50 protein-coding genes, 2 tRNA genes and 1 riboswitch (2 of these 53 cut by a window edge) are annotated in these 57524 nt (G+C 62.2%); of the genes, 13 read left to right on the top strand and 39 right to left on the bottom strand.

What is annotated here, in order from left to right; genetic code table 11:
- Window positions 1-381, top strand: partial view of an ATP-binding cassette domain-containing protein gene (locus tag ACI7M0_RS23970; RefSeq protein WP_104886987.1) — the end only. Its footprint begins 1275 nt before the window's first position; the window shows 381 of its 1656 coding nt (coding positions 1276-1656); the start codon falls outside the window, past its left edge; its stop codon occupies window positions 379-381.
- A 24-nt stretch (window positions 382-405) separates the two neighbouring features.
- On the opposite strand, the gene dnaB is transcribed toward ACI7M0_RS23970, so the two are convergent.
- The 7 genes from dnaB to rnr all read right to left on the bottom strand — a co-directional run bounded on the left by dnaB (window position 406) and on the right by rnr (window position 7570).
- Window positions 406-1803 (bottom strand): replicative DNA helicase, encoded by a 1398-nt coding sequence (gene dnaB / locus ACI7M0_RS23975; RefSeq protein ID WP_010955472.1) that lies wholly within the window; start codon window positions 1801-1803, stop codon window positions 406-408.
- Between the two features lie 113 nt (window positions 1804-1916).
- On the bottom strand, window positions 1917-2363 hold the full coding sequence (gene rplI / locus ACI7M0_RS23980; protein ID WP_003249568.1) for a 50S ribosomal protein L9: 447 nt from the start codon (window positions 2361-2363) through the stop codon (window positions 1917-1919).
- Window positions 2364-2383: 20 nt separating this feature from the next.
- Entirely contained in the window at window positions 2384-3247 is an 864-nt protein-coding gene (locus ACI7M0_RS23985) for a hypothetical protein (RefSeq protein ID WP_003249565.1), read from the bottom strand.
- Window positions 3248-3280: 33 nt separating this feature from the next.
- Window positions 3281-3511, bottom strand: a complete 231-nt coding sequence (gene rpsR / locus ACI7M0_RS23990) for a 30S ribosomal protein S18 (RefSeq protein WP_003249563.1) — start codon at window positions 3509-3511, stop codon at window positions 3281-3283.
- Window positions 3512-3539: 28 nt separating this feature from the next.
- On the bottom strand, window positions 3540-3965 hold the full coding sequence (gene rpsF / locus ACI7M0_RS23995) for a 30S ribosomal protein S6 (protein ID WP_003249557.1): 426 nt from the start codon (window positions 3963-3965) through the stop codon (window positions 3540-3542).
- Window positions 3966-4253: 288 nt separating this feature from the next.
- A complete protein-coding gene (rlmB, locus tag ACI7M0_RS24000; RefSeq protein WP_129933868.1) occupies window positions 4254-5000 on the bottom strand; it encodes a 23S rRNA (guanosine(2251)-2'-O)-methyltransferase RlmB in 747 nt (248 codons plus the stop codon).
- Window positions 4997-7570 (bottom strand): ribonuclease R, encoded by a 2574-nt coding sequence (gene rnr, locus ACI7M0_RS24005; RefSeq protein ID WP_010955474.1) that lies wholly within the window; start codon window positions 7568-7570, stop codon window positions 4997-4999. Before rnr ends, rlmB begins: the two co-directional genes overlap by 4 nt.
- Before the next feature lie 272 nt (window positions 7571-7842).
- Between rnr and ACI7M0_RS24010 the strand changes: the two genes are divergently transcribed.
- Together ACI7M0_RS24010 and ACI7M0_RS24015 are read left to right on the top strand one after the other, a co-directional pair.
- Window positions 7843-7929, top strand: a tRNA-Leu gene (locus ACI7M0_RS24010).
- 88 nt (window positions 7930-8017) lie between these two features.
- Window positions 8018-8104: transfer RNA gene (locus ACI7M0_RS24015), tRNA-Leu, on the top strand.
- A 98-nt stretch (window positions 8105-8202) separates the two neighbouring features.
- On the opposite strand, the gene ACI7M0_RS24020 is transcribed toward ACI7M0_RS24015, so the two are convergent.
- The gene (locus tag ACI7M0_RS24020; protein ID WP_129934054.1) at window positions 8203-9198 is read right to left on the bottom strand and encodes an IS110 family transposase; all 996 of its coding nucleotides are present in this window, start codon (window positions 9196-9198) and stop codon (window positions 8203-8205) included.
- A 420-nt stretch (window positions 9199-9618) separates the two neighbouring features.
- Here ACI7M0_RS24020 and ACI7M0_RS24025 point away from each other — a divergent pair, with 420 nt between their 5' ends.
- Window positions 9619-10632 carry an extracellular solute-binding protein gene (locus ACI7M0_RS24025; protein ID WP_003249550.1) on the top strand — a complete coding sequence of 338 codons (1014 nt, stop codon included), beginning with the start codon at window positions 9619-9621 and terminating at the stop codon, window positions 10630-10632.
- Window positions 10632-12197: an iron ABC transporter permease gene (locus ACI7M0_RS24030; RefSeq protein ID WP_020192088.1), complete on the top strand. Its 1566-nt coding sequence runs from the start codon at window positions 10632-10634 to the stop codon at window positions 12195-12197. Before ACI7M0_RS24025 ends, ACI7M0_RS24030 begins: the two co-directional genes overlap by 1 nt.
- Window positions 12198-12281: 84 nt before the next feature.
- Here ACI7M0_RS24030 and ACI7M0_RS24035 read toward each other — a convergent pair whose 3' ends face one another.
- The 14 genes from ACI7M0_RS24035 to ACI7M0_RS24100 all read right to left on the bottom strand — a co-directional run bounded on the left by ACI7M0_RS24035 (window position 12282) and on the right by ACI7M0_RS24100 (window position 29159).
- Window positions 12282-12749 carry a DUF2867 domain-containing protein gene (locus ACI7M0_RS24035; protein WP_129934037.1) on the bottom strand — a complete coding sequence of 156 codons (468 nt, stop codon included), beginning with the start codon at window positions 12747-12749 and terminating at the stop codon, window positions 12282-12284.
- 128 nt (window positions 12750-12877) lie between these two features.
- Entirely contained in the window at window positions 12878-14206 is a 1329-nt protein-coding gene (locus ACI7M0_RS24040; protein ID WP_129934048.1) for an IS110-like element ISPpu9 family transposase, read from the bottom strand.
- Window positions 14207-14605: 399 nt separating this feature from the next.
- Window positions 14606-16540 (bottom strand): methyl-accepting chemotaxis protein, encoded by a 1935-nt coding sequence (locus tag ACI7M0_RS24045; RefSeq protein ID WP_020193403.1) that lies wholly within the window; start codon window positions 16538-16540, stop codon window positions 14606-14608.
- A 330-nt stretch (window positions 16541-16870) separates the two neighbouring features.
- A complete protein-coding gene (locus tag ACI7M0_RS24050; RefSeq protein ID WP_003249542.1) occupies window positions 16871-18163 on the bottom strand; it encodes an adenylosuccinate synthase in 1293 nt (430 codons plus the stop codon).
- A gap of 56 nt (window positions 18164-18219) precedes the next feature.
- Complete coding sequence (locus tag ACI7M0_RS24055; protein ID WP_010955481.1) at window positions 18220-19407, bottom strand: ATP phosphoribosyltransferase regulatory subunit; 1188 nt, start codon at window positions 19405-19407, stop codon at window positions 18220-18222.
- A gap of 301 nt (window positions 19408-19708) precedes the next feature.
- Complete coding sequence (hflC, locus tag ACI7M0_RS24060) at window positions 19709-20578, bottom strand: protease modulator HflC (protein ID WP_014592592.1); 870 nt, start codon at window positions 20576-20578, stop codon at window positions 19709-19711.
- Window positions 20578-21759, bottom strand: coding sequence for an FtsH protease activity modulator HflK (hflK, locus tag ACI7M0_RS24065; protein ID WP_104962644.1), 1182 nt, complete (start codon window positions 21757-21759; stop codon window positions 20578-20580). The genes hflC and hflK overlap by 1 nt, the downstream gene beginning before the upstream one ends.
- A gap of 96 nt (window positions 21760-21855) precedes the next feature.
- A complete protein-coding gene (gene hflX, locus ACI7M0_RS24070; protein WP_012274456.1) occupies window positions 21856-23157 on the bottom strand; it encodes a ribosome rescue GTPase HflX in 1302 nt (433 codons plus the stop codon).
- 12 nt (window positions 23158-23169) lie between these two features.
- The gene (gene hfq, locus ACI7M0_RS24075) at window positions 23170-23430 is read right to left on the bottom strand and encodes an RNA chaperone Hfq (protein WP_003249532.1); all 261 of its coding nucleotides are present in this window, start codon (window positions 23428-23430) and stop codon (window positions 23170-23172) included.
- Between the two features lie 94 nt (window positions 23431-23524).
- On the bottom strand, window positions 23525-24496 hold the full coding sequence (gene miaA, locus ACI7M0_RS24080) for a tRNA (adenosine(37)-N6)-dimethylallyltransferase MiaA (protein ID WP_020192567.1): 972 nt from the start codon (window positions 24494-24496) through the stop codon (window positions 23525-23527).
- Window position 24497: 1 nt separating this feature from the next.
- The gene (gene mutL / locus ACI7M0_RS24085) at window positions 24498-26396 is read right to left on the bottom strand and encodes a DNA mismatch repair endonuclease MutL (protein WP_104962646.1); all 1899 of its coding nucleotides are present in this window, start codon (window positions 26394-26396) and stop codon (window positions 24498-24500) included.
- The gene (locus ACI7M0_RS24090) at window positions 26396-27826 is read right to left on the bottom strand and encodes an N-acetylmuramoyl-L-alanine amidase (RefSeq protein WP_104962647.1); all 1431 of its coding nucleotides are present in this window, start codon (window positions 27824-27826) and stop codon (window positions 26396-26398) included. The genes mutL and ACI7M0_RS24090 overlap by 1 nt, the downstream gene beginning before the upstream one ends.
- 11 nt (window positions 27827-27837) lie before the next feature.
- Window positions 27838-28311, bottom strand: coding sequence for a tRNA (adenosine(37)-N6)-threonylcarbamoyltransferase complex ATPase subunit type 1 TsaE (gene tsaE / locus ACI7M0_RS24095; RefSeq protein WP_003249523.1), 474 nt, complete (start codon window positions 28309-28311; stop codon window positions 27838-27840).
- Window positions 28299-29159, bottom strand: coding sequence for an NAD(P)H-hydrate dehydratase (locus ACI7M0_RS24100; protein WP_064492376.1), 861 nt, complete (start codon window positions 29157-29159; stop codon window positions 28299-28301). The genes tsaE and ACI7M0_RS24100 overlap by 13 nt, the downstream gene beginning before the upstream one ends.
- Before the next feature lie 65 nt (window positions 29160-29224).
- On the opposite strand from ACI7M0_RS24100, the gene queG reads away from it, so the two are divergent.
- Entirely contained in the window at window positions 29225-30289 is a 1065-nt protein-coding gene (queG, locus tag ACI7M0_RS24105) for a tRNA epoxyqueuosine(34) reductase QueG (protein ID WP_129932009.1), read from the top strand.
- Between the two features lie 140 nt (window positions 30290-30429).
- Here queG and ACI7M0_RS24110 read toward each other — a convergent pair whose 3' ends face one another.
- Window positions 30430-31041 (bottom strand): trimeric intracellular cation channel family protein, encoded by a 612-nt coding sequence (locus tag ACI7M0_RS24110; protein ID WP_020193322.1) that lies wholly within the window; start codon window positions 31039-31041, stop codon window positions 30430-30432.
- A gap of 91 nt (window positions 31042-31132) precedes the next feature.
- Window positions 31133-31675 (bottom strand): oligoribonuclease, encoded by a 543-nt coding sequence (gene orn, locus ACI7M0_RS24115; RefSeq protein ID WP_129932010.1) that lies wholly within the window; start codon window positions 31673-31675, stop codon window positions 31133-31135.
- A 152-nt stretch (window positions 31676-31827) separates the two neighbouring features.
- On the opposite strand from orn, the gene rsgA reads away from it, so the two are divergent.
- On the top strand, window positions 31828-32859 hold the full coding sequence (gene rsgA / locus ACI7M0_RS24120) for a small ribosomal subunit biogenesis GTPase RsgA (protein WP_129932011.1): 1032 nt from the start codon (window positions 31828-31830) through the stop codon (window positions 32857-32859).
- A 306-nt stretch (window positions 32860-33165) separates the two neighbouring features.
- On the opposite strand, the gene motB is transcribed toward rsgA, so the two are convergent.
- Together motB and motA are read right to left on the bottom strand one after the other, a co-directional pair.
- Window positions 33166-34206, bottom strand: a complete 1041-nt coding sequence (gene motB / locus ACI7M0_RS24125; RefSeq protein WP_129932012.1) for a flagellar motor protein MotB — start codon at window positions 34204-34206, stop codon at window positions 33166-33168.
- Window positions 34207-34209: 3 nt separating this feature from the next.
- Entirely contained in the window at window positions 34210-35061 is an 852-nt protein-coding gene (gene motA, locus ACI7M0_RS24130; protein ID WP_129932013.1) for a flagellar motor stator protein MotA, read from the bottom strand.
- A 130-nt stretch (window positions 35062-35191) separates the two neighbouring features.
- On the opposite strand from motA, the gene ACI7M0_RS24135 reads away from it, so the two are divergent.
- From ACI7M0_RS24135 to asd, 3 genes are read left to right on the top strand one after another with little or no spacing between them, the layout of a single operon-like run.
- Entirely contained in the window at window positions 35192-36727 is a 1536-nt protein-coding gene (locus ACI7M0_RS24135) for an HDOD domain-containing protein (protein WP_010955488.1), read from the top strand.
- A 44-nt stretch (window positions 36728-36771) separates the two neighbouring features.
- Window positions 36772-37581, top strand: a complete 810-nt coding sequence (locus tag ACI7M0_RS24140; protein WP_064491490.1) for a rhodanese-like domain-containing protein — start codon at window positions 36772-36774, stop codon at window positions 37579-37581.
- A 9-nt stretch (window positions 37582-37590) separates the two neighbouring features.
- Window positions 37591-38454, top strand: coding sequence for an archaetidylserine decarboxylase (gene asd / locus ACI7M0_RS24145; RefSeq protein WP_129932014.1), 864 nt, complete (start codon window positions 37591-37593; stop codon window positions 38452-38454).
- Between the two features lie 75 nt (window positions 38455-38529).
- On the opposite strand, the gene serB is transcribed toward asd, so the two are convergent.
- Window positions 38530-39744 (bottom strand): phosphoserine phosphatase SerB, encoded by a 1215-nt coding sequence (gene serB, locus ACI7M0_RS24150; RefSeq protein ID WP_019437570.1) that lies wholly within the window; start codon window positions 39742-39744, stop codon window positions 38530-38532.
- A gap of 134 nt (window positions 39745-39878) precedes the next feature.
- On the opposite strand from serB, the gene ACI7M0_RS24155 reads away from it, so the two are divergent.
- Window positions 39879-41336 carry an AhpA/YtjB family protein gene (locus ACI7M0_RS24155; protein ID WP_129932015.1) on the top strand — a complete coding sequence of 486 codons (1458 nt, stop codon included), beginning with the start codon at window positions 39879-39881 and terminating at the stop codon, window positions 41334-41336.
- 516 nt (window positions 41337-41852) lie between these two features.
- Here the strand turns inward: ACI7M0_RS24155 and ACI7M0_RS24160 are convergent.
- The 9 genes from ACI7M0_RS24160 to ACI7M0_RS24200 form a co-directional block, all read right to left on the bottom strand.
- On the bottom strand, window positions 41853-42563 hold the full coding sequence (locus ACI7M0_RS24160; protein WP_003249494.1) for a membrane integrity-associated transporter subunit PqiC: 711 nt from the start codon (window positions 42561-42563) through the stop codon (window positions 41853-41855).
- 172 nt (window positions 42564-42735) lie between these two features.
- Window positions 42736-44994, bottom strand: coding sequence for a DNA topoisomerase IV subunit A (gene parC / locus ACI7M0_RS24165; RefSeq protein ID WP_104962652.1), 2259 nt, complete (start codon window positions 44992-44994; stop codon window positions 42736-42738).
- Window positions 44995-45007: 13 nt separating this feature from the next.
- A complete protein-coding gene (locus ACI7M0_RS24170; protein WP_010955495.1) occupies window positions 45008-45526 on the bottom strand; it encodes a TIGR02281 family clan AA aspartic protease in 519 nt (172 codons plus the stop codon).
- Complete coding sequence (locus tag ACI7M0_RS24175; protein WP_047604659.1) at window positions 45523-46509, bottom strand: esterase-like activity of phytase family protein; 987 nt, start codon at window positions 46507-46509, stop codon at window positions 45523-45525. The genes ACI7M0_RS24170 and ACI7M0_RS24175 overlap by 4 nt, the downstream gene beginning before the upstream one ends.
- Window positions 46506-48410: a DNA topoisomerase IV subunit B gene (gene parE, locus ACI7M0_RS24180; RefSeq protein WP_010955497.1), complete on the bottom strand. Its 1905-nt coding sequence runs from the start codon at window positions 48408-48410 to the stop codon at window positions 46506-46508. The genes ACI7M0_RS24175 and parE overlap by 4 nt, the downstream gene beginning before the upstream one ends.
- Window positions 48411-48445: 35 nt before the next feature.
- Complete coding sequence (locus ACI7M0_RS24185; RefSeq protein ID WP_003249484.1) at window positions 48446-49054, bottom strand: YqiA/YcfP family alpha/beta fold hydrolase; 609 nt, start codon at window positions 49052-49054, stop codon at window positions 48446-48448.
- A 131-nt stretch (window positions 49055-49185) separates the two neighbouring features.
- A complete protein-coding gene (gene cpdA / locus ACI7M0_RS24190; protein ID WP_014859643.1) occupies window positions 49186-49986 on the bottom strand; it encodes a 3',5'-cyclic-AMP phosphodiesterase in 801 nt (266 codons plus the stop codon).
- Window positions 49987-50071: 85 nt separating this feature from the next.
- The gene (locus tag ACI7M0_RS24195) at window positions 50072-50524 is read right to left on the bottom strand and encodes a DUF1249 domain-containing protein (protein WP_003249480.1); all 453 of its coding nucleotides are present in this window, start codon (window positions 50522-50524) and stop codon (window positions 50072-50074) included.
- On the bottom strand, window positions 50515-51132 hold the full coding sequence (locus tag ACI7M0_RS24200; RefSeq protein ID WP_003249478.1) for an NUDIX domain-containing protein: 618 nt from the start codon (window positions 51130-51132) through the stop codon (window positions 50515-50517). The genes ACI7M0_RS24195 and ACI7M0_RS24200 overlap by 10 nt, the downstream gene beginning before the upstream one ends.
- A gap of 185 nt (window positions 51133-51317) precedes the next feature.
- On the opposite strand from ACI7M0_RS24200, the gene ACI7M0_RS24205 reads away from it, so the two are divergent.
- A complete protein-coding gene (locus ACI7M0_RS24205; RefSeq protein ID WP_003249476.1) occupies window positions 51318-52064 on the top strand; it encodes an RsiV family protein in 747 nt (248 codons plus the stop codon).
- On the opposite strand, the gene cytX is transcribed toward ACI7M0_RS24205, so the two are convergent.
- Both cytX and thiC read right to left on the bottom strand, forming a co-directional pair.
- Window positions 52033-53316 carry a putative hydroxymethylpyrimidine transporter CytX gene (gene cytX / locus ACI7M0_RS24210; RefSeq protein ID WP_003249474.1) on the bottom strand — a complete coding sequence of 428 codons (1284 nt, stop codon included), beginning with the start codon at window positions 53314-53316 and terminating at the stop codon, window positions 52033-52035. The genes ACI7M0_RS24205 and cytX overlap by 32 nt on opposite strands.
- A 144-nt stretch (window positions 53317-53460) precedes the next feature.
- Complete coding sequence (gene thiC / locus ACI7M0_RS24215; protein WP_003249473.1) at window positions 53461-55341, bottom strand: phosphomethylpyrimidine synthase ThiC; 1881 nt, start codon at window positions 55339-55341, stop codon at window positions 53461-53463.
- Between the two features lie 155 nt (window positions 55342-55496).
- A riboswitch (TPP riboswitch) is annotated at window positions 55497-55603 on the bottom strand.
- Window positions 55604-55763: 160 nt separating this feature from the next.
- Between thiC and ACI7M0_RS24220 the strand changes: the two genes are divergently transcribed.
- A complete protein-coding gene (locus ACI7M0_RS24220; RefSeq protein ID WP_003249472.1) occupies window positions 55764-57197 on the top strand; it encodes a TolC family outer membrane protein in 1434 nt (477 codons plus the stop codon).
- A 134-nt stretch (window positions 57198-57331) separates the two neighbouring features.
- Here the strand turns inward: ACI7M0_RS24220 and ACI7M0_RS24225 are convergent, their stop codons facing one another.
- Window positions 57332-57524: the final stretch of a S8 family serine peptidase gene (locus ACI7M0_RS24225; RefSeq protein WP_256658181.1), read on the bottom strand. The gene runs 5219 nt beyond the window's last position; only the last 193 of its 5412 coding nucleotides appear in the window; the start codon falls outside the window, past its right edge; it ends in the stop codon at window positions 57332-57334.

Here is a 57524-nt window from a genome sequence, read left to right on the forward strand (position 1 = left end):
GATCGCGCTCAAATCGAACGATGGCTTGAACGGTTGGGCCTGAGCAAAGACTGGTACGAACTTGATCTGGATGCACGCGCAGAATCGATATCGGGCGGCGAAGCACGCAGGCTGACGCTGCTACGCCTTCTTAATCAGCCTGGGGAATTCAATTTCTTTGACGAACCCACAGCCGGGCTCGATGCCGCGTCGGCAGAGCGTACCTGGGACCTGTTGTTCGAAGCACTTAAAGGGCGAGGGCTGATTTGCGTGACGCATGATCAGAGCGCACTGTCGCGGTTTGACCGGGTGATCACCCTGAGCGAGGGGCGGATCATCAGCCAAGGGCAAACGAACATCGCTCAGATTTCAGAGCTAGCAGGCGCACCACAAACCTTGTAGGAGCGGCCTTGCTAGCTCAATGGGTTATTCATCATCATCAAAGTTGTACATCCCCGGCGCCAAGTTCTCGAACCGGGTGTACTTGCCGATAAACGCCAAACGCACGAAGCCGATGGGGCCGTTACGCTGTTTGCCGATGATGATTTCCGCCACGCCCTTGTGCTCGGTCTCGGGGTGGTACACCTCGTCGCGGTACACGAACATGATCACGTCGGCGTCCTGCTCGATTGCACCGGATTCACGCAAGTCGGAGTTCACCGGGCGTTTGTTCGGGCGCTGTTCCAGCGAGCGGTTCAGCTGCGAAAGGGCAATGACCGGGCAGTTGAATTCTTTGGCCAGGGCCTTGAGCGAGCGGGAAATCTCGGAAATTTCGTTGGTACGGTTGTCACCGGCCGACCCCGGAATCTGCATCAGCTGCAGGTAGTCGACCATGATCATGGCGATTTCACCATGCTCACGGGCCAGGCGGCGGGTACGCGCGCGCATTTCCGAGGGGCTGATACCCGCCGTATCGTCGATGAACAATTTTCGGTCGTTGAGCAGGTTCACTGCCGAGGTCAGGCGCGGCCAGTCGTCGTCGTCCAGCTGGCCGGAGCGGACCTTGGTCTGGTCGATACGCCCCAGGGACGAAAGCATACGCATGATCAGCGACTCACCTGGCATCTCGAGGGAGAACACCAGCACCGCCTTGTCGGTACGCAGTACGGCGTTTTCCACCAGGTTCATGGCGAAGGTGGTCTTACCCATCGACGGACGACCCGCGACGATGATCAGGTCGGCTGCCTGCAGCCCGCTGGTCTTCTCGTCCAGGTCGGTGTAACCGGTGGAGATACCGGTGATGTCACTGTCGGAGTTGAACAGCGTATCGATGCGGTCGATGGCCATGGTCAACAGCTCGTTGACGCCCACCGGGCCGCCGGTTTTAGGCCGCGCCTCGGCGATCTGGAAGATCTGCCGTTCGGCATCGTCGAGAATCTCGGCAGCGTTGCGCCCCTGCGGGTTGAACGCGTTGTCGGCGATGTCGGTACTGATGCTGATCAGCTGGCGCAACGTGGCCCGCTCACGAATGATCGCGGCGTAGGCCTTGATGTTGGCCACCGAAGGGGTGTTCTTGGCCAGCTCGGCCAGGTAAGCCAAGCCGCCGACTTGCGAGGACAGGCCTTCCTTGTCCAACTGCTCGTGCAGGGTCACCACGTCGAATGGCTGGTTGGCGTCGGCCAACTTGTGCACGGCGCGGAAGATCAGCCGATGGTCATGCCGGTAGAAGTCGCCGTCCGATACCTGGTCCAGCACCCGCTCCCAGGCATTGTTGTCCAGCATCAGGCCACCGAGCACGGCCTGTTCGGCCTCGATGGAATGCGGCGGTACCTTCAGGGCTGCGGTTTGCAGGTCAAGCTGTTCGGAGGTGGTGATCTCGTTCATGGCCACGAAAGAATTCTGGAGGATGAAAAAGACAAAGGGCACGGCCTGTCGAAAACAGGACCGTGCCCGATGTTAACCGCCTGACTCGCAAGGAGCCAGCCAGTTAGCGCAGCTTAGGCAGCTACGACGACCACGCGTACGGTGGCTTCAACGTCGCTGTGCAGGTGCACGGCTACGTCGTATTCGCCAACCTGACGGATGGTGCCGTTCGGCAGACGAACTTCAGCCTTGGCCACTTCAACGCCGGAGGCGGTCAGGGCGTCAGCGATGTCGTGGGTGCCGATCGAACCGAACAGCTTGCCTTCGTCGCCAGCGGTGGCAGTGATGGTCACTTCCAGCTCGGCCAGTTGGGCAGCGCGGCTTTCAGCCGAAGCTTTCTTGTCAGCGGCTGCTTTTTCCAGCTCGGCACGACGCTCTTCGAACGCAGCCAGGTTGGCGGCGTTGGCAACGGTGGCCTTGCCGAATGGCAGCAGGAAGTTACGGCCGTAACCAGCCTTAACTTTTACTTTGTCGCCCAGGTTGCCCAGGTTAGCGACTTTTTCCAGCAGGATCAGTTCCATTTGGTAAAACCTCTTAACTTTTAACCTTCACCGTTCGCGGAGTCTTTCCCCGGAGGGGACTTGCGACCGCGAAAATCAATCAGGCTGTCGACAATGGCCAAAACCATCAGCAACGGATAAATCAGCTGCATGATCAGCGGTAGCGTCACGTACATCCCCACCAGCCAGAAACCGGCCAGTCGGCCCTGTGCCACCAGCCCGTGCATCAAGGCGATGCCGGCCAGCACCAGTACCAGGCTGGAAGCCGATGCCAGGATGATGAACTGCGGGCCGATAAACGGCGCCACCACCATCACTGCCACCAAGACCGCCATGGTCTGTTTCGGCAACTTCAGTTCGCGAAACTCGCGACCGAAGCCTCCAGGGTTGTACAACGCTGCCTGCCAATAGCGCGCCAGCATCAACGCCAGCACACTGAACAATTGCACCGTCACTGCTGTGGAAGCGACCAGCACAGGGCGGATCAGCTCACCGGAGAGCACCGGTTGCCCTTCGATTTTCGGCATGGCTTCGGCAAACGCCTTGGCCAGCACATCGAAGGTTTGCGCCAGCGCCAGATCAAGCACGAGGCTGAAAGCCACGGCGAACACGGCACTGGCGAGCAACACCCGGCTCCAGGGGTGCTCGGCACGCAACATGGCGGCCAAGGCCAAGGCACCCGCAATCACCAGAAAGGTGATGGGATCGCCCATGACCCACACGGCCAGCCCGGCCAGCAAGCCGCCGGCGATGACCGATGTAGCATCCTTGAACCCACGCCGCAGCAGCACGAGGCTGCCGGCAGCGGCACTCAACCAGAACAGCAGCGGCAGTACCGCGCTGATGACCACCACGAGGGTGGCCTGCACACGACCGCGCATGATGAAACTTGCTAACGCTCGCATGCTAATCCCTTACTGCTTGTCGACGACCCGGTCTCAGCGGCCGTGGCTGTCGGTGTAGGGCAGCAGGGCCAGGAAGCGGGCGCGCTTGATAGCGGTAGCCAGCTGACGCTGATAACGAGCTTTGGTACCGGTGATACGGCTTGGAACGATCTTGCCGGTTTCGGATACGTAAGCTTTCAGGGTGTTGAGATCTTTGAAGTCGATCTCTTTCACGTCTTCAGCAGTGAAGCGGCAGAATTTACGACGACGGAAGAAACGTGCCATTTAATAGGCTCCTCTAAAGGTCCGTGGATTACTCGTCAGCGTTATCGCTGGAGTCGCTGTCATTGCTGTCGTCGCCTTCGGCGGAGTCAGCATGCTCAGGACGCTCGCGACGCTCACGGCGCTCGCTGCGGTTCTCTTCAGCCTTCAGCATCTCGGACTGGCCGGTAACGGCTTCGTCGCGACGGATGACCAGGTTACGGATAACGGCATCGTTGTAGCGGAAGTTGTCTTCCAGCTCGGCCAGGGCCTTGCCGGTGCACTCAACGTTCAGCATCACGTAGTGAGCCTTGTGAACATTGTTGATTGCGTAGGCCAGTTGACGACGGCCCCAGTCTTCCAGGCGGTGGATCTTGCCACCATCTTCTTCGATCAGCTTGGTGTAACGCTCAACCATGCCGCCGACTTGTTCGCTCTGGTCCGGGTGAACCAGGAAGATGATTTCGTAATGACGCATGAATGCTCCTTACGGGTTAGTAGTCTGCCAGTGAATCTGGTCAGACAAGGAGTGAATGACACTGTATGTCTTGCACGGAGGGGAGGCACATGAGCACCTGCCAGCTCGGCAAGGGGCGCAATTGTAGAGAAGCCGCGGCGCACAAGCAAGGTGAGTGGTGAATATTTGAACAGCCTGAAACATATTTACAGGCTGCGGGCCCTTTCGCGGGTGAACCCGCTCCTACAGGGAACGCAATCACCCTGTAGGAGCGGGTTTACCCGCGAATGGGCCGGAACAGGCTGAGAATCAGCGCTTGGCCTGGCGCTGACGCACGGCTTCGAACAGGCAAACCCCGGTCGCCACCGACACGTTAAGGCTGCTGACGCTACCCGCCATCGGCAACTTCACCAGGAAGTCGCAATGCTCACGGGTGAGCCGACGCATGCCCTTGCCTTCCGCCCCCATGATCATCACCAGCGGCCCGGTCAGGTCTTGCTGGTAGATCTCCTGCTCGGCCTCGCCAGCGGTACCCACCACCCACAGGCCACGCTGCTGCAACTTCTCAAGCGTACGCGCCAGGTTGGTCACAGCCACCAGCGGAATGACTTCTGCCGCACCACAAGCCACCTTTCGCACAACCGGCGTCAGCGTTGCGGACTTGTCCTTGGGTACGATCACTGCCGTGGCACCGGCCGCATCCGCGGTACGCAGACAAGCGCCGAGGTTGTGCGGGTCGGTCACGCCGTCCAGCACCAGGATCAGCGGCGCCGTTTCTGTGCGCTCAAGCAGCTCTTCGAGCATCAGCTCGCCCCACACCTGGCTCGGACTGACCTCGGCTACAACGCCTTGGTGCACGCCTTCGACCCAGGCATCCATCTCACGGCGCTCGGCCTGGCCAACCGGCACGCGGTTTTCCGCGGCCAGCGCCAGCAAGGTCTCGAGGCGTGGCTCGCTGCGTCCTTCCGACAGCCAGATCTGCTTGACCCGCTTTGGATGGTGCTGCAGCAATGCCTGCACGGCGTGTACGCCGTAGATTTTTTCCAGCTGACTCATGAATTGCTCTTGTTTTTGCGTGGTGCGCCGGACTTCGGCGGGCCTTTACGGTGCTTGGTCGGTTTGCCGGACGGCTTGCCACCTTTCTCCGATTTGCTGCCAGCACTGCTGCGTGCGTCGGTCATCAGCGCTTTCTTCATCTCGCGGCTTTTACGCACTTCAGCGTTACGCTGCACAGCATCCTTGGGGAAGTACGCTTCGGACGCTTCGCTTTTGCGGCTGCGCGGCTTGGGCGTGGCTTTCGCTTCGGTTGCCGGCTGCTGCTCGGCTTTTTCGGCAACCGGCGCGGCGCCACGCTGCTTGCGGCCGATCGGTGCGGCGAGGGTCTTTTCCGACACTTCGAAGTCGATCTTGCGCTCATCCAGATCAACACGCATGACCTTGACTTCGATGGTGTCGCCCAAGCGGAAGCTGCGACCGGTGCGCTCGCCGGCCAGGCGATGGTGTACCGGGTCGAAGTGGTAGTAGTCACCCGGCAACGCACTGACGTGCACCAGGCCCTCTACATAGATATCGGTCAGTTCGACGAACAGGCCGAAACCGGTCACCGCAGTGATCACACCCGGGAAGGTCTCGCCCACGCGGTCTTTCATGAACTCGCACTTGAGCCAGTTGACCACGTCACGGGTGGCTTCGTCGGCCCGGCGCTCGGTCATCGAGCACTGCTCGCCGAGTTGCTCCAGGGTGTTTTCGTCGTACGGGTAGATACGCGCCTTGGGAATGCTCATGGCGCCGGCACGCTTGACGTGCGGGGTATCGACCTTGGAGCGGATGATGCTGCGGATGGCGCGATGCACCAGCAGGTCCGGGTAACGACGGATCGGCGAGGTGAAGTGGGTGTACGCCTCATAATTCAGGCCGAAGTGGCCGTTGTTCTCGGTGCTGTACACGGCCTGACTCAGCGAGCGCAGCATCACCGTCTGGATCAGGTGGAAGTCCGGGCGACCGGCGATGCTCGCCAGCAGGGCCTGGTAATCCTTCGGCGACGGGTCCTTGCCCTTGTGCAGGCTAAGGCCCAACTCGCCTAGGAAGGCGCGCAGTTTTTCCAGGCGCTCCGGCGGCGGGCCGTCGTGCACGCGGTACAGGGCCGGTACGCCGTGCTTCTGCAGGAACTCGGCGGTGGCCACGTTGGCCGCCAGCATGCATTCCTCGATCAGCTTGTGGGCGTCGTTGCGCACGGTCGGGCGGATTTCGGCGATCTTGCGCTCCTCGCCGAAGATGATGCGGGTTTCCTGGGTCTCGAAGTCGATGGCACCCCGGGTGTGGCGCGCCTCCACCAGCACCTTGTACAGGTTGTACAGGTTCTTCAGGTCCGGCACGACCTCCTTGTACTCTTCGCGCAGCGCCTTGCCCTCACGGGTACGCGAGTGCTCGAGCATGCTGCTGACCTTGTTGTAGGTCAGGCGGGCATGGGAGTGGATCACGCCTTCGTAGAACTGATAGTCGACCATCTGGCCGGCTTTGTTCATGGTCATTTCACAGACCATGGCCAACCGGTCGACATGCGGGTTCAGCGAGCACAGGCCGTTGGACAGCTCTTCGGGGAGCATCGGCACCACGCGCTCGGGGAAGTACACCGAGTTACCGCGCTGCTGGGCTTCGACATCCAGGGCAGAGCCCAGACGCACGTAACTGGAGACGTCAGCGATGGCCACGTACAGACGCCAGCCACCGGAGAACAGACGCAGCTTGCCCAACGGTTCGCAATAAACGGCATCGTCGAAGTCGCGGGCGTCTTCACCGTCGATGGTGACGAACGGCAGATGGCGCAGGTCGACACGCTTCTCTTTGTCCTTCTCCTCGACTTCGGAGCGGAACTTGCGTGCTTCCTTGACCACATCATTGGGCCAGACGTGCGGAATGTCGTAGCTGCGCAGGGCAACGTCGATTTCCATGCCCGGCGCCATGTAGTTGCCGATGACTTCGACCACATCGCCTTGCGGCTGGAAGCGTGGCGTTGGCCAGTGGGTGATCTTGATCTCGACGAACTGGCCGATCTTGGCACCGCCGTTGCGCCCGGCGGTCACCAGCACTTCCTGCTGGATCTTCGGGTTGTCCGGGGTCACGTAGCCGATGCCGCCCTCTTCGAAATAGCGGCCGACCACGCTTTCATGGGCACGGGAGATGACTTCGACCAGCACGCCTTCACGGCGACCACGGCGGTCCACACCGGAGACGCGGGCCAGGCCACGGTCGCCGTCGAACACCAGTCGCATCTGCGACGGGCTGAGGAACAGGTCTTCGCTGCCGTCATCGGGAATAAGGAAGCCGAAGCCGTCGCGGTGGCCGGAGACGCGACCACAGATCAGGTCCAGCTTGTCTACCGGGGCATAAGTGCCGCGCCGGGTATAGATAAGCTGGCCATCGCGCTCCATGGCACGCAGGCGGCGGCGCAGGGCTTCGATCTGGTCTTCTTCATACAGACCGAACTCTTTTGCCAGCTCCTCGCGGGCAGCAGGTTCGCCTCGGTCGGCGAGACGCTGCAGGATCAGCTCACGGCTGGGAATGGGGTTGTCGTATTTTTCCGCTTCGCGAGCGGCCTCGGGATCGAGGGATTGCCAATCGGCCATCAGAAGGGGTTCACCTTGGGGTATATAGATAGGAATTCTGGCATAGGCGTATTGAAACCGGAAATGTCTGCCTTGGACAGCCCCCGCTGCAGTGCATAAACAGCAGAAATAGGCTTGTGGAATCAACAAGTTGAATTTTTTGAATTTTTTTTCGATTAGGGGCTTTACAGCCTTGAGGAGCGTCCGTATAGTGCGCACCACAACGACGGACAACCCCGAAGTTGTAGTAGAGATGAACGACGCTGTAAAGCATCAAGTAACCTCGAATGTGTGCCCAGGTGGCGGAATTGGTAGACGCGCTGGTTTCAGGTATCAGTGACCGCAAGGTCGTGGAAGTTCGAGTCTTCTCCTGGGCACCAAGTATTTTCAAGTAGCAGATGACCAAGGATCTGTTACTACTGTGTGAAAGCGAACGATAGTCGCCTTCTGCAGATGATGTAAAGCTTTGCCCAGGTGGCGGAATTGGTAGACGCGCTGGTTTCAGGTATCAGTGACCGCAAGGTCGTGGAAGTTCGAGTCTTCTCCTGGGCACCATACAAAAAACCCACTAGCTTGCTAGTGGGTTTTTTCTTGCCTGCGATTTTTGTGCCCCCTCCCCCAATACGCGCACGTCGTAGATACTCTGTTGGCGGTCAAGCTTTTCCGAGGTGTTCAGAGCTGAAAAGCTTCACCGTATCAAATGGCACATCCCCACGCATGCATGCCCAGATGCCTGTCAGATACTTGCGCATGACAGCAGCGATAGCCTGCATTTTTTTCTTGCCCCTACTGACCAGGGATTCGTAAAAAGCCTTCGCATAAGGGTCGCAGCGCACTGCGGTCAAGGCAGGCATGTACATGGCTGCCCGCAGATAAGCATTCCCGCTTTTGCCGAGCCGACCGGGCTTGTCAATGCTCGTCCCCGACTGTGTCTGCCGAACATCCAGCCCCGCGTGACGAGCTACCTGCGAGGACTTGAGCATTTGAGGAAGGGTGGTCAGCTCAGCCAATGCAGCAAGTGCTGAGACTTCTCCTATTCCTGGGCCTGCGAGCAGCTGCTTGTACTGCCGAGTAAGCGTCGGACACTGGGCGACCATCTCGCGGCCAGCCTTACGAAAGCGTTCAATTCGATTATCCAGTGAAGCAATGGCTTCTTCTTGATCTTCGATCAGCATCGACACGGTCGTAGAGGTCGCCTGCAGCGCATGAAGTTCGTTCTTCGCCCTGGTACGGTGTCCCACCAAACGGTTGATGTGCCGGCCCAGAGCCCTCAGCTCAAGCTGCACAGGGCTTGGAGGCGTCCACAAGCGCGGTGTCATACGCTCGCCGTACTCGGACAGCAACTGAGCATCTATTGCATCGGTCTTGCTGTTCACCAGCATCAGTTTGGCGAAATTGTGAAAGCTCTTGGGGTTGATCACTGAAACAGGGAGGTCAGCCGCATGTAGCTCAAGAGCCAAGTCTAGGTAATAGATTCCGGTCGCCTCCATCACGATCGACTTGGGCTTGAGTGCCAGCAGCTTTTTCACCGCAGCCTTACGGCCTGCAGGGGTTTGAGCGATATCCCACTGTCCGGCCGGACGCCCATCTTTACGTACCCCGACGATCGAAGTGCGTGAGCCGATATCGAGGCCAACACAGACACTCATTCTTCCCTCTCCCCAGCGAGTTAGGTAACAATGGCCTCCGGTTCCCCGACCTCGAACTTCATGCTGCTGCAACCTTGTAATGCGAAGTCCGACTTGTCGGCTTCTCGATACTCTTCGCAGTGGGCAATGAGGCGGGGGGCCTCTCTACGTACAAGGTCAGGGGTAATCCCTGCCTTTAGGAGCGATCGGCCTCCCCGGAAGTGCTTCTTCAGCCTGACGAGAATAACCTCTCCCGCCAGGCTAAGGACAACATACAAGGAGCGGGTTCACCCGCGAAGAGGCCCGTACAGTCAACACACGCCCAGCCCCCCCCCCTTGCACCATGGTCTGACCATGAATTTCTCGTCACCCGGCCACTTGAGAAACAATTTCGTTTACCATTGTTTCCAAATATGTAGCCGTAAGCGAGGAAGTACCCGCATGACGATCCGCCCGCAACCGCTGATGCGTACCCTGGCCGCCGCAGTGCTGAGCCTGGTCATCGGCGCTCCGGCCGCCATGGCAGACGCACCGGTCACGCTGACCATGTACAACGGTCAGCACAAGGAAATTGGTGAAGCCATTGCCAAGGCCTATGAGGCCAAGACCGGCATTCACATCGACATCCGCAAAGGCAGCAGCAACCAGCTGGCCAGCCAGATCATCGAGGAAGGTGATCGTTCGCCGGCCGACATCATCTATACCGAAGAGTCCCCGCCCCTGAACAACCTGGGCGAGCTGGGCCTGCTGGCCAAGATTGACGACGCCACGCTGAACATGATGCCCAAGGAGTACGTTGGCGCGAACGGCACCTGGATGGGTATCACCGCCCGTACGCGCATCGTGGTGTACAACCCGAAGAAAGTCGACGAGAAAGACCTGCCGACCACGGTGATGGACTTCGCCAACCCTGAGTGGGAAGGCCGCGTCGGCTACGTCCCTACCAGCGGTGCGTTCCAGGAGCAGGCCGTGGCCATTCTGAAGATGCACGGGCGCGAAGCCACCGAAGAATGGTTGACCGGCCTGAAAGCCTTCGGCAAGACCTACACCAACAACATGGTTGCCCTCAAAGCTGTGGAAAAAGGTGAAGTGGCTGCAGTATTGGTCAACAACTACTACTGGTACGCGCTTGAACGCGAACGCGGCAAGCTGGACACCAAGCTCTATTACCTGGCCGACGGCGATGCTGGCAACCTGGTCACTATCTCCGGCGCAGGCGTGGTCAAGGCCAGCAAACACCCGAAAGAAGCCCAGGCCCTGCTCAACTGGATGGCCAGCGAAGAAGGCCAGCGCGTGATCACCCAGACCACCGCCGAGTACCCGCTGCACAAGGGCATGGTTTCTGACCGCGGCCTGAAACCGTTCGACGAGCTGCGCCCGCCGAAGATCTCGCCAGCTGACCTGGGCAATGCCGAGGAAGCCATCGAACTTGAGCGTGAGGTCGGCCTGCTCTGATGACTGCCGCCCTGTCCGAACCGGTGCCGGTACGCTTCGTACCGCGCCGCAAGCGCCCTTCCATCTGGGTAGTGCTGCCTGTGCTGTTCCTAGTGGCAATGAGCTTGCTGCCACTGGCTTATGTCGCCATCAAAGCCTGGGAAGCCGGCTGGCGCGAAGCCTTGCACCTGCTGTGGCGGCCCTTTGTCTGGGGGCTGATGCGCAACACCCTGCTGCTGATGGTCGGGGTGACGCTGACCTGCATGGTGGTCGGCCTGGCACTGGCCTGGCTGCTGGAGCGCAGCAACCTGGCCGGCCGCCGGTTGTGGGGCGTGGTGCTATGCCTGCCATTCGCCGTGCCGTCGTTCGTCAGCAGCTTCACCTGGGTGTCGCTAAGTTCGGACTTTGAAGGCCTGGGTGGCGCGATCATGGTCATGGCCCTGTCCAAGTACCCGCTGGTGTTCCTGCCCGTTGCTGCGACCCTGCGCAACCTCGACACCTCGCTGGAGGAGTCGGCACGCACTCTGGGTTGCAGCCGCTGGGGCGTGTTCAGCAAAGTCACCCTGCCACTGCTGTGGCCGTCGATGCTCGGCGGTGCGCTACTGATTGCCCTGCATATGCTGGTGGAGTTTGGCGCGCTGTCGATACTCGGCCTGCAAACCTTTACCACGGCGATCTACCAGCAGTTCGAACTGGAGTTCAGCAACGCCAACGCGGCCATGCTGTCTGCCGTGCTGCTGGCGATGTGCCTGGCAATGCTGTGGCTGGAACTGCGGGTGCGCGGCAAAGCCCGCCATGTACGCATCGGCCAGGGCGTAGCACGCCGTGCGCAACCGGTGCGGCTGCGCGGCTGGGCGGTGCTGGCGCAACTGTTCTGCGTGGGCCTGGCGGTGCTGGGCAGCGGCATTCCGCTGGCGATGCTCGGTTACTGGCTGAGCGTGGGTTCGTCGGCGGCATTCCCGGTGGCGGCCATCTCGAAGGCGTTGTTCACCTCGCTGTCGGTGTCGCTGGGCGGTGCCGGCTTCTGTGTGCTGCTGGCTCTGCCTATCAGCTTCCTGGTGGTGCGCTACAAAGGCCGCCTGGCGATTTGGGCTGAGCGTCTGCCCTATCTGCTGCACGCCCTGCCCGGCCTGGTGATTGCCCTGACGTTGGTGTTCTTCGCCCTGCACTACGTGCCGGCGCTGTACCAGACCACGGCACTATTGCTGCTGGCCTATGCACTGCTGTTCCTGCCGCTGGCCCAGTCGCCGGTGCGCACCGCACTGAACAAGGCCTCACCAACGCTGGAAGAAGCTGCGCGCACCCTTGGCGCCAGTAGCTTTGCCGCATTCTGCCGGGTGACCTTGCCGATCATCTTCCCGGCCATGGCAGCGGCCTTTGCGCTGGTGTTCCTGGATGCCATGAAGGAGCTGACGGCTACCCTGCTGCTCAGCCCGACCGGCATGACCACCCTGGCCACCGAAGTGTGGGCGCATACGGCCAATGTCGAGTTCGCGGCGGCGGCGCCGTATGCGGCATTGCTGATCGTGGTCTCGGGGTTGCCGGTATATCTGCTCACTACGCGGATGTATCTGAACAAGGCATGAACTTCTTCGCGGGCTTGCCCTCAGGTACAGCACCGGTCTCAGGGCCTGCGCTGTACCTGTGGGGGCTTGCCGGTGATCAGGCCATCAGATGTTACGCAGCATGCGCCGCACAATTGGCCCATGGGCCTTGCCGACCGGCAACATGTAAAGCCGGCCGAAGGTGTTGAAGCACTGCACCGAGGTGGTCACGCTCAAGCGCTGACACCCTTCCCACTGCCCATCTAGATCTACGCTCACCATCACAGCCAGGTGCGTGTCACGCGAGGTCAGGACCAGTTGCTGGTCGCTGATGGCCTCGACAGTGAAGAAGTCCAGGCGCTCACCGACGACTGGCACATGCGTTGGATCGCCGCGAGTGAAGCCGTGGATATCGGCGACATTGAAACGGCGTGAGATGAAGTCGCGAATGCGGAAGGCCCGGGCCAGCCAGTAGGGGACGTCCGAGGTCATAGCGCAGTAGGCTTGCAGGGCGGTCATCGGGTCAGTGAGCTTTACGCTGTCACTGTGCAGGAAATTCAGGTCGGCCTGGGCGGCGATTAGTTGGGCGGACATTAGCAACTCCTTTTGCCATGTGTCGCCGACAGCATAGCAACACCGTGGTGGATGGCACGGGCTTCGCCCGTGTTCGCGGGCAAGCCCGCTCTCATCAAACAAAATGCAACCCATTGTTTTCTAAGCACTCAGGCGGCCACCAGTTGATACCCCAGTTTCCGGGCTTTGCGAAGCAAAGCCCGGACCTGCCGGTCTTGGCTTCTGGCTTCGAACTCCTCAAGACCTTGTTCAACATAAGCCTGCTTCTTGGTTAACAGGTTGTACACCAGACGTGCCAACTGATGCGCAGTGGCTTTGATGGCGCAGCTGGTATCCATTCGAGTCAGTCTGGCTCGGTGCGATGCGCCAATGAAACCCTTGTCGTTACGGGCATTGGATGCAGCCTGCTTGAGTGCTTGAGCTGCTCGATTGACTATTTTGGGCCCGCCACCTGCCAGTCGATGACCGCCGGAAATTCGGGTAGGGGGAGCCAGTCCCAACCAAGAGCAGAAGTGCTGTGAGGACGGGAATCGTGATAGATCTGTACCGATCTCCCCTCCCAGCACTAATGCAGTGTCCACCCCAATGGTTGGAATTGCGGTTAGGTCCACGCCAAGAACTTTCCACAATGTCTGATGCAATTCAGTCTGTTGGGCACCGTTTCGGTGTGGGCTCCGTAAAGGCTTATTGGATGGCTCTGGCTTGTTTTGCAGCACCGGCAACTGCTCTAGCGCGGATTTTATGGCGTCGTCACAATCAGCAATTTGCTGCTCCAGGAAGTCATAGGCAGCCAATTCCTGAGTTAGCGCATGCAAATGCTCGCGCCGCCAATTGCCATGAAGACTCCGAGCGACAGCCTCCTTGCCTGCCTTGATGCGGCGGTCGGTTAGTTCAGCCAATTGCGATGGGTCCCGTTCACCTGCGCAGATGGCTCGCAAAATCTTCATGCCAGTTACGCCGGAAATATCACTGATGACATTGGCCAGCTGGATGTTCATTTGGCTCATGGCCTTTTGCATCCGGTTCAGCGTCTGCGCCTGGTCTTTCACTTTGGAAGCACGCTGCCTGACCAATGACCGGACGCAGCAGGTCAGATCATCGGGGCGGAATGCGCCTCTGAGCAGTCCATGAGTCATCAGCTGCCAAATCCACTGGCAATCCAGCACATCTGATTTACGGCCCGTGATTTGTCGAGTTGCTCTGGCATTGACGAGATAAACCTCAAAACCGCGCTCGCTGAGAATCTCGTAAATTGGAATCCAATAAACTCCCGTGGATTCCATGGCAACGACCTTGATCCCCAGGCTTTCAAGCCAGTTAGCCATCTTGAGCAGGTCGTCAGTAAAGGACGTGAACGACTGGACGGGATTTTCGTGCCGGGGATCGACCGCCACGAAATGCTCTCGACCACCGACATCGATCGCCGCGCAATCGGGATGGACGACGGTAAAGCGTTGCTTGGAAGGCTTGCGCGCCATGATGAATCCTCGCAGGATAAAGGGCGCGCGGGGCACACGGTGGCGAAAGGGTTCACTCTCTCATACGTGGTCACAGCTGAATCAGCTAATGCCTACAGGGACTTCACGCCGATACCGTGCGGATCACTCTCCCACGCGGGTGTGCGGACACACACCAGTGCTGGCTACGATCTCTGTCCCGCGCACACGAACCCTAACAAAGCAAAAGGCGGCTGGCCCTACCGGGCCAACCGCCTTTTCTTTTTCAAAATGTCAGCGTCGCTGCGGATCTGAAGCCGTACACCTCATGTTTGCTGCGCGACAGCGCAGCCCGGAAGGGCTGGGTGATCTCCCACAGGGATCGCGCCAGCTTTTAGAAATTGAGCAAGACAATTGCTCTCACAAGAGACCGCGCAGGATTCAGGCCCTGAACTGGCCCAGGCTGGCCCGCAGCTGCGCCGCCAGATCATCCAGCACCTTGCTGCTGGCCGTAGTCTGCATCACCACCTCAGCCGAACGCTCAGCCTGAGCATGGATAGTCTCCACCCGCCCACGCACCGCCTGCGCGCCATTCGCCTGCTGCTCGGCCGCACGGGTAGCCAAGCCAATGGCCGCATGCACCTGCTCCACCGCCGCCTGCACTGACTGCTGCCGACGCTCGTTGTCACGCAGCACCAGCAAGCCTTCGCTAGCCTTGAGCCCAGCCTGGCTGATGGTGGCCACAGCTTCCTTGGCGCCCTTCTGCAATGCTGCGATGTGCGCCTGGATATCGCCCGTAGAGCTTTGCGTCTTGCTCGCCAGCGCGCGCACCTCGTCGGCCACCACGGCAAAGCCGCGCCCGGTTTCGCCAGCACGGGCCGCCTCGATGGCGGCGTTCAAGGCCAACAGGTTGGTCTGCTCGGCGATACCGTGGATCACCGTCAGCACCACTTCGATCTGCTCGCTCTGCTTGGCCAGGCGCTCGATCACCTGGGAGCCGGCATCCACCTGCCCAGCCAGGTTCTCGATCAAACCGGCAAGCTGGGTCGAGGTGCGGCTGTTTTCATCGGTCGCCTGGCGGATATCCACCACTTGCTGCAACGCCGCCTGCATCGCATGACTTTCGGCTTGTGCTTCATCAGCCATGCTCGACAGGTCGCGCAGGCTGGCGGCCACTTCATCGCGCTGCAATGCGGCGGCAGCATCTGCGCCAGCGTTGCGCTGGGCCATCGCGCCAATCTCCACACCCGTGCGCTGCGCCACCTCGCCGGCTTCGCGCACAATCGGCTGCAACTTGTCGACAAAGCGGTTCACTGCCGAGGCCATGTCGCCGATTTCATCTCGGCTGTCGAGCGGCACGCGCTTGGTCAAGTCACCTTCGCCGGCCGCCAGGTCATCGAGAGCGGCAATCAACAGGCGCAGCTTGCTCAGTACCCGGCGGCCTAGCACCAAAGCCACCACTACCAGCACCCCGAGGCCGACCAGCACCAGGCCCAGACCGATACGCCAGCGCAGCTCTGCAGCGGCATCGCGCACGGTTTGCGCGGTATTGGCCTGCATGGCGGCAGCACTGCCCTGCGCCTTCTCAAGGCGCTCACGCAGGGTCTTGCCGCTATCGGCAGCAGCTCCGACCAGGCTGTCGCCAACCAACTGCTCTCCGCTAGCGATCAGCGCCGCGAAGCGCTGGTCCAGCGCCTTTAGCTCATGGTCGATGCCGGCAGTGGAAACCCCCATCACCACCTTACCGATTTCCGTGCCATTGGGGCTGATCGAGGCTTCGACGAAGTACACCGCCGGGTCACGCCGGGCAGCATCAATCACCTTGTCCAGCGCACGCTCGCCCTGGCCCTTTTCCATCAAAGCCTGGTTGATCGGGTTTTGCCGGTTGAGGTAGCGAGTCAGGTGCTGACCCTGAGCGTCGTCGTACACCACGAACAGCACGTTCGGGTTGCGCTGAGCGCGTCGTGCGAAATCCGAGAGCACTGGCACATCGTTGTCCCAGATCGCCCGCGGGGCAACCGAAGCCAGCAGTTCGGCCATGTCGTTGGCGGAATCCTTGAGGTTCTTTTCCAGGGTGCTGCGCAGTTGCTGCTGTTCGCTTTGCAGGCGCTCCGACAACCCTGCGCTCAGGCGCTGACGGGTACTGCTGGACAGGCCGTCGAGCCCAGAGCGCACATCTTGCCCGGCTTGCTCCAGATCGCTTGCGAGTTGGCGGCTGTCATTACCCAGCCGTTCGCCAAGGTCGGCCTCCAGAGCGGTGACCGTGCTTCGGGTGAGCGCAACGGCAACCAGTACCTGCACCAAAAGAGCGATACCAAGGGCAACAAACACAGGCCGCAAGAGGCGGCTTCGTAACAGTGAGAGGATGGCAGACACGGTGTAACCCTCGTGTTTTCTGGCGCCACTATTTTGATGGCATCTACAGAAACTTCTTACAGCAAGGGTTGTGCCGTAGGCAGCAGGGAAATGCGCCAAGGTCTAGCAATGGGGTTTCGTGTGCAGGCCCATTCGCGGGTAAACCCGCTCCTACAACGGCCTGCGCCCAACCACCGTTGTGTGCCCACGTAGGAACGGGTTTACCCGCGAATACGGTAGCGGCGGCAACGGTGGATTGCCGGTGGATATTGGCCAGCACAGACATGCCCACAAATGAAAACGCCGCGGCCCTTCTCAGGGCCGCGGCGTCAGATCAGCCTGGAGGGCAGATCAGGCGAACGGGTGACGCAGCACGATGGTCTCGTTGCGGTCCGGGCCGGTCGAAATGATGTCGATCGGCGCGCCAACCAACTCTTCGATGCGCTTGATGTAGTCACGCGCAGCTTGCGGCAGCTCTTCCAGGGTTTTCACACCCAGAGTCGACTCGCTCCAGCCTGGCATCTCTTCGTACACCGGCTCAAGGCCAATGTAGCTGTCGGCATCGGAAGGCGCGTCAATGACGGCACCGTTCTCGTTCTTGTAGCCAACGCAGATGTTGATGGTTTCCAGGCCGTCCAGTACGTCCAGCTTGGTCAGGCAGATGCCCGAGATGCTGTTGACGTCGATAGCGCGACGCAGGATCACGGCATCGAACCAGCCGCAACGACGGGCACGGCCGGTGGTGGAACCGAACTCGTGGCCACGCTTGGCCAGGGTAGCACCGGTCTCGTCGAACAGTTCGGTCGGGAACGGACCGGAACCCACGCGAGTGGTGTAGGCCTTGGTGATACCCAGGATGTAGTCCAGGTACATCGGGCCGACGCCGGAACCCGTGGAAATACCGCCAGCAGTGGTGTTGGAGCTGGTGACGTACGGGTAGGTGCCGTGGTCGATGTCCAGCAGCGAGCCCTGGGCGCCTTCGAACATGATGTCCTTGCCGGCGCGACGCAGGTTGTGCAGCTCGGCGGTGACGTCGAGCATCATCGGCTTGAGCTGTTCGGCGTAAGCCATGCACTCGTCCAGCGTCTGCTGGAAGTCGATGGCTGGCTCTTTGTAGTAGTTCACCAGCTGGAAGTTGTGGTAATCCAGCAGCTCACCCAGCTTGGCAGCGAAACGCTCCCGGTGGAACAGATCACCCACGCGCAGGCCGCGACGTGCCACCTTGTCTTCGTAAGCTGGGCCGATACCACGGCCGGTGGTGCCGATCTTGGCTTCGCCACGGGCTTTTTCGCGGGCCTGATCCAGGGCCACATGGTACGACAGGATCAGCGGCGCAGCCGGGGAAATGCGCAGACGCTCGCGCACCGGTACGCCTTTCTCTTCCAGCTTGGTGATTTCACGCATCAGTGCATCCGGGGCAACGACCACGCCGTTACCGATCAGGCACTGTACGCCTTCACGCAGGATGCCGGACGGAATCAGGTGCAGAACGGTCTTTTCACCGTTGATCACCAGGGTGTGACCCGCATTGTGGCCACCCTGGTAGCGCACTACGGCGGCAGCATGTTCGGTCAGCAGATCGACGATCTTGCCTTTGCCCTCATCACCCCACTGGGTGCCCAGGACGACGACATTCTTACCCATTACATTGGTCCTCATTCACGCAAACTTGGTTGCCGGCCTGTTGCCGACGCAGAAACTCACTGGGCCAGCGGCAGAACCTGCCAGCGCCCGTCTTGCTGAATCAATTGCCGATCACAATCCGCCTCGAGAGCAGCACTCAACGGCTGGCCAGGCAGAGCCTGAACCACACGCTGGCCCTCGTTGCGCAACTGGCAGACTTGCTGCCAGAGGGCCGCATCGCCACTGTCCGGCATCCAGATGCCGCCAGTTGGCAATACGACCTCCGCTCGCCCCAGTGTGACCAGGGTCTTCAAATCCGTGGAGAAACCAGTGGCCGGGCGCGCCCGGCCAAAGTCGGCGCCAATATCGTCATAGCGACCGCCCTGGGCGATCGATTGGCCTTCGCCTGGCACGAACACGGCGAACACCACACCCGTGTGGTAGTGGTAACCACGCAGCTCGCCGAGGTCGAAGTACAGCGGTAGGTCCGGGTAGCGCGACGCCAGGCGATCAGCGATCGCCAGCAGGTCATCCAGCGCCGCCAGCACGCTGGCCGGGGCGCGACCGAGGCGCACGCGGGCTTCAGCCAGTACTTCACGACCACCACACAGCTCGACCAGGGCGCGCAGCATGCTGCCCAGGTCTTTCGGCAGGTCGGCGGTCAGCGCCTGCACTTCATCGACAGCCTTGCGTTGCATGGCGTCGAACAGCTGCTGTTCGACCGCGCCGGACAGACCGGCGGCACGGGCCAGGCCGCGGTAGATGCCGACATGGCCCAGGTCCATGTGAACATCCGGCACATCGGCCAGTTGCAGCGTGGCGAGCATCAGGCTGATGACTTCGACATCGCTGGTAGGGCTGGCATCGCCGTACAGTTCGGCACCCAGCTGGATCGGGCTGCGCGAGGTGGACAAGGCACGCGGCTGCGCGTGCAGCACGCTGCCGGCATAGCACAGCCGGCTCGGGCCTTCACGGCGCAGTGTGTGCGCATCGATACGCGCTACCTGCGGGGTGAAGTCGGCGCGGAAGCCCATCAGGCGGCCGGACTGCGGGTCCACTACCTTGAAGGTGCGCTGATCCAGGTCCTGGCCGGCGCCGGTAAGCAGCGACTCCAGGTACTCGATATGCGGGGTGACGACCAGTTCGTAGCCCCAACTCTGGAACAGGTCCAACACCTGGCGGCGCGCGATCTCGATGCGCGCAGCCTCAGGTGGCAGTACTTCCTCGATGCCATCTGGCAGCAGCCAGCGGTCTACCGTTGCCATTACGCCATTTCCCCTCTGGTCCGGGCGGCTTGCCAGCAGGCAAACCGTCAGAAAAGCCGGTATCGCGCACAGCAGCGGGCAGCACTGATCCCAGCGCAGCCACCGTACCCGACACCCTCAAATTGCCTTGCGAGCTGACCAAACCGTCAACCGGCGCTGAGCCAATCAACCTTGCAGACGCAAAAAAGCCGGGAAATTTCCCGGCTGCCTCATCATACACCCCTTTTCATTCAGGATGCACCCCGCCTGGTGCATTAGCTGCCAGGCGGGGCGCCGCTGCATGAAAATCAGGGCCTGAGCATCAAGGCCTGCTCTTGTCCAGGTAACGGAAGAACTCGTTCTTCGGATCCAGGACCATCACGTCGCTCTTGCTCGAGAAGCTCTCGCGGTATGCCTGCAGGCTACGGTGGAACGCATAGAAATCAGCGTCCTGGCTGTAGGCCTTGGCATAGATAGCGGCCGCCTGGGCGTCGCCATCACCACGGGTTTCTTCTGCTTCGCGATAAGCCTCGGCCAGCAGCACACGGCGCTGACGGTCGGCATCGGCACGGATACCTTCAGCCAGCTCGTTACCCTTGGCACGGTGCTCGCGGGCTTCACGCTCACGCTCGGTGCTCATGCGGTCGAACACGCTGCGGTTGACTTCCTTCGGCAGGTCGATGGCCTTGACGCGCACGTCGACCACCTCGATGCCCAGCTCCTTGCTCGCCATGCGGTTCAGCGATGCAGTGATGTCAGCCATCAGCGCGTCACGTTCACCGGAAACCACTTCGTGCAGGGTCCGTTTACCGAACTGGTCGCGCAGGCCACTTTCCAGACGACGCGACAGACGCTCGTCGGCGATCTGCTTCATGCCGGACGTGGCGGTGTAGAAGCGTTCAGCGTCCTTGACACGCCACTTGGCATAGGCGTCGACCATCACCGCTTTCTTTTCCAGGGTCAGGAACCGCTGGGTCGGAGCGTCGAGGGTCATCAGTCGGGCGTCGAACCTGCGCACCTGGTTAACGTATGGAATCTTCACGTGCAAGCCTGGCTGAACATCCGCCTCGACCACCTTACCGAAGCGCAGCAGTACCGCACGCTCGGTCTGGGACACGATGTAGAAGCTGTTCCAGGCCACGATGGCCAGGACCACGGCGGCGATCAGGGCGATCAGCGATCTATTGCTCATCAGCGGCTCTCCCTAGTACGCAGCGGCTGCTGTTGCTGTTGCATGTCCTGCGCGGCACGGGCGGCCGCATCGTTGGCCGATGGCGACACGCTGGTGGTTGGCACGGACGGCCTGCGGCTGCCCTCGACCATCTTGTCCAGCGGCAGGTAGAGCAGGTTGCTCTGCCCGTCCTTGGTTGCCACCATGACCTTGCTCGAGTTGCTGTAGACCTCTTGCATGGTCTCCAGATACAGACGCTCACGGGTTACGTCAGGTGCCTTGCGGTACTCGGCAAGCAGCTTGGTGAAGCGGTCTGCCTCACCCTTGGCGCGGGCGATGACTTCGTCGCGGTAACCATTGGCGTCCTCGATGATGCGCTGGGCCTGACCACGGGCTTCCGGCACCACGCCATTGGCATAGGACTCGGCCTGGTTGCGGGCACGCTGCTCGTCTTCGCGGGCGCGGATCACGTCGTCGAAGGCTTCCTGCACTTCACGCGGGGCTGCCGCGCTCTGTACGTTGACCTGGGTAACGGTGATACCGGTACGGTAGGTGTCGAGGAAACGCTGCAGGCGTTCGCGGATATCCACGGCCATCTGCTCACGACCCTCGGTCAACACCTGGTCCATCGAAGTGGAACCCACCACGTGACGCAGTGCACTCTCGGTCGCGTGCTGCAAGCTCACCTCAGGCTGGTCGACGTTGAGCACGAAGTCCTGCAGGTTGCTGATCTTGTACTGGACGGTCAGCGGCACCTCGACGATGTTCTCGTCTTCGGTCAGCATCTGGCCCTGCTTGGTGTAGGCACGCTCACGCGTGACGTTTTCCATGAACTTGCGATCAAGCGGCGGGAAGTAGATGTTCAGGCCGGGACCGACCGTCTCATAGTACTTGCCGAGGCGCAGCACAACCGCCTGCTCCTGCTCGTCGACCACATACACGGCGCTGTACAGCCAGATTGCAGCCAGCACCGCCAGGCCGATGCCCAGCAGGCCCAGGCCACCGCCCTTGCCGACATTGCGATCACCGCCGCCACGTTTCTTGCTGCCGCCGAACATGCCATTCAGGCTGTCCTGCAGTTTGCGGAAGGCCTCGTCCAGATCCGGTGGACCTTTCTTGTCACCACCGCCGCCACCGCCACCACGGCGGCCGCCCCAGGGATCCTGATTGTTCGAGTTGCCACCCGGCTCGTTCCAAGCCATAGCGCTCTCCATCTGATAAAGCAAAGACGCGCCCACGGCGCGCCGTCCAATGCTACAGAATGCCTGTCACTGCTGCCCGGCGACCTCGACGAGCATTTATTGCAAAGTGTGTTGCTCGACAAACACTTGCGGCTCCATGCCTTCGCGGCTGACCAGGCGATTCAGTTCGACCATGGGCAGTCGCACGCTCAGCAGGCTGCGCCCTTCTTCATCATGCTCTTCACTCTGCACGGCACCCAAGGCAAAGAATTGCGCGCGCAAGCGGGCAAAACGCTGCTCCAGGCACAGGGTACCGACAAACAGATCATCCCCCAGCAACTCGGCAACCGCCTGGCCAACCAGCTCCAGGCCACGCCCATCGCGTGCCGATACCCAGACCCGTTCCGGCTTGCCATCGGCATTGCGCTGGATCTGTGGCTCGACATCTTCGAGCAAGTCGAGTTTGTTGTACACCTCCAGTATCGGCAACCCCTCGGCACCGATCTCGCCCAACACCGCCAGCACCTGCTCGATCTGCTCCATGCGCTCTGGCTCATGGGCGTCGATCACATGCAGCAACAGGTCGGAGTTGCTCGACTCTTCGAGCGTAGCCCGAAATGCCTCGACCAGCTTGTGCGGCAGGTGGCGAATGAAGCCTACGGTGTCGGCCAGCACGATCGGCCCCAGGTCGTTGAGCTCTAGCCGGCGCAAGGTCGGGTCGAGGGTGGCGAACAACTGGTCCGCGGCATACACCTCGGATTCGGTCAGGGCGTTGAACAGCGTGGACTTGCCGGCGTTGGTATAACCCACCAGCGACACCGAGGGGATATCCGCGCGCTTGCGCCCGCGACGCGCCTGCTCACGCTGGCTGCGCACTTTCTCCAGGCGCGACTTGATCTGGCGTATACGCACCCGCAACAGGCGGCGGTCGGTTTCCAGCTGGGTTTCACCCGGGCCGCGCAGGCCGATACCACCTTTTTGTCGCTCAAGGTGAGTCCAGCCGCGCACCAGCCGCGTGCTCATGTGCTCCAGCTGGGCCAGTTCGACCTGCAGCTTGCCTTCATGGGTACGCGCCCGTTGGGCGAAGATATCGAGGATCAGCCCGGTACGGTCGAGCACACGACACTCGAACACACGTTCAAGGTTGCGCTCCTGACTAGGCGTGAGGGTGTGATTGAAAATCACCAGGTCTACCTGTTCGGCATGGACCAGGTCGTGCAGCTCTTCGACCTTGCCACTGCCAATCAGGTATTTGGCGGAAGGCTGATGCCTTGTCACCGTGACCAGCGAGACGATGTCGGCACCGGCCGACAATGCCAACTCCTGAAACTCCTGCGGGTCTTCGCGCGCCTCAGGGTTCTGACCTTCCAAGTGAACGAGCAACGCCCGCTCACCACCACCGTGGCGCTCAAAGAACAATGCAGGCTCCTATCAGGCGTTGCCTGGCTCGCTGTCGCCGTGCTCGCTGTCGGTCGGGCTTGGCAGGCGGACCGGACGGGCCGGAACTACGGTCGAGATGGCGTGCTTGTAGACCATCTGGCTGACGGTGTTCTTCAGCAATACCACGAACTGGTCGAACGATTCGATCGAGCCCTGCAGTTTGATACCGTTGACCAGGTAAATGGATACCGGGACCTTTTCTTTTCTCAAGGTGTTCAAGTAAGGGTCTTGTAGCGAATGCCCTTTTGACATATGCCGCACTCCTGTAAGGATAAATAATAGAAAATCAATAAAATCGATAAATTAGGCCGCCCCTTCGCAAGAATAGACGGCAATCAGCAGGGACTCAGCTCAATATGGAGATGGCCCCAAGGTATTTCAAGGTGCGGGACAGATTGTCGCAGGCCAGGCTGTCAAGCCAGTGCACTTCAGGCCAGCCACGCAACCAGGTGAACTGCCGTTTGGCCAGCTGCCGGGTAGCGATGATACCGCGTTCACGCATCTCATTCTCAGTCAGCTTGCCATCCAGGTAATCCCAGACTTGCCTATACCCCACTGCCCGTATAGACGGCAGCCCGGCGTGCAAGTCACTTCTGGCTCGCAGCGATCGGACCTCGTCAACGAAGCCCTGTTCCAGCATCTGCGAAAATCGTAACGCAATTCGCTGATGCAAAATGTGACGATCTGTAGGAGCAATCGCCAAACTGGCGACAGTATAGGGCAAATGTCCGCCGGCGCCTGCGTCTGCGCCGCGACTTTCCGCGAATTGACGCCGACGATGAGCTGTCATGCTCTCGCCGCTCACCCGGTACACCTCCAATGCCCGGATCAGCCGCTGCGGGTCATTGGGGTGGATACGTGCCGCGGACTCCGGGTCGACTTCGGCCAACTGGCGGTGCAGCTCGGCCAGGCCCAGGGCTTCAGCCTGCGCTTCCAGCTCGGCGCGCACCGCCGCATCGGCGGCCGGCATGTCGGCCAGGCCATCGATCAACGCCTTGTAATAGAGCATGGTGCCGCCGACCAGCAGCGGGATCTTGCCGCGCGCGGTGATCTCGGCCATGGCCTCCAGCGCGTCGGCACGGAACTGCGCGGCGGAATAGCTCTGGGCCGGGTCGAGAATGTCGATCAGCCGGTGCGGGTGGGCAGCGAGGACTTCTTTCGACGGCTTGGCCGAACCGATATCCATGCCCCGGTAGACAAGTGCCGAATCGACGCTGATCAGTTCACACGGCAGCACTGTGGTCAGTTCGATGGCAAGGTCGGTCTTGCCGGCCGCCGTCGGACCCATCAGGAATATTGCAGGGGGCTTGCCGCTCATTTCATCGACCGCGCAGGAAAAGTTTGTCCAGATCGTCCAGCCCCATCTGGGTCCAGGTAGGACGACCATGGTTGCACTGGCCGCTGCGCTCGGTGTTTTCCATGTCGCGCAGCAGGGCGTTCATCTCGGGAATTGCCAGACGCCGGTTGGCGCGCACGGCACCGTGGCAAGCCATGGTGCCGAGCAGCTCGTTGAGGTGCGCCTGAATGCGATCACTGGTGCCGTACTCCATAAGGTCGGCAAGCACGTCCTGCACCAGGCGGTTGGCTTCAGCCTGCTTGAGCAAGGCCGGGATCTGGCGAATCGCCAAGGTCTCGGGGCCCAGGCGCTGCAATTCGAAGCCCAGGCGCTGAAACCACTGTGCATGCTCTTCGGCACAGTCGGCTTCACGCTGGCTGAGGGCCAGGGTCTCCGGCACCAGCAGCGGCTGGCCGCTCAGGCCCTCGCTGGCCATGGCCACCTTGAGGCGCTCGTACATTATCCGCTCGTGGGCGGCGTGCATATCCACCAGCACCAGGCCAACAGCATTCTCGGCCAGGATGTAGATACCCTTGAGCTGCGCCAGGGCATAGCCTAGCGGGGGAATGTCGCCCTGGCTTTCGGGCAGTGCCGTCGCAGGCGCAGCACCTGTTTCCAGCGGCTTATAGAACTCGCGATACACCGCCTGTGCCTCTGCGGCCGGCAGCGGCTGCGAGGGACGTGGGGTGTATTGATACTGGTAACCGGCGCCACTGCCACCATTGGAAAACGACTGTTGCGGGGCTCGAGGCTGTTCAAGCACCGGCGAGGCCAGGCGCATTTCACCCTGAGGCCCGAACTCACCGGCCTGCTGGCCGGTGGGGCGAACCAGCTCAGGTACGGCAGCAGGTGCGGCCAGCTGGTCTTCCGGACGTACATCGGCCAAGGCACGGTGCAAGGTGCCATACAGGAAGTCATGCACCGAGCGCCCTTCGCGGAACCGTACTTCATGCTTGGTTGGGTGCACGTTCACATCGACGCCGTTGGGCTCCAGTTCCAGGAACAGCACGAACGTGGGGTGGCGGCCGTTGAACAGCACGTCCCGGTAGGCCTGACGCACGGCATGGGCGACCAGTTTGTCGCGCACTGCCCGGCCATTGACGAAGAAGTACTGCAGGTCTGCCTGGCTGCGCGAGAACGTCGGCAAACCGACCCAGCCCCAAAGGCGCAGGCCGTTGCGTTCCACGTCGATCGGCAGCGCCTGCTCCATGAAGCCCGGGCCGCAGATGGCACCCACCCGCCGCGCACGGGCGACTTCGTCGTGGGCCTCGTGCAGGCTGAGGATGCTCTTGCCATTGTGGCGCAGGTGGAAGCCGACATCGAAACGGGCCAGCGCCAGCCGCCGGATCACTTCCTGCAAGTGATCGAATTCGGTTTTCTCGGCTTTGAGGAACTTGCGCCTGGCCGGGGTATTGAAGAACAAATCGCGCACTTCCACCGAGGTACCGACCGGGTGCGCCGCCGGCTGCACCCGCGGCGTCATGTCGCGGCCTTCGGTTTCTACTTGCCAGGCCTCACTGGCACTGGCGGTACGCGAGGTCAGGGTCAGGCGCGCCACCGAACTGATCGAGGCCAAGGCCTCGCCACGGAAGCCCAGGCTCAATACCCCTTCTAGGTCTTCCAGCTCGCGGATCTTGCTGGTGGCATGTCGGGCCAGGGCCAGCGGCAAATCGTCGGCAGAAATACCGCTGCCATCGTCCCGCACCTTCAGCAGTTTGACGCCGCCCTGCTCGACTTCGATATCGATGCGCCGGGCACCGGAGTCCAGGCTGTTTTCCAGCAGTTCCTTGGCCACAGACGCAGGCCGCTCGACAACCTCGCCGGCGGCAATCTGGTTGGCCAGCCGCGGGCTGAGCAGCTGAATTCGCGAACCGCCACTCATCATTGCGCGGCCAAGGTGGTGGCGGGTACATCGAGGCGCTGGCCAACCTTCAGCTCATCGGTCTTCAGGCTGTTGATGCTGCGCAGACTGGCCACACTGACCTGGTAACGCACGGCGAGCATCGCCAGGGTTTCGCCAGGGCGTACGGTGTGTTCACGCGGGCCGGCGGCGATCTTGCCGGTGTCACGCAGCCAGGCGATATAGGTGCCGGGCGGCGGGTTCTGCTGGAAATACTGGCGCACCCCGGTACGGATCGACCGGGCCAGCGCCTGCTGGTGGCTCGACGAGGCCAGCTTGGCTGCTTCGTTGTTGTTCGAGATGAACCCGGTTTCAACGAGGATCGACGGAATATCCGGCGATTTCAGCACCATGAACCCGGCCTGCTCCACGCGCTGCTTGTGCAACGAAGTAACCCGCCCCATGTTGCCCAATACCTTTTGCCCCACGTTGAGGCTGGAGCTGAGCGTAGCGGTCATCGACAGATCAAGCAGCACGCCAGCGAGCATGCGGTCCTTGTCGTCGAGGCTGACATTACCCGCACCACCGATCAGGTCAGAACGGTTTTCCGTGTCGGCCAGCCAGCGCGCCGTCTCGGAGGTGGCGCCACGATCGGACAGGGCGAACACCGAGGCGCCAAAGGCTGCGCGTGACGGGGCCGCGTCGGCGTGAATCGAAATGAACAGGTCGGCGCCTTTCTTGCGGGCGATTTCCGTACGCTTGCGCAGCGGGATGAAGTAATCGCCGGTGCGGGTCAGCTCTGCACGGAAACCTTTTTCGCTGTTGATCTGACGCTGCAGCTCCTTGGCGATCTGCAACACGATGTCTTTTTCGTGCTGGCCACGCGAGCCGGAAGCGCCAGGGTCTTCGCCGCCGTGCCCGGCATCGATGGCAACCACGATGTCACGCTTGCCACTGGGTACCGGTGGTAGCTTGATCGCCGGCTGAGCCGGCGTCACTGGCACCGCCGGCGTGGTCGCAGGCGTTTGTACCGGGGCCGGAGCAGGTGGCGGCGCGCTGGCCGCGATAGCGTCAGCTTCCTGGTCATACAGGTCGACCACCAAGCGGTTGCCGTACTGTGCATTGGGCGCCAGGGTGAAGCTTTTCGGGGTAACCGACTTTTTCAGGTCGACCACAACCCGAAGGTCGGTTGGCGTACGCTGTGCCGAACGCACATTGCTTATCGGCGTGTTGGAGGTGGCCACATTCAGTGGCGCGGCCAGTGTTGCGCCATTGATGTCGATGACCAGGCGATCGGGTGCGCTCAGGGTGAAGACACTGTGCTGCACGGGGCCAGACAGGTCGAAGACCAGCCGCGTGTTGTCCGGTGCGCGCCACAGGCGCATGCTCTTGACTTGAGTGACGGCCAGAGCCTCAACGGTCACCGTTGTCAGCAGCAGCCCAACGATGGCGACCAGTGCGCGTATGCGCATACCTACCCCACTTACTGTTTATAGTGTTCGGCCAGTGCCACGCACCAAGCCTCGCCGCGAGCCCCCTGCGGCGAAAGGTTCAGCGAGCGTCCACTCGCTTGGGGGCTTATGGTAATGGTCAGGTCAGGCTTTGGCAAAACGCCCGCACCCTTTTGTGGCCATTCGAACAGGCACAGCGGGTCGCCCTCGAAATAGTCACGAATGCCCATGAACTCAAGCTCCTCCGGGTCGACCAGGCGATACAGGTCGAAGTGAAAGGCTCGGACCTCGCCGATTTCATAGGGTTCGACCACGGTGAACGTCGGGCTTTTCACAGCACCAGTATGGCCCAGACCGCGGATCAGGCCACGCGACAGGGTAGTTTTACCCGCGCCCAGGTCGCCCTCGAGGAAAATCACGCCGCGACCGCCGGTCACCTCAGCCAGTGCTGCACCGAATTTGACCGTGGCCTCTTCATCGGCCAGAAACAGATTTAAGCCAGACACGCAGAATGCTCCTCCAACAACTCACGAATGGCCGGCGCCAGATCACTGGCCGCCAGGCCTCTACCTTTTTTCCCAAGGCGCTCGCCGGCACAGGCGTGCAGCCACACCCCCAGACAGCCCGCGCCCCAGGCATCCAGGCCTTGGGCCAACAGTGCCGCCAGCACCCCCGTCAGCACATCGCCCAGGCCGGCGCCGGCCATCGCCGGGTGCCCGCGCTCGCACAACGCCAGCTGCCCGCTCGGGGCTGCCACCAGTGTGCCGGCACCCTTGAGCACACAGACGCTGTTATAACGGCGCGCCAGCTTGCGCGCAGCGCCGGGGCGGTCGGCCTGCACGGCCTCAGTGGCAATGCCCAGCAGCCGTGCCGCCTCCCCCGGGTGCGGAGTAAGGATGCTGCCACTGGGCAGGGCCAGCGGGGTGCGCGCCAGCAAATTCAGGGCATCGGCATCCCACACTTGCGGCCGCTCGGCGTTGGCCACCGCCGACAGCAGGCTGCGGCCCCACGCCGCCTGTCCCAGGCCGGGCCCGACTACCAGCACCGAGGCGCGCTCCAGCACGCCCATCAGCTGGTTGGCCGAACAGACACCCAGGCACATGACTTCGGGCAGGCGCGCCAGGCTGGCCGACACGTGCTCGGGCCGGGTTGCCACGCTGACCAGCCCGGCGCCGCAACGCAGGGCGGCTTCGGCGCTGAGCAATACAGCGCCTCCGGTACCAAGATCGCCACCGACCACCAGTACGTGGCCAAAGTCGCCTTTGTGGGCATGCGCCTGCCGTGCCGGCAGGCGGGCAACCGTGACGCTGCTGAGCAATTGTGGGGCATTACTGGGGTGTTTGGTCTGCGGCATGGGGTCAAAGGCTCCAATGTCTGGCAGAATTATACGCACCTGAGCCCGTATTGCCTTGCCCATCCATGTCCGCCTCTACACCTGACCTCGCCCAACTGGCCCAATCGATCAAGATTTGGGGCCAGGAACTCGGTTTTGCCCATGTTGGCATCGCCGGGGTCGACCTTGGCGAACACGAACACCACCTGCAGCGTTGGCTCGACGCCGGTTATCAGGGTGAAATGGAATACCTGGGCGCCCACGGCAGCAAAAGGTCACATCCCGACCAGCTGATCCCCGGCACGGTACGCGTGGTCTCGCTACGTATGGACTACCTGCCCGGCGACACGCAGATGGCGCAGCGCCTGGCCCAGCCCGAGAAGGCCTACGTGTCACGCTACGCGCTTGGCCGGGACTACCACAAGCTGGTGCGCAAGCGCGTGCAATTCCTTGCCGACCGCATTCAGGAGGCCATCGGCCCGTTCGGCTACCGCGCCTTTGTAGACAGCGCCCCGGTACTTGAAAAAGCCTTGGCCGAACAGGCCGGGCTGGGCTGGATCGGCAAGAACACGCTGTTGCTCAACCGCAAGGCGGGTAGCTACTTCTTCCTTGCCGAACTGTTCGTCGACCTGCCGCTGCCGGTGGACGAAGCCACCACCAGCGAGCACTGCGGGCGTTGTCAGGCCTGCCTGGACATCTGCCCGACACAGGCGTTTGTGGGGCCCTATGTGCTGGATGCGCGGCGCTGTATCTCGTACCTGACCATCGAGCTAAGGGGCGCGATCCCTGTCGATTTACGCGCAAAGATGGGCAACCGAGTGTTCGGTTGCGACGACTGCCAGATCGTCTGCCCCTGGAACCGCTTTGCCAAGCAGAGCCAGGAGCAGGACTTCCAGCCACGGCACGGGCTGGAAAATACCGACCTGGCGGCGATGTTCCTGTGGGATGAACGCACCTTCCTGCGCAAGACCGAGGGCGGGCCTTTGCGGCGGGCGGGGTACGAGCGGTTCTTGCGCAACCTGGCGGTGGGGTTGGGCAATGCGCCCTCCACGATTCCGGTTATCGAAGCGCTGAAGGCCAGGCGTGACGATGAATCGGAATTGGTGCGCGAGCATGTGGAGTGGGCGCTGGCCCGACACGGAGCTCAATAGCGACCAGCCTCAGAGCATGCGCCATCCTTGTGGGAGCGGGCGCGCCCGCGAAGCAGGCAACACAGGGAATGGCACCGGCTTCGCCGGTGTTCGCGGGCACGCCCGCTCCCACAAGGGCCATGTTGCGCTTGTAAATTGCGTCACTGCTGGTCGTTGTAGTGGAACTTGGGCATTTCCCAGTGGAAGCGTATCGCCAACAGGCGCAACAGGAAGCCGCCAAACAGAGTCAGCAACATCGCCTGCTCCGCCGGCACCTTGAAATACACGCATCCCAGATAGAACCAGGCCGCCGCAAATGACACGCTGGCATACAGCTCACGGCGAAACACCAGCGGGATGTCGTTGCAGAAGATATCCCGCAGGATCCCGCCGAACACCCCGGTGATCACCCCGCTGATCGACGCCACCAGCATGCCCTGCCCCATCTCCAGCGCCGTCATGCAACCTATCAGGGTAAACGCCACCAACCCCAGGGCATCGAGCACCAGGAACAGCGAGCGAAGGCGGCGCATCATTGGCGCGATGAAAATGGTCAGCAGCGCCGCAAAACTGGTCAGCACCAGGTACTCAGGGTGCTTCACCCAGGTCAGCGGATAATGCCCGAGCAGCACATCACGCACCGAGCCGCCCCCAAGCGCAGTGACGCAGGCGATCAGCACCACGCCAAACCAGTCCATGCCGCGACGCCCGGCAGACAGAGCGCCAGTCATGGCTTCGGCGGTAATGGCGATAAGGTAGAGCATCAACAACATGGTGCGGGTCCGTGCAGGAAAGGCGCGCAGTCTAACCAGTTGCCCAAGGCACCAAAAGGGGGCGCAGATACAATATCTGCGCCATTTCGACTCACAGCTTGATGAAGTGCTCGCGATAGTGACGCAGTTCGGCGATCGATTCGCGGATATCGTCCAGCGCCAGGTGGGTATTGCCCTTCTTGAAGCTGTCACGCACGTCCGGCGCCCAGCGCGCGACCAGTTCCTTGAGGGTGGAGACATCCAGGTTGCGGTAGTGGAAGTAGTTTTCCAGGTTGCGCATGTGGCGGTAGAGGAAACGACGATCCTGGCAGATGCTGTTGCCGCAGATCGGCGACTTGCCTTTAGGCACCCACTGCTCGAGGAAGGCGATGGTCTGTGCCTCGGCTTCGGCCATGCTGACCTTGCTCTCGCGTACGCGCTGGGTCAGCCCCGAAGCACCATGGGTGCGGGTGTTCCACTCGTCCATGCGCGCCAGCACTTCGTCACTGTGGTGGATGGCGATCACCGGCCCTTCGGCCAAGGTATTGAGCTCGCTGTCGGTGACGATGGTGGCCATTTCGATGATGACGTCGCTGTCCGGATCCAGGCCGGTCATTTCCAGGTCGATCCAGATCAGGTTCTGTGGGTTTTGCATGCAGGGGCTCCTCATATAGGCGGTCATATTAGCCTAGTGGCCAAGGCACGCCCATTCACGGCATAAAGCTGAGCAGAATAGTCCAGCGGCGGGCGTGCTAAACTGCCTGCCGTTTTCAATGCCCCACGCCGGGCCTCTCTTACGGTACCTTCATGGCCAAACGCCAGCTCAATCGCCGCCAAAACTGGCGGATCGAAAAAATCCAGGGCGAGCGCGCCGCTCGCGCGGCCAAACGCGAGCAGCATGCACTGCAGGAACTGGAAGGTGGCGACCTGGGGCCGGAGCAACTGGGCCTGGTGATCGCGCACTTCGGCGTGCAGGTAGAAGTTGAAGCTCAGGATGGCGAAACCGCAGGCCAGGTGTTCCGCTGCCATTTGCGCGCCAACCTGCCAGCACTGGTCACCGGCGACCGTGTCGTGTGGCGTGCGGGTAACCAGGGCATCGGCGTGATCGTGGCGCAGATGCCGCGCAGCACCGAGCTGTGCCGGCCGAACAACCATGGTCAACTCAAGCCGGTGGCAGCCAACGTCGACCTGATCGTGATCGTGTTCGCCCCGGCGCCGGAGCCGCACCCGAACCTGATCGACCGCTATCTGGTAGCAGCCGAGCACGCCGGCCTGCGCCCGCTGCTGCTGTTGAACAAGGCCGACCTGATCAACGAAGAGAACGGCCCCGGCCTGCATGCGCTGCTGGAGGTCTACCGCGAACTGGGCTACCCGCTGCTGGAAGTATCGGCTCACCAGGGCGACGGCATGCAGCGCCTGCAGCAGCAACTCGACGGCCATATCAGCGTGTTCGTCGGCCAGTCGGGGGTGGGCAAGTCGTCGCTGGTCAACAGCCTGCTGCCAGACGCCGGCACCCGCGTCGGCGACTTGTCGGAATGGTCAGGCCAGGGTACCCACACCACCACCACGGCGCGGCTGTACCACTTCCCCAACGGCGGCGACCTGATCGACTCGCCGGGTATCCGCGAGTTCGGCCTTGGCCATGTCAGCCGCGACGACGTGGAGGATGGCTTCATCGAGTTCCGCGACCTGTTCGGCACCTGCCGCTTCCGCGACTGCAAGCATGACCGCGAACCGGGCTGCGCGCTGCTCAAGGCACTGGAAGAGGGGCGCATCAAGCCACAGCGCATGAACAGCTACCGCTCGATCATCGCCAGCCTGGCAGAAGACAGCTACTGAAACGCTCGAATTGAAAGTTGCCGCGATCCCTTGTAGGAGCGGGTTTACCCGCGAATACGGTGGCGACTGCAACGGTGAACGGCGGGTGGAAATTGGCCAGCAGGTCCGGCCCTTTCGCGGGTGAACCCGCTCCTACGACGGCCTGCGCCCAATCACCGATGCGTATGTAGGAGCGGCTTTAGCCGCGAACACCGGCAACGCCGGTGCCATTCACCGCGCTGGAGGCTTCGCGGGTAAACCCGCGCCTACAGTGATCGCGCCAGCGTTCAGGTGTTGGGTAGCCAGTTGCCCACCCCAAAAAGCCGCTTACTGCTCCTTGGCTTCATCCATCTTCAGCGTGCCATCTTCAAAGATGTTCAGCTTCTGGCGCAGCTCACGCGGTTGCATCGGTGGCTGTTCAGTTGCCACTGGGGCAGCCGGTGCCGAAGCCCCTGGCGCTGCACCACTGGCTGGCGCTGCAGGAGCAGTTGGCGCAGCTGGCGGTGTTTCCGGCGCACCCTGCTCACCTTCGATATTGCGCTGGGCTTTCTTGGTCAGCACGATGATGTCGATACGGCGGTTGACCGGGTTGAACGGGTCTTTGCGGTCGAACAGTGACGACGAGGCGTACCCCACCACCCGTGCCACCTGGCCGTCCGGGTAACCACCCGCCACCAGGGCGCGCCGCGCGGCGTTGGCGCGGTTGGCCGACAGCTCCCAGTTACCGTACTCGCCAGTGCCGGCATACGGCTTGGCATCGGTATGGCCGCTGATGCTGATCTTGTTCGGCACCGCCTTGATGGTGTCGGCCATGGCCAGCAGGATATCTTCGAAGTAGGGCTGCAGGCGCGCGCTACCGATGTCGAACATCGGTCGGTTCTCGGCATCCATGATCTGGATACGCAGGCCGTCCTGAGTGATCTCGAACAGGATCTGGTCCTTGAACTTCTGCAGCTGCGGGTTCTCTTCCACCTTGTTCTGCAGTTCCTGCAGCAGCAGCTCCAGACGCTCGCGCTCGACCTGCTCGGCCATGGTCTCGACCTGGTCCTTGCTCAGCTGAGTGGGGGACTGCTGGGTCGGCTCGGTCTTCACTTCCGGATTGATGGTTTTGTCCGGCGCCATCTCCGGTGAACCACCCAGGTCGATGACATAAGGCGTGCCACTCTCGGAGAAACCGATAGGGTCCTGGAAGTAGCCGGCAATGGCGATCTTCTGCTCAGGCGTGGCCGTGGACAACAGCCACAGCACCAGGAAGAACGCCATCATCGCCGTGGCGAAGTCAGCAAAGGCGATTTTCCAGGCGCCACCATGGTGGCCGCCGCCAAAGCGCTTTACGCGCTTGACGATGATGGGCTGATTGTTCTCCATGACTCAGCGACCGCGAACCGCTTGTTCCAGTTCGGCGAAGCTTGGGCGGTGCTTGGGGTACAGCACCTTGCGCCCGAACTCGACCGCCAGCGAAGGTGGCATGCCCGACGCCGAGGCCACCAGCGAAGCCTTGATCGATTCGTAGAGATTCAGTTCTTCCTTGGCATCGTGCTCCAGGCACTTGGCCAAAGGGCCGAAGAAACCGTAAGCCGCCAGAATACCGAAGAAGGTACCCACCAGCGCCGCACCTACGTGCATGCCGATGGCCGCCTGGTCGCCATCGCCCAGAGAGGCCATGGTCACCACGATACCCAGTACCGCCGCAACGATACCGAAGCCGGGCATACCGTCGGCGATGCCGGTCACCGCGTGGGACGGGTGCTCCAGCTCTTCCTTCATGCTCAGCAGTTCCATGTCGAACAGGCCCTCGAGCTCGTGCGGGGCCATGTTGCCGGTGGACATGATGCGCAGGTAGTCGCAGACGAACGCGGTCATGCGCTCATCGGCCAGTACCGTCGGGTACTTGGCGAAGATCGGGCTGGCAGCGGCGTCCTCGATGTCGCCCTCGATGGCCATCATGCCTTCGCGACGGCTCTTGTTGAGGATTTCGTAAACGAGGCCCAGCACCTCCAGGTAGAAGGCATGGCTGAAGCGCGAGCCGAACATCTTCATCGACTTCTTGATGACGTGCATGGTCATGTGGCCAGGGTTGGCCTGCAGGAATGCACCAAAGGCCGCACCGCCGATGATCAGTACTTCGAACGGCTGGATAAGCGCTGCGATCTTGCCGTGGGAGAGCACGTAGCCGCCGAGCACGCTCGCGAATACGACGATGATGCCGATAATTTTAGCCATAGGTTCAAAGCACTTGCTGTCGTGGTCAGGGTAAGAGACGGGAGCTTTAAAACTCTTCTTCTACTTATCGGCAGAACTGCGCCAGACTATAGCCACTCAATGCGAAAAGCCAGTTCGGACTGATGTCAAAATGCCAATTGAAACCAAGGTGCCCACTCAGGCCCCGCGTACGCTAGAGGCCTGGGTAAAGCTGCTCGAGAGTGTTCGCATCCCCGTGCCGAAGCACAGCTACGACCGGGTCATGGCTGCCATCCACGATAGCCGCCGCTCGCTGCGCGACATCGCCGAACTGATGCAAGATAGCCCGGCACTGGTGCTGTCTGTGATGCGCGAAGCCAATCACCCCACCAATGCCAGCCTCGCCGAACCCGCCGAAAGCCTGGAAGTCGCCCTCAACCGCCTGGGCCTGGAGCGCAGCGAGCAGCTTCTCAAACGCCTGCCGGCACTGCCCGTGGAGGAAATTCCGCCGGTATTGTGCCAGTTCCAGATGATCAGCCAGCATGCGGCACAGCAGGCCAGCGGCCTGTTCGCCAGCCGCCTGGCACGGCTGTGGCAAGAGATTCACTGGGGCAGCCTGCTGTTCCTGTCGCCACTCTGGCCACTGGCACTGGCCTACCCCAAGCTGCTCGACACCTGGGAGCTGCGGGTTATCCACAAAGGTGAAGACGCCGCCCACGTCGAGGAAGAACTGTTTGGCGTGCGCATCATGGCGCTGTGCCAGACCATGGCCGAGTATTGGCGCTTGCCCCAGTGGGTCACTCAGGGTTATCGCCTGCTGCTGGAAGAGCGCGAGCAACTGGCCCAGGTGCTGAATATCGCCCGCGACGAAGACCTGCTCAGCCAGCAACACCGCATGGACGCCGAGCCCGGCCTGCGGCGCTGGTTCAACCAGCCGGCCAATACCGTACTGCTGGCCAACAACCTGGCCCTGGCGGCACAGGTCGGTTGGGACAACCCGCACCTGCTGCGCTGGCAACTGCTGACCGCGCTGTACCTGCAAACCTCGCTGGAAGACGTGCAGCAGCAGGTGCACCAGCAGGCGGCCGCCAGCGCCCGCCGCCACGCCCGGCACGCCCTGTTCCACCCGGCCGAGGCCTTGATCTGGCCGTGGCACCAACGCCGCCCTCACCCGGACATGCTGGCCCCGCCACCGCCCAGCAGCGACGACCTGGCACGCTGGCGCACATTGTGCCAGCACCTGCTGGCCCAACCCAGCCCGTTCACCAACGCCGTGCACCTGGCCACGCAGGCCCAAGAAGCCCTGCTGGCCTGCGGCATGCAACGCATCATGCTGCTTAGCCTGGACAAGGCCAGCGACTACCTGCGCGTGCAGCAAATTGCCGGCCTGCCCAAGGAGGCCGGTGCCCTGGCCCTGCAGGTATCGCAGAACAAGCTGCTGCAAAAGCTGCTGAGTCAGGCCGGGCAGCTGCGCATCACACCGGAAAACCACAGCCAGTTCTCGGCGCTGTTGCCCGCCCCGCTGCGCACCTTGTTCCGCAGCGAACATGTACTGCTTCGCTCGCTGGCAGCCAACGACCAGGTGCTGATGCTGCTGGTGGCCGACCAGGGCTGCCGGCCTTTGGCCGATATCAGCGTGCAAGCCTTCGGCAAGACCGCGCAATGCATCGAGCGGGCCTTGTCGGTGTTTACCAACCGCAAGGGTTGAGCCTTGCGCTACAATCGCCCCTCTTTCCACACTGGAGACCGTGGATGACCGACTTTTCCGGCCTGCCCCTGGTGATCGAAGCTGCAGACCTGTTGCCACGCCTGGATTCGCCGCAACTGATCCTGGTCGACCTGAGCAGCGCCAACCGCTATGTCAGCGGGCATATCCCCGGCGCGCGCTTTGTCGAAGGCAAGCGCACCCAGCTCGGCCAGCCCCCGGCGCCCGGCCTGCTGCCAGCCCTGGGCGAGCTCGAAAAACTGTTCAGCGAACTCGGCCACCGCGCCGATGCCGTGTATGTGGTGTACGACGATGAAGGCGGCGGCTGGGCCGGGCGCTTCATCTGGCTGCTCGATGTCATCGGCCACAAGCGCTACCACTACCTCAATGGCGGAATCCAGGCCTGGCCGGCAGACAAACTGTCCACCGAAGTGCCTGCCATTGGCAACGCCCCGGTGCACCTGCACATAGACAGCGCACCCACTGCCACCCGCGAGTACCTGCAAAGCCGCCTGGGCGCCGATGACCTGGTCATCTGGGACGCACGCGGCCCGCAGGAATTCAGCGGCGAAAAAGTGCTGGCAGCCAAAGGCGGCCACATCCCCGGCGCGATCAACTTCGAGTGGACCGCCGGCATGGACCTCAACGACCACCTGCGCATTCGCCAGGACATCAAACAAGTCCTCGAGCAACTGGGCATCACCCCTGACAAGGAGGTGATCACCCACTGCCAGACCCACCGCCGCTCCGGTTTCACTTACCTGGTGGCCAAGGCCCTCGGCTACCCACGCGTCAAGGCCTACGCCGGCTCGTGGAGCGAATGGGGCAACCACCCGGACACGCCTGTAGAAGTCTAAGGAACCTGCATGAAATCCCGTCTGTTCATCATCAGCCAGTACCTGCTGCCGCACCACCTGCTGTCGCGGCTGGCCGGCTGCATCGCCGAGTGCCGCGTGCGCTGGTTCAAGAACGCCTTCACCGCATGGTTCGCCAAGCGCTACCAGGTGAACATGAGCGAGGCTCTGGTCGAAGACCTGAGTGCTTACGAGCACTTCAATGCGTTCTTCACCCGCGCCCTGAAACCTGGCGCCCGTCCGCTGGACGAAACCCCGGGCGCCATCCTGTGCCCGGCCGACGGTGCGGTCAGCCAGCTCGGTCCGATCGAGCACGGCCGTATCTTCCAGGCCAAAGGCCACGGTTTCAGCGCGCAAGAGCTGCTGGGCGGTGATCCGGCCATGGCCGCGCCGTTCATGGGCGGCGAGTTTGCCACCATCTACCTGTCGCCCAAGGACTACCACCGCGTGCACATGCCGCTGGCCGGCACCCTGCGCGAAATGGTCTATGTGCCGGGCCGCCTGTTCTCGGTCAACCAGACCACCGCAGAGAATGTTCCTGAGCTGTTCGCTCGCAACGAGCGCGTGGTCTGCCTGTTCGATACAGAGCGTGGGCCAATGGCTGTGGTACTGGTCGGCGCGATGATCGTCGCCTCGATCGAAACGGTATGGGCCGGGCTGATCACACCGCCCAAACGTGAGCTGAAGACTTTCCGTTACGACGAAGCCAGCCGCACGCCGATCCACCTGGAGAAAGGTGCCGAACTAGGCCGTTTCAAGCTGGGTTCCACCGCCATCGTGCTGTTCGGGCCGGAGCAGGTGAAGTGGGCTGAGAGCCTGGGTGCGGGTTCTGCAGTGCGCATGGGGCAGCAGCTGGCGGCGCCTGCGCAGGCTTGATTCGAGCCATATGAAAAGGCCCTGCATATGCAGGGCCTTTTTCGTTGGGCCACCTTGCGGCCCCGGATTCACGGATCAGCCGCGGGCGTCGCGATCACGCAGGCCCAGCAGGTACAGCACCCCGTCCAGCCCCAAGGTGGAAATCGCCTGCTTGGCCGACTGGCGCACCAGCGGCTTGGCACGAAACGCCACGCCCAACCCGGCCAGCGACAGCATCGGCAGGTCATTGGCGCCATCGCCCACGGCGATGGTCTGCTCCAGTTGCAAGCCTTCGTCACTGGCCAGCTTCTTCAACAAATCGGCCTTGCGCTGGGCATCGACAATCGGCTCAACAGCCACGCCGGTCACCTTGCCATCGACCACTTCAAGTTCGTTGGCGAACACATAGTCGATACCCAGGCGCGCCTGCACCTGACGGGCGAAGTAGGTAAAGCCACCGGACAGAATCGCGGTCTTGTATCCCAGGCGCTTGAGCTCGGCAAACAGGTTCTCGGCACCCTCGGTCAGGCGCAGCGATGCCCCGATCTCGTCCAGCACCCCCACATCCAGGCCCTTGAGCAGTGCCATGCGCTCTTTGAAGCTGGCGCGGAAGTCCAGTTCACCGCGCATGGCGCGCTCGGTGATCGCCGCCACCTGCTCCCCCACACCCGCCGCCTTGGCCAGTTCGTCGATGACTTCGGCCTCGATCAGCGTGGAGTCCATGTCGAACACCGCCAGGCGGCGGTTGCGGCGGAACAGATCGTCCTTCTGGAAGGCGATGTCGACGCTCAGCTCTTCAGCCAGGGCAAAGAAGTCGGCACGCAGGGCCTGGGCATCGCTCGGCACGCCGCGCACGGAGATTTCGACGGCTGCCTTGCCCTTGTCGATTTCGGCATCCAGTGCCACCCGGGCCGACAGGCGCTCGATACGCTCGATGGTCAGGCCGTACTGGCTGATCACCGCACTCACACGCTGCAGCTGCTCGGGTGTGATCTTGCGGCTGAGCAGGGTAACGATGTGGCGCGCTTCGCCATGCCCATCGGCCCAATGCTGGTAGTCCGCCTCGGAAATCGGCGTGTAACGGGCCTGCAGGTTCAGTTCGTGGGCTTTGGCCTGCACGCTTTGCAACAGCGCGGTAGCCACTTCGTTGTCCGGGATGTCGACCAGGATGCCAAACGACAAGGTGCCGTGCATGACCGCCAGGCCGATGTCGAGGATACTCACACCGCCCTGCAGCAGGACGCCGGTGATAGCCGCAGTGAGACCGGGACGGTCCTCACCGGTGATGTTGATCAGGACGATTTCGCGCACAACCTGGCTCCGACTTCGATGAAAAATGCGCATTCTACCGATTTTCCATGACCATCGGGCGCCAACGATACTTTGCCGACAAAACCCGGCTCGCTATACTCCCCCCACTTTCATGCCATTAAGAGCCGAGCTCTGTGAACCGGCCCACGCCAGTCAAACCAGACAATTTCTTCCTGATGATCTATCGCGCCCTGAGTCAACGTCGCGTGCCGCTGGCACTGCGCATCGCCTGCACCAACATTTTCCTGGTGGCGCTGGCGCTGGTGATCTACGCCTGCGTGATGGGCCTGCAGTTCAAGCAGGCCATGCATGAGCAGGCCGATGCCTTGGGCCAGAGCCTGACCACCCAGACGGCCACATCGGCAACCGAGCTGCTGGTGTCCAATGACATCCTCAGCCTCAACGTGCTACTGGGCAACCTGGTTAAAAACCCGCTGGTGGCCCATGCGGCAATCTACAGCGTGGATAACCGCATCCTCGCCGAAGCAGGCCAGCGCCCGCGCAACAGCCTGCTGGGCGAGGCCGAAGGCCTGTACCAGACCAAAATCACGTTCCAGGACGTGACGGCCGGGCAGCTGCGCATAAGCCTGGACATGAGCCAGTTCCAGCAGCCGATGCTGATCAGCCTGCAGAGCATGGGCATTCTGGCCACCATCCTGCTTACCCTGGCCTTGGCCCTCAGCTTGCGTCAGGGTCGCTTCATCACCCTGCCACTGCTGCAACTGCGGGTATGGCTGCGCGACCCGCAGCCCTATACCCCGGCCACCGACCGCCAGGACGAGATTGGCGACATCGCCCGCCAGTTGCATGCACGCCTGGCCCCACCTCCGCCCCCGGAGCCGGAGCCCGAGGAAGACGACGACGAGCAGTTCGACGACCTGCACGCAGCTGCCCCGGCGCCCAAGGCCGCACCGCGCGCCAAGGTTGCCCTGGAAGACGAGGATGACGACGAAGCCTTCGCCGGCCTGCTGGACGACGACACTGCCCCCAAAGCCGCCACAGAGGTCGAGTCCGACGAGCCGCAGTACAGCGCCGTGCTTGCCGTGCAGCTGGGCTCGCAGGAGCAACTGCGTCGCCTGCCACGCACACGCCTGGCCGAGCTGACCGAGCGCTACCGTGATTGCCTGGAGCACGCGGCCTCGCTCTACGACGGCGAAACGCACACGCTGAACGACGGCAGCACCCTGGTGCTGTTCCACAGCCGCGAGTGTGGCGAGGACTACCTGACCAACGCCATTTGCTGTGGCGAACTGTTGCGCGCCCTGGGCCACGCCCTGCAGATCGAGGTAGCTGACAGCGGCATTACCCTGCAACTGCAGCTAGGCCTGGTCTTGGGCAACGACCTGCATGGGCTGGAACTGGTTGACCTGCTGATGGCCGAGAAGGTCCAGGATGCCCTGGCGTTGTCGCAGCACAGCCGCAACCTGTTGCTGGTGGAGCGGCAGATCAACGATGACGCCCTGATCCGCCAGCGTGCACGTATTCGCCCGATCGCCAGCCCCGAAGGCGCCTGCTGTGTGGAGCGACTGATGGAGCCCTACCCGTCAATGCTGGAACGGCAACTGGCGCGCATGCATGAGCACCGCGCCTGACAGGTAGACGCGACATCAAGATCCAGCCAATAGCGCAAACCCCCGGTAGGAGCGGGTTTACCCGCGAATACGGTGGCGGCGGCAACGGTGAACGGCGGGTGGAAATTGGCCAGCAGGGCCGGCCTCTTCGCGGGTAAACCCGCTCCTACACGACGGCCTGTGTCCAACCTGCGTTGTGTGTCCACCCCCGATCCGGTGTAGGAGCGGGTTTACCCGCGAATACGGTAGCGGCGGCAACGGTGAACGGCGGGTAGAAATTGGCCAGCAGGCCCGGCCTCTTCGCGGGTAAACCCGCTCCTACACGACGGCCTGTGTCCAACCTGCGATGTGTGTCCACCCCCGATCAGGTGTAGGAGCGGGTTTACCCGCGAATACGGTAGCGGCGGCAACGGCGAACGGCGGGTGAAAATTGGCCAGCAGGGCCCGCCTCTTCGCGGGTAGACCCGCTCCTACGAAGACCGGCAGATACAAAAAAGCCCGCAGCGAATGCGGGCTTTGTCGTATCTGGCCGTTTGATCAGAACCGATAAACTTCCATATCGGTGCGAATCGGCGAGGCCATCGGGATTTTGGGTTTCTCCGGCCCCTTCTTCACCTGCGTCGGTGCAGCGGGCTTTTTCGGTGCCTCTTCGGCAATCGCCGGCTGGTTGGCCAGCGGCTTCACCGCTGTGCTCAGCTGTTCAGCCAGCTTCTGCAGCAGTTGGCCCTGAGCCTGCACCTGCGACGACTCACTGCCCTCGTGCTGCTGCTCGAGGTGAATGATACGGTTGTCACGCACACGGCCACGGCGGTCAAGCAGACGCCACTGGGCATCCAGGATAGCCGGCTGGTTCTTGCCCGAGTCCAGGCGTGTAATCGACAGCAGCACTTGCACGTCCGGGCTGAAGCCTGCGGTCGCCGGGGCCAGTACTACGCGTTGGCTGTCCAGACGCCAGGCCAGTTGACGCACCAGCAGTTGGTCAATATCCGATGAAAGGCTGCCAGCCCAACGACCGTCGGTCGCCGCGCTCAGGCTGCCATCAGGTTGACGCTGCAGGAATGTCTCACGCTGAAGGTAATCGGCCACCGAGACCGGGCCGAGTACCACGGCCATGCCCGCACTCTGCGACGGCTGGCCAGGATCACCACTGTCGAGCTGATACAGGGCAACCGGCTGATGCATGGTGCACCCGCCAAGGCCCAGCAGGCCAGTCATCAACAGCGCAAATGGAAGGCGCAGAAATTTCATCATCCCATCCAGGCGGCTGCCACAAGGCACACCGCAGTGATACATGTATATTCAAACGGGCACACGGCCACGCCGGCACCGCAAGGGGCATATCATCCGCGAAATAACCGTCCGACTCCAGCATTTCTGCCCGAAACGGCGTTGAAATTGCCGTTCCAGACATTACAACCGGTTATGTCGGCACTTCCACCTGCAACCCATCGACACGCTGGAACCCGCGTGGCAGCTTGCTGCCACGCCGACCGCGCTCGCCCTTGTAGTGCTCCAGGTCGTCCGCCTTCAAAGACAGGGTACGCTTGCCGGCCTGCAATACAAGGGTCGCGCCTTCGGGAATCACGGCCAGATCGGTAACAAATTCTTCACGGCTGGCCACCCGGTCACCCGGCACGCCAATGATCTTGTTGCCCTTGCCTTTACCCAGTTGTGGCAAGTCGCTGACCTTGAACACCAGCAGGCGGCCTTCGGTGGTCACTGCCGCCAACCAGTCCTGCTCGCGATCGGCCACTGGACGCGGGGTCATGACCTTGGCCCCGTTGGGCAAGCTGAGCAGGCCTTTGCCGGCCTTGTTCTTGGCCTGCAGGTCTTCACCCTTGACCACGAAGCCGTAACCGGCATCCGAAGCCACCACGTACAGCGCATCGTCGTCAGGCAACAACACACATTCGAAAGTCGCCCCCGGTGGCGGCGTCAGACGGCCAGTCAGCGGCTCGCCCTGGCCACGCGCCGATGGCAGGCTGTGGGCGGCCAGCGAGTAGCTGCGACCGGTGGAATCGATAAGCACGGCAAACTGGTTTGAACGCCCGGCCGCAGCAGCCTTGAAGCCGTCGCCGGCCTTGTAGGAAAGGCCAGTGGCGTCAATATCGTGGCCCTTGGCGCAGCGCACCCAGCCCTTCTCCGACAGCACCACGGTGACGGGCTCGGTCGGCATCAGCTCGTTTTCCGACAGGGCCTTGGCTTCGGCACGCGCTACGATCGGCGAGCGACGATCATCGCCATAGGTTTCGGCATCCTTGATCAGCTCGCTGCGCACCAGCTTGCGCAGTTTGGCCTCGCTCCCCAGCAAGGCCTGCAGCTTGGCTTGCTCCTTCAGCAACTCATCCTGCTCACCGCGGATCTTCATCTCTTCCAGGCGCGCCAACTGCCGCAGGCGGGTCTCGAGGATGTAGTCGGCCTGGATCTCGGTCAGCTCGAAACGTTCGATCAGGGCCTGCTTGGGGTATTCCTCAGTACGGATGATGTGGATCACTTCATCCAGGTTGAGGAATGCGGTGAGCAAACCGTCCAACAGGTGCAGACGCCTCTCGACCTTATCCAGACGGTGCTGCAGGCGGCGACGAACGGTATTGGTGCGGAACTCCAGCCACTCCACCAATAGGGTTCGCAGGTTTTTCAACTGCGGCCGGCCGTCCAGGCCGATGATATTCACGTTGACCCGGTAGGTGCTTTCCAGGTCGGTGGTAGCGAACAGGTGCTGCATCAGCTCGTCGACATCGACGCGGTTGGATCGCGGGATGATGACGATACGGCACGGGTTCTCGTGGTCCGACTCGTCGCGCAGGTCGGCGACCATCGGCAGCTTCTTGGCCTGCATCTGCGCGGCAATCTGCTCCAGCACTTTGGCCCCGGAGACCTGGTGCGGCAGCGCAGTGACGACGATGTCGCCATCCTCGACGCGGTACACGGCGCGCATGCGGATCGAGCCGCGGCCGCTTTCGTACATCTTGAGAATTTCAGCCCGCGGCGTGACGATCTCTGCCTCGGTAGGGTAATCCGGCCCCTGGATGTGCTCGCACAACTGCTCAATGGTTGCCTTGGGCTCATCGAGCAGTCGCACACAGGCACTGGCCACCTCTCGCAGGTTGTGCGGCGGTACGTCGGTGGCCATGCCCACGGCGATACCGGTGGTACCGTTGAGCAGGATGTTGGGCAGGCGCGCGGGCAGCACGGCCGGTTCCTGCAACGTGCCATCGAAGTTCGGCACCCAGTCCACAGTGCCCTGGCCGACTTCGCTGAGCAGCACTTCAGCGTAACGCGACAGCCGCGCCTCGGTGTAGCGCATGGCGGCGAACGACTTCGGATCATCCGGCGCACCCCAGTTGCCCTGGCCATCGACCAGGGTATAGCGGTAGCTGAACGGCTGCGCCATCAGCACCATGGCCTCGTAGCAGGCCGAATCGCCATGGGGATGGAACTTGCCGAGCACGTCACCGACGGTACGTGCCGACTTCTTGTGCTTGGCATCGGCATCGAGCCCCAACTCGCTCATGGCGTAGACGATGCGTCGCTGCACCGGCTTCAGGCCGTCGCCGATGTGCGGCAGGGCACGGTCCATGATCACGTACATGGAGTAGTTGAGGTAGGCCTGTTCGGTGAAGTCAGCCAGCGAGCGGCGTTCGACGCCGTCCAGGCTGAGTTCCAGTGAGTCGCTCATGCGGGCCTCGTCATTATTTCAGGTTCTGGCGCAGCAGCATGGTGCCACCGCGCTGGGTAAATTCAAGTTGTTGCAGGGCACTCATGCCCAGCAGTACGGTGGACCCATCCAGGCCCGGCACCACGATGGCGCGTACGTTCTGCAGGCGGATATCGCCCAGTTGCAGGCTGGTCAGGCGCGTGCGGTAGCCTTCGGTGCGGCCGTTGGCGGTGCTCAGTAGCACCGGGCTACCGCGCTCCAGGCTCAGTTCATGAGCCAACGCCTCCGGGATCGCCACGTCGGTGGCGCCGGTGTCGAGCATGAAATGCACCACTTGGCCGTTGATGGCACCATCCACCACGAAGTGGCCCTGGCCATTACTCAGCAGGCGCACTTCGATAAAGCCTTGACCATGCTCGGATTGCACCTGGCGGTTGGGGTTACGCTGGCTGTCTTCCCACTGGCCGAAAAAGCGCGTGGCAAGAAACAGCGCCGCCGCCCAGGCGACGATCATCAGTAACTTGCCCGCGCGCTTGCCCGGCGCCTGGCTCATGGTTTGGCGCTCCAGCCGCCTTCCGGAGCGTCGAAGCGCCAGACGACCGGGCGGGTTTCACCATCGGCACGGGCGCCGTTGTTGTTGTCCAGGCCAATCCAGGCGCCCTTGGCATCGATCACCAGTGCTTCGGCCAGGCCAAACGGCTGCGCGTAGCGCCGTGACTCGACCAGCGCATCAGCAGCGAACGACCAGCAACGCTCGACCTTGCCACTGTCGACATCACGTCGGCACACCCGGTAGGCGTTACGTTCGAGGGTAAACAGCTTGCCCTCGAACCAAGCCAGGTCAGCGAAGTCGCGCGACAGGGCCCTGGCATTGGGCATCTGCGCGGGTTGCATTTCGACCCCCGCCTCGCTCAGCAGCACGCAACCACGCCCGCAGGTCCAGACCGACTGCTGGCGCTCGATAGCCAGCAGGCCACGGCGCTCACGCTCGGCAGCCAGCCACAGGCGGTCACCCGCCGGGTTGATCGCCAGGCCTTCGAACAGGGCATTGAAGTTCAGCAGCATGCCGCTTGCCCGGGCCTGGCGCACCATGGCCGAGTCGATCCTCAACCAGTCCGGCTCGCCTTCCAGCGGCAATTGCAGCACCGCGGCATGCGCCTCGCTGACCAGATAGAGGTTACCCGCCTGATCACAGGTGATACCTTCGAAATCCAGCTCGCCACCGCGAATGTACGATGCCGCCCAGTTGCGCGACTTCAACCCCCATGGCAGGCCGCTTTCCGGGACAGCCGGCGGGGTGAAGGTAAGCGGCTGCGCGCGCCAGGTCGGGTTCTGCTGATCGAAGCGGTAGATACGGTCGTCGTCACGATCGGACACGCCCCACAACCCACCCCGGCATTCCACCAGCCCCGACAGGTTGCCACCGCGCATACCGTCGATCGGGTGCTCGGCTGTCATCTTCAGCTCTGGCCAGTTGCCCGCCAGACAAGGCAGGGCAACCAGCGCCAGGCAAACGGCAAGTACTTGCCGAATCAAACCATGACCTCGGCCAGGTTGCCCTTGGTTTCCAGCCAACTCTTGCGGTCACCGGCGCGCTTTTTGGCCAGCAGCTTGTCCATCAGCTCGCAGGTTGCTTCTACGTCGTCCAGGGTCAGCTGCACCAGGCGCCGGGTGTTCGGGTCCATGGTGGTTTCGCGCAACTGCGGCGGGTTCATCTCGCCCAGGCCCTTGAAGCGTGTTACCTGCGGCTTGCCGCGCTTCTTCTCGGCCACCAGGCGGTCGAGGATGCCGTCACGCTCGGCTTCGTCGAGGGCGTAGTAGATTTCCTTGCCCAGGTCGATGCGGTACAGGGGCGGCATGGCCACGTAAACATGCCCAGCCTCGACCAGTGTCCGGAAGTGTTGAACGAACAGCGCACACAGCAATGTGGCGATGTGCAGACCATCGGAGTCAGCGTCGGCGAGGATGCAGATCTTGCCATAGCGCAGCTGCGCAAGGTCGGTTGCACCCGGATCGACGCCAATGGCCACGGCAATGTTGTGCACTTCCTGGCTGGCCAGGACTTCGCCCCCGTCCACTTCCCAGGTGTTGAGGATCTTGCCGCGCAGCGGCAGGATGGCCTGGAATTCCTTGTCCCGCGCCTGCTTGGCCGAACCACCGGCCGAGTCACCCTCGACGAGGAACAACTCGGCACGCATCGGGTCCTGGCCTGCACAATCGGCCAGCTTGCCGGGCAATGCCGGGCCCTGGGTGATGCGCTTGCGCTCGACCTTCTTGCTGGCCTTGAGGCGGCGCCCGGCGTTGCTGATGGCCAGTTCTGCCAGTTGCATGCCCAGCTCGGGGTGGGCGTTGAGCCACAGGCTGAAAGCATCCTTGACCACACCGGAGACGAACGCGGCCGCCTCGCGTGATGACAGGCGCTCTTTGGTCTGCCCGGAGAACTGCGGGTCCTGCATCTTCATCGACAGTACGAAGGTGATGCGCTCCCAAACGTCTTCCGGCGCCAGTTTTACCCCGCGTGGCAGCAAGTTGCGGAACTCGCAGAACTCACGCATGGCATCCAGCAGGCCCTGGCGCAGGCCGTTGACGTGGGTGCCGCCCTGGGCGGTGGGAATCAGGTTGACGTAGCTTTCCTGAATGCTGTCACCGCCTTCGGGCAGCCACAGCAAAGCCCAGTCAACCGCTTCCTTGTTACCCGCCAGGCTGCCACAGAACGGCTCGTCGGGCAGGCGCTGGAATTCGTTGACCGAGTCGACCAGGTAGGAGCGCAGGCCATCCTCGTAGTGCCATTCCACCTTTTCGCCGCTGGCCTTGTCCTCGAAGCTGACCAGCAGCCCCGGGCACAGTACCGCCTTGGCCTTGAGCACGTGCTTGAGGCGGCTGATGGAGAACTTGGGCGAGTCGAAGTACTTCGGGTCGGGGCTGAAGTACACACTGGTGCCGGTGTTGCGCTTGCCGACCGAGCCGACCACTTCCAGCTCGCTGGCCTTGAAGCCATCGGCAAAGGTCATCTGGTATTCGTTACCGTCACGTTTGACGCGCACGCGCACCTGCGTCGACAGGGCGTTGACCACCGAGATACCCACCCCGTGCAGGCCGCCGGAAAACTGATAGTTCTTGTTGGAGAACTTGCCGCCGGCGTGCAGCTTTGTGAGGATCAGCTCGACCCCGGACACGCCCTCTTCCGGATGGATGTCCACCGGCATGCCGCGGCCGTCGTCGCTGACTTCCAGCGAATGGTCGGCATGCAGGATGACCTGCACCGAACGCGCGTGGCCGGCCAGTGCTTCGTCGACACTGTTGTCGATGACTTCCTGGGCCAGGTGGTTGGGGCGGCTGGTATCGGTGTACATGCCCGGCCGCTTGCGGACCGGATCAAGGCCCGAGAGGACTTCGATGGCGTCTGCGTTATAGGCGCTAGCGCTGGGATTGGCCATAGGGTCTCGTCGTCAGTCTGGTGAATGCAAAAAAGTCAAAATACAGAAAAATCGAGCGCCGCATACTGCCCACGGGCAATGCCTGCGAACGCCAGCAGTGCCGGCAGGCGCTCGGCGAAGCCCTGGAAGCTGTGGTCGCCACCGGCCTGGATACGCAGGGCACAAGCACGGTAATAGCGCTCGGCGTGTCGATAGTCCAGGGTTTCATCGGCGGTCTGCAGCCACACTTGATAGCGGTCGGCATCGGCCGGGGCCGCGACTTCCAGCTCGGCCAGGGCCTGCACGTGATCGTGGGTCAGCTCCCAGGTTTCACCGCTGTAATGATTGCGCTGGGTGCCCAGGTAACCGTCGAAATGCTTGTGCGGGGTTACCGCCGGGTTGACCAGCAGGGCCTTGAGGCCATGGCGCTCGGCCAGGTGGGTGGCATAGTAGCCGCCGAGCGAACTGCCCACCAGCAGTGGCGCCCCCAGTTCGGCGATGGCCGCTTCGAGCTGGACCATGGCTTGCCGTGGGTGGTGGTGCAGGGCCGGCACTCGCAACTGGTCGGCCAGGCCGAGCTGCTGCATGACTGCCTCCAGCTGACGCGCCTTGGTCGAAAGCGGCGAGCTGTTGAAGCCATGGATATAGAGGATGGAACCCGACATGCTGCCCCCGGAATCTGTGGCTTCGCGCCTGATAATGCGGGCGCAGGGACGCGCAGTGTAGCGCGTTCGCCGGGTTTTGACGCAGTGCCACGGATTTCGCAATACATTTCCGGCAGGCTGACGTGGCCTGCTCAATACCCTGGGCTGTCGAAGTCGAGCTGCACCTCGAAATCCAGCGCCCGCTCCACCCCGGTCTCCAGCCGCCCGTCGGCATGCAGGCGCAACCAGCGGTACCCCGGATGCTCTTCGCTCACCTGGAAGTCTTCGCTGCGCGCCGCGAACTGAATGCAGGTCGACGGCGTGGCCAGCAGGCGCCGCCCCTCTCGGACCTCATCCCATTCCTGATGCACATGCCCCCATAACAAAGCCCGTACCTGTGGATATCCTTCAACGATATCGAACAGCGCCTGGGCATTGCGCAAGCCGATCGGCGCGATCCAGGCGCAGCCGATATCCACTGGCTGATGGTGGAAGCACACCAGGCAATGCCGCTCGCCGGCCTCTTTCAAGGCGGCTTCCAGTACGGCCAGCTGGTCATCTTGCAGAAACCCGTGGGTAGCACCCTGCACGGCGGTGTTGAGCATGACCACCCGCCACGCGCCGATATCGGTCACCGCCTGCACCAGTTCCGGCGCCACCTGCGCCATCACCTGAGCCTCGTCATGGTTGCCCGGCAGCCAGCGAGTGGGTACGGCAAACGGTGCGGTCAGCTCCCGAAACGCTTCATAGGATGCCACGCTGGCATCCTGGGACAGGTCGCCCGTGCACAGCAGCAAGTCGACAAGCGGCTGCTCGCGCCGCACCTGGGCCACCACGTGGCGCAGGCTGTCTCGGGTCTTGAGGCCCAGCATGCTGCCAGCCGGGTCGGCGAACAGGTGGGCATCGGTCAGTTGCACCACATGCACGGGGCGCGATTGGTCTGGCGGCGACAACGGCCATCTCCTCGAATGGATTCAGCGGGAATTATGGCTGTGCGACGGTGACGAGCAAACACCCGCAACCGACTCACGTCACAATTCAGCGAACACTTGCCAGTTCGTGGCCGCAGGCCAGGCAGTGGCTAAGCCATTCACCCAGGAACAGGTTGAGCTGGGCCTTTTCGTCCGGCTGGTGCATGGCATCGTTCGGATACGGGTAGATGCTGCGCAGGCGCCGGGTGTGTTCGGCGCTGACCACTTCGGCCATGCGCGCATCGTGATACACCTGCACTTCCAGGTGTGGCACTGGCAACCACGGCAGGCTGTGTTCCTGCCGCACATGCAGGGTGGTGGTATACGGGCAGGCCAGCACCACGTCGAGCACCAGCACGCCAAGCATCTGGTCACCCTGGGTCATGCCGATGCGGCGCGAGCTCTGGGTGGTGCGCATGTCGGGCAACAAGCGCATCAGCCGGGCATAGTTGGCCTCGCAGGCTGCCTGCAGCCCGACCAGGTCAACTCGATAGCGCTCGCGCAGCAGGTTCACTTCCACATACCTCTTACTTCGTCACGGTTCAGCGCCAGCCATTGCAGGCCAATGATGGTGGCCGCATTGCAGATGCGCCCGTCGCGCACCGCCTGCAGGGCATCCTCGAACGCCCACACGCGTACGCGAATGTCTTCGCCCTCTTCCTCCAGGCCATGCAGCCCTCCCGCGCCCTCGCTGCTGCAACGGCCGAGGAACAGATGAACGTATTCGTCACTGCCGCCAGGCGACGGGAAGTAGCGGGTCATCGGCCAAAGGGCGCTGAAGGTCAGGCCGGCTTCTTCTTCAGCCTCGCGATGGGCGACTTCCTCGGGCTGCTCGTCTTTGTCGATCAGCCCGGCAACCATCTCGATCAGCCAAGGGTTGGCGACCTTGTCCAGGGCGCCCACGCGAAACTGTTCGATCAGCACCACTTCATCGCGCGCAGGGTCGTACGGCAGCACGCATACCGCATCGTGGCGCACAAACAGTTCGCGACTGATCTCGCGCCCCATGCCCCCGGCAAATAGCTCGTGGCGCAGGCGTAACTTGTCGAGCTTGTAAAAGCCCTGGAAGCAATTGGCCCGCTCGATGATTTCGAAGCCCTTGGGCACGGCGTTCAACGCGTCTGACATGGAAATCCTCATTACCTCGAATACTGCTTCGCGCCATCCTACTCCGCACGCCTGTTGGTTTCACCCCTTTCCAGCAACCGCTGGCGCACTCGGGACAGCAGCCCTTCACTCTGTTAGCTTAGTGGCGAACTGAAGGCCGCGCAGACGGTCAAAGGCCGACTTTTCCCTGTTCTGCAAGGATCATCATGACACTTGTCAAACTGACTTCCGTGGCCGTGCTGGCACTCGCTCTGGGCGCCTGCCAGAGCCTGTTCACGCCCAACTACCGGGCCCCGCTCGAGGTCAAGCGCGACGCCTGGGAGCATGTCAAACCCGGCTGCAGCGAGAGCGACTGCCCGCTGGTGAACATCGACATGATCCACTTCCCGGCCCTGCCCAAGCTCGACGGCATCGTCGAAAAACGCCTGCTGCAGCTGACCGAAGACAATCAGCATGGCACCGCACCAGCCACCCTGCAGGCCTACGAACAGCAATATCTGGCCAGTGCCGACAAACGTAACAGCAGCTACTTGCAAGCCAAGGTACGCGAGCAGCATGACGGGCTGGTGATCATCGAGTTGTCCAGCTACCTGGACAGCGGTGGCGCCCACGGCATGCCCGGGCGCGGCTTCATCAACTATTCACGTAAGCTGGACAAGGTGCTGACCCTGCAGGACATGCTGGTGCCCGGCCAGGAAGACACCTTCTGGAAAACCGTCGAAGAATCGCACCGTGCCTGGCTGATGAGCGTGGGAATGGACAAGGATGCCGAGTTCGTCAAGACCTGGCCGTTCAAGAAATCGCCGCACGTCGCCCTGACGTACGGCGCGGTAGTGGTCAAGTACGAGGTCTATGCCATCGCGCCCTATTCCATGGGCCACGTGGAACTGAAGATCCCCTACCCGCGCCTGAATGGCGTACTCAAGCCTGAACTGTTTCCCGGCCGCGGCTGAGGCTTAGCAGCCCATGCAGCACACCTGCCAGCAGCAATGCGGGCAGGGTAGCGCCCAGTTCCGGTGCCTTGGCGGCAATCAGGTGATAGGCCACCGCCCCGGCAAACCAGGCCACCAACGCCTGCCAGTGCAAGCCATTGACCTGCGCTGGCAGACGGCGTCGACGGACCACGTAGTGGTCCATCAGCACCACGCCGAACAGCGGTGCGAACACCGAGCCGATCAGCAACAGGAAGTTTTCGTACTGTGCCAGTGGCGCCAACAGGGCGATCAGGGTGCACAACACGCCGATGGCCAACGCCAGGTGCTCGACCTTCAGCGGTAGCAGCACACCGGTGGAAACCGCCGCCGAGTGGATGTCGGCGAAGGCCTTTTCCGACTCGTCCAGCAGAATAAGCAGCAGCGGAATCCCCATGCCGGCGCCTGCCAGGGCCAGCAGCAGGGCATTGACTTCGCCACTGGCGGCGAACGCCAGCGTGTACGCCACGCCCAGGCTCATCAGCCAGGTGTTGCCGATGAAGTAGCCAACGACCGTGCCGCCGAACACATGCTTGCCATTGCGGGCAAAGCGCGAGTAGTCCGCGATCAGCGGCAGCCAGGACAGCGGCATGGCGATGACGATATCGAAGCCAACCGCCAGCGACATCGAACCATCCCCGGCACGGTTCCACAGTTCGGCCAGGTCGGCCTTGGCGAACAGGTTCCAGGTCAGCCACAGGCAAGCGCCCAGCAACAACCAGATCCCCCAGGCGCGCAGCACCTTGCGCACGAAGGCCAGTGGCCCGCTGACGGCCAGCAGGGTGGCCAGGGCACCGAAGCACAGCGTCCAGAGCATGGGGCTGTTCCAGGCACTGTCCTCACCGAACGCTCGCGCCCCCAGCAAGCTGGCAGCATCGCGCATGACGATAATCTCGAAAGCGCCCCAACCCACCAGTTGCAGCAAGTTGAGCAGCGCCGGCAAGCGCGCGCCATGGCTGCCCAGGCTGAGTTTCAGGGTGCCCATGGCGGACAGGCCGGTGTCGCTGCCGATAACCCCCGCCGCACCCAGCAACAGCACACCGACACCGGTGCCCAGGGCGATGGCCAGCACGGCGCCAGCAAGGCCCAGGCCTGGCGCCAGCATGGCGCCGACCTGCAGCACCATCAGGCCGATGCCGAGGGAAAACCACAGTGAAAACAGGTCGCGAGCACCGAAAATGCGCTGCTGGATGGGGATTGGATGGTCGGGAGAGAACTGGCTGGGTGATGTCATGGTCATGTCCGCAGGAGTGATGTTAAGTGGCATACACCACCCTGTGGGAGCGGGCTTGCCCGCGAACACCGGCAAAGCCGGTGCCATGCACCGCAGTGCTTGCTTCGCGGGCAAGCCCGCTCCCACAGGGTAAGGTGCTGCGGTTTAGACTTTGTGGTACAGCTGGCTGCCTTCCTGGCGGAACCGCTCGGCCTGCTCACGCATGCCTTGCTCGACCGTCACATCCACGGCCTCGATCTTGGCAGCGTACTCACGCACTTCCTGGGTGATCTTCATCGAGCAGAACTTCGGCCCGCACATCGAGCAGAAGTGCGCGACCTTGGCCGATTCCTTCGGCAGGGTCTCGTCGTGGAAAGCACGGGCGGTGTCCGGGTCGAGGCCCAGGTTGAACTGGTCTTCCCAACGGAACTCGAAACGCGCCTTGGACAAGGCGTTGTCGCGAATCTGTGCACCCGGGTGGCCCTTGGCAAGGTCGGCGGCATGCGCGGCGATCTTGTAGGTGATGATGCCGGTCTTGACGTCGTCCTTGTTCGGCAGGCCCAGGTGCTCCTTCGGCGTTACGTAGCAGAGCATGGCGCAACCGAACCAGCCGATCATCGCCGCACCAATGCCCGAGGTGATGTGGTCGTAACCCGGCGCGATATCGGTGGTCAGTGGGCCGAGGGTGTAGAACGGCGCCTCGTCGCAGCACTCCAGCTGCTTGTCCATGTTCTCTTTGATCAATTGCATCGGCACGTGGCCGGGGCCTTCGATCATGCATTGCACGTCGTGCTTCCAGGCAATCTTGGTCAGCTCGCCGAGGGTTTCCAGCTCACCGAATTGCGCCGCGTCGTTGGCGTCGGCAATCGAGCCAGGGCGCAGGCCGTCGCCCAGCGAGAAGCTGACGTCGTAGGCCTTCATGATTTCGCAGATTTCGTCGAAGTGGGTGTACAGGAAGTTTTCCTTGTGGTGCGCCAGGCACCACTTGGCCATGATCGAGCCACCGCGGCTGACGATGCCGGTGACCCGCTTGGCGGTCAGGGGTACATAGCGCAGCAGCACACCGGCGTGAATGGTGAAGTAGTCCACGCCCTGTTCGGCCTGCTCGATCAGGGTGTCGCGGAACAGTTCCCAGGTCAGGTCCTCTGCCACACCGTTGACCTTTTCCAGGGCCTGGTAGATCGGCACGGTACCGATCGGTACCGGCGAGTTGCGAATGATCCACTCGCGGGTTTCGTGGATGTGCTTGCCGGTGGACAAGTCCATGACCGTGTCCGAGCCCCAGCGGATGCCCCAGGTCAGCTTGGCCACCTCTTCCTCGATCGAGGAACCCAGGGCGCTGTTGCCGATGTTGCCGTTGATCTTCACCAGGAAGTTACGGCCGATGATCATCGGCTCTACTTCCGGGTGGTTGATGTTGGCCGGAATGATCGCGCGGCCACGGGCGATTTCCTGGCGGACGAATTCAGGGGTAATTTCTTTCGGGATGTTGGCACCGAAGCTGTGGCCGGCATGTTGCTCATTCAGCAGGCCGGCGGCGCGGGCCTCCTGCAGCTTCATGTTCTCGCGGATGGCCACGTATTCCATTTCGGCGGTGATGATGCCCTGACGGGCATAGTGCATCTGCGAGACGTTGGCGCCGGCCTTGGCCCGGCGCGGGTTGCGCACATGGGCAAAACGCAGCTTGGCCAGCTCTGCATCGTTCAGGCGCTGCTGACCGAAGTCGGAGCTCAGGCCTTCCAGGCGCTCGGTGTCACCGCGGGCTTCGATCCACGCCGAACGCACATCGGCCAGGCCTTTGCGCACGTCGATGATCACGTCGGGGTCGGTGTACGGGCCAGACGTGTCATACACCAGCACCGGGGCGTTGGACTCGCCGCCGAAATCGGTCGGGGTGTCATCCAGGCTGATTTCACGCATGGGGACGCGGATGTCCGGGCGCGAGCCTTCGACATACACCTTGCGCGAACGCGGGAAGGGTTGCACGGACTGCTGATCGACTTGTGCCGATTCGCTGAGGTTGATCGCTTTTTCTTGTTTGGTCATCACAGGCTCTCCTGACGGCTTCCTAGCAGTGGAATGTCGGGGTGAACCTGAAACGCGCGGACGCACCCTCTTTGGGTGCAGTGCCGGACATGGGGGGTGCCTGAAGCTGTATGCAGCTGTGACAATCCCGGACCTGGCACAAGAGGCTCCCCGGGAAGGCGAGCAATCTTGTTCCCTACGCAGGCGCTAACCTGATCAGGTTCAACGGGATCCGCACCTCTGCGATCTCAGCCTTTGCTTCAAGGCACCCCGACAAGAACATGCGCAGTCTAGACTGGAGTGGTCAGCAAAGCCAAGCAGGTAAATGCGCGGATGATGAAAGGCACACCGAGCGATTGTTGCCGGGTGCGCATGGCACTACACTGGCCCATCGCTCGATACTCAACAGTTCAGTAATTAAATTTCGTACAAGGATTGCCTCTATGCTGCGCAAACTCTCACTGGCGATAGCCGTGTCTTGTGCGTCCAACGGAGTGGTCTGGGCAGCGGACGTGCCTTCGACAGTCAAAACCGATCTGGTCAGCGTCTACCAGGAAGCAGTGGACAACAACGCCGACCTGGCTGCAGCCCGCGCCGATTACGGGGCGCGCCGCGAAGTGGTGCCGCAGGCCCGCGCCGGGTTGCTGCCAAACCTGTCGGCCGGTGCAGAGATGATGAACACCCGCACCAAGCTGGACGAGCCGTCCATGACGTCCAATCGCAGCGGCAACGCCTGGAGCGCGACCCTGGCTCAGCCGATCTTCCGCGCTGATCGCTGGTTCCAGTTGCAAGCCGCCGAAGCCGTCAACGAACAGGCAGCCCTGGAGCTGTCGGCGACCGAGCAAAACCTGATCCTGCAAACCGCGCAAAACTACTTCGCCGTCCTCCGCGCCCAGGACAACCTGGCCGCCACCAAGGCAGAAGAAGCCGCCTTCAAGCGCCAGCTGGATCAGTCCAACGAGCGTTTCGACGTGGGCCTTTCGGACAAGACCGACGTGCTGCAATCCCAAGCCAGTTATGACACTGCACGGGCCAACCGGATCATTGCCGAACGCCAGGTGCAGGATGCCTTCGAGGCCCTGGTGACCCTGACCAACCGTGAGTACACCTCTATCCAGGGCGTGGTGCATAGCCTGCCGGTACAAGTGCCAACGCCCAACGATGCCAAAGCCTGGGTCGAAACCGCCGGGCGCCAGAACCTCAACCTGCTGGCCACCAACTACGCGGTTTCTGCCGCAGAAGAGACCCTGCGTCAGCGCAAGGCCGGGCATGCACCGACCCTGGACGCAGTGGCCAAGTACCAGAAGGGTGACAACGACAGCCTTGGCTTCACCAACCCATCGCAACTGGGGGTGCGCTACAGCGGCGATGTCGAGCAGACCAGCGTTGGTCTGCAACTGAATATCCCGATCTACAGCGGCGGCCTGACCAGCTCGCAGGTACGCGAGGCTTACCAGCGCCTGAGCCAGAGCGAGCAACAGCGTGAAAGCCTGCGCCGCCAGGTCGTGGAAAACACCCGCAACCTGCACCGCGCAGTGAACACCGATGTGGAACAGGTGCAGGCGCGCAAGCAGTCGATCATTTCCAACCAGAGCGCGCTGGAAGCCACCGAAATCGGCTACCAGGTCGGTACCCGCAACATCGTCGACGTGCTTGATGCCCAGCGCCAGCTGTACACCTCGGTGCGCGACTACAACAATAGCCGTTACGACTACATTCTCGACAACCTGAGCCTGAAGCAGGCAGCCGGCACCCTGAGCCCGCAAGACCTGCAGGACCTGAAGCGCTACCTGAAACCTGACTACAACCCGGACAAGGACTTCCTGCCGCCGGACCTGGCGGCAGCAGCGGCCAAGAACTTCGAGCGCAGGCCTTGAGATAGGGGCTGGACCATTCGCGGGCAAGCCCACTCCCACACGTACCGTGCCAGGCCTGAAGGCATGATGCACCTGTGAGAGCTGGCTTGCTGGCGATAGGCCTCCAATATCACTCCAGCCCTGAACGACAACGCCTAGGCGGCTACGGCAATCGTCGAGTCGATGCGTTGAACCGACATATCACCAATTAGCGCAGGCCCCGCAGGTTCAGGGGCGAACGCAGCCATTGCATCAACAAGATTTCCCAGGCTCGGTAGCGAGTGCTCGACAGCAAACAGCGATGACCCTGCTGAAAGGGCGGAAATTTCTGGCACGGCAACCGCTTCA

Source organism: Pseudomonas sp. 10(2024), assembly GCF_045164175.1.
GTDB classification, from domain to species: Bacteria; Pseudomonadota; Gammaproteobacteria; order Pseudomonadales; family Pseudomonadaceae; genus Aquipseudomonas; species Aquipseudomonas alloputida.

Excerpts from the sequence above, each read along its gene's own strand:
- ACI7M0_RS24185 (WP_003249484.1), bottom strand. The coding sequence starts at position 49,054 with ATGTCGGGTTCCATCCTCTATATCCATGGCTTCAACAGCTCGCCGCTT.
- parC (WP_104962652.1), bottom strand. The coding sequence starts at position 44,994 with ATGAGCGACTCACTGGAACTCAGCCTGGACGGCGTCGAACGCCGCTCG.
- ACI7M0_RS24055 (WP_010955481.1), bottom strand. The coding sequence starts at position 19,407 with ATGGCAACGGTAGACCGCTGGCTGCTGCCAGATGGCATCGAGGAAGTA.
- hfq (WP_003249532.1), bottom strand. The coding sequence starts at position 23,430 with ATGTCAAAAGGGCATTCGCTACAAGACCCTTACTTGAACACCTTGAGA.
- rpsR (WP_003249563.1), bottom strand. The coding sequence starts at position 3,511 with ATGGCACGTTTCTTCCGTCGTCGTAAATTCTGCCGCTTCACTGCTGAA.
- ACI7M0_RS24040 (WP_129934048.1), bottom strand. The coding sequence starts at position 14,206 with ATGGCGCGCAAGCCTTCCAAGCAACGCTTTACCGTCGTCCATCCCGAT.
- ACI7M0_RS24205 (WP_003249476.1), top strand. The coding sequence starts at position 51,318 with ATGACACTTGTCAAACTGACTTCCGTGGCCGTGCTGGCACTCGCTCTG.
- hflK (WP_104962644.1), bottom strand. The coding sequence starts at position 21,759 with ATGGCTTGGAACGAGCCGGGTGGCAACTCGAACAATCAGGATCCCTGG.
- ACI7M0_RS24025 (WP_003249550.1), top strand. The coding sequence starts at position 9,619 with ATGACGATCCGCCCGCAACCGCTGATGCGTACCCTGGCCGCCGCAGTG.
- mutL (WP_104962646.1), bottom strand. The coding sequence starts at position 26,396 with ATGAGTGGCGGTTCGCGAATTCAGCTGCTCAGCCCGCGGCTGGCCAAC.
- rsgA (WP_129932011.1), top strand. The coding sequence starts at position 31,828 with ATGGCCAAACGCCAGCTCAATCGCCGCCAAAACTGGCGGATCGAAAAA.
- orn (WP_129932010.1), bottom strand. The coding sequence starts at position 31,675 with ATGCAAAACCCACAGAACCTGATCTGGATCGACCTGGAAATGACCGGC.
- ACI7M0_RS24050 (WP_003249542.1), bottom strand. The coding sequence starts at position 18,163 with ATGGGTAAGAATGTCGTCGTCCTGGGCACCCAGTGGGGTGATGAGGGC.
- ACI7M0_RS24035 (WP_129934037.1), bottom strand. The coding sequence starts at position 12,749 with ATGTCCGCCCAACTAATCGCCGCCCAGGCCGACCTGAATTTCCTGCAC.
- motB (WP_129932012.1), bottom strand. The coding sequence starts at position 34,206 with ATGGAGAACAATCAGCCCATCATCGTCAAGCGCGTAAAGCGCTTTGGC.
- ACI7M0_RS24110 (WP_020193322.1), bottom strand. The coding sequence starts at position 31,041 with ATGTTGTTGATGCTCTACCTTATCGCCATTACCGCCGAAGCCATGACT.
- ACI7M0_RS24200 (WP_003249478.1), bottom strand. The coding sequence starts at position 51,132 with ATGTCAGACGCGTTGAACGCCGTGCCCAAGGGCTTCGAAATCATCGAG.
- ACI7M0_RS23985 (WP_003249565.1), bottom strand. The coding sequence starts at position 3,247 with ATGCGAGCGTTAGCAAGTTTCATCATGCGCGGTCGTGTGCAGGCCACC.
- miaA (WP_020192567.1), bottom strand. The coding sequence starts at position 24,496 with ATGAGCGGCAAGCCCCCTGCAATATTCCTGATGGGTCCGACGGCGGCC.
- motA (WP_129932013.1), bottom strand. The coding sequence starts at position 35,061 with ATGGCTAAAATTATCGGCATCATCGTCGTATTCGCGAGCGTGCTCGGC.
- rlmB (WP_129933868.1), bottom strand. The coding sequence starts at position 5,000 with ATGAGTCAGCTGGAAAAAATCTACGGCGTACACGCCGTGCAGGCATTG.
- ACI7M0_RS24140 (WP_064491490.1), top strand. The coding sequence starts at position 36,772 with ATGACCGACTTTTCCGGCCTGCCCCTGGTGATCGAAGCTGCAGACCTG.
- ACI7M0_RS24100 (WP_064492376.1), bottom strand. The coding sequence starts at position 29,159 with ATGCCGCAGACCAAACACCCCAGTAATGCCCCACAATTGCTCAGCAGC.
- parE (WP_010955497.1), bottom strand. The coding sequence starts at position 48,410 with ATGGCCAATCCCAGCGCTAGCGCCTATAACGCAGACGCCATCGAAGTC.
- rnr (WP_010955474.1), bottom strand. The coding sequence starts at position 7,570 with ATGGCCGATTGGCAATCCCTCGATCCCGAGGCCGCTCGCGAAGCGGAA.
- dnaB (WP_010955472.1), bottom strand. The coding sequence starts at position 1,803 with ATGAACGAGATCACCACCTCCGAACAGCTTGACCTGCAAACCGCAGCC.
- hflC (WP_014592592.1), bottom strand. The coding sequence starts at position 20,578 with ATGAGCAATAGATCGCTGATCGCCCTGATCGCCGCCGTGGTCCTGGCC.
- ACI7M0_RS24020 (WP_129934054.1), bottom strand. The coding sequence starts at position 9,198 with ATGAGTGTCTGTGTTGGCCTCGATATCGGCTCACGCACTTCGATCGTC.
- ACI7M0_RS24160 (WP_003249494.1), bottom strand. The coding sequence starts at position 42,563 with ATGAAATTTCTGCGCCTTCCATTTGCGCTGTTGATGACTGGCCTGCTG.
- rpsF (WP_003249557.1), bottom strand. The coding sequence starts at position 3,965 with ATGCGTCATTACGAAATCATCTTCCTGGTTCACCCGGACCAGAGCGAA.
- ACI7M0_RS24090 (WP_104962647.1), bottom strand. The coding sequence starts at position 27,826 with ATGCGCATACGCGCACTGGTCGCCATCGTTGGGCTGCTGCTGACAACG.
- ACI7M0_RS24220 (WP_003249472.1), top strand. The coding sequence starts at position 55,764 with ATGCTGCGCAAACTCTCACTGGCGATAGCCGTGTCTTGTGCGTCCAAC.
- asd (WP_129932014.1), top strand. The coding sequence starts at position 37,591 with ATGAAATCCCGTCTGTTCATCATCAGCCAGTACCTGCTGCCGCACCAC.
- thiC (WP_003249473.1), bottom strand. The coding sequence starts at position 55,341 with ATGACCAAACAAGAAAAAGCGATCAACCTCAGCGAATCGGCACAAGTC.
- ACI7M0_RS24170 (WP_010955495.1), bottom strand. The coding sequence starts at position 45,526 with ATGAGCCAGGCGCCGGGCAAGCGCGCGGGCAAGTTACTGATGATCGTC.
- rplI (WP_003249568.1), bottom strand. The coding sequence starts at position 2,363 with ATGGAACTGATCCTGCTGGAAAAAGTCGCTAACCTGGGCAACCTGGGC.
- ACI7M0_RS24030 (WP_020192088.1), top strand. The coding sequence starts at position 10,632 with ATGACTGCCGCCCTGTCCGAACCGGTGCCGGTACGCTTCGTACCGCGC.
- queG (WP_129932009.1), top strand. The coding sequence starts at position 29,225 with ATGTCCGCCTCTACACCTGACCTCGCCCAACTGGCCCAATCGATCAAG.
- ACI7M0_RS24135 (WP_010955488.1), top strand. The coding sequence starts at position 35,192 with ATGCCAATTGAAACCAAGGTGCCCACTCAGGCCCCGCGTACGCTAGAG.
- cytX (WP_003249474.1), bottom strand. The coding sequence starts at position 53,316 with ATGACATCACCCAGCCAGTTCTCTCCCGACCATCCAATCCCCATCCAG.